45 protein-coding genes, 3 tRNA genes, 4 rRNA genes and 1 other RNA gene (1 of these 53 running past the window's edge) are annotated in these 57,671 nt (G+C 44.0%); 16 read left to right on the top strand and 37 right to left on the bottom strand.

The annotated features are described in order from the left end of the window. On the top strand, positions 1–1,086 hold the 3' portion of the coding sequence (locus MCT08_RS03910) for a multifunctional CCA addition/repair protein (protein WP_168523927.1). Its footprint begins 141 nt before the window's first position; the window shows 1,086 of its 1,227 coding nt (coding positions 142–1,227); its start codon lies off the left edge, out of view; the stop codon is at positions 1,084–1,086. Positions 1,087–1,176: 90 nt separating this feature from the next. Here the strand turns inward: MCT08_RS03910 and eno are convergent, their stop codons facing one another. The 5 genes from eno to rlmD all read right to left on the bottom strand — a co-directional run bounded on the left by eno (position 1,177) and on the right by rlmD (position 8,909). After that, complete coding sequence (gene eno / locus MCT08_RS03905) at positions 1,177–2,478, bottom strand: phosphopyruvate hydratase (protein WP_053310742.1); 1,302 nt, start codon at positions 2,476–2,478, stop codon at positions 1,177–1,179. 79 nt (positions 2,479–2,557) lie between these two features. Beyond that, entirely contained in the window at positions 2,558–4,198 is a 1,641-nt protein-coding gene (gene pyrG / locus MCT08_RS03900) for a CTP synthase (RefSeq protein WP_053310741.1), read from the bottom strand. Between the two features lie 203 nt (positions 4,199–4,401). Next, the gene (gene mazG, locus MCT08_RS03895; RefSeq protein WP_274677917.1) at positions 4,402–5,211 is read right to left on the bottom strand and encodes a nucleoside triphosphate pyrophosphohydrolase; all 810 of its coding nucleotides are present in this window, start codon (positions 5,209–5,211) and stop codon (positions 4,402–4,404) included. A gap of 89 nt (positions 5,212–5,300) precedes the next feature. After that, a complete protein-coding gene (relA, locus tag MCT08_RS03890; RefSeq protein WP_053310739.1) occupies positions 5,301–7,523 on the bottom strand; it encodes a GTP diphosphokinase in 2,223 nt (740 codons plus the stop codon). Positions 7,524–7,586: 63 nt separating this feature from the next. Beyond that, positions 7,587–8,909: a 23S rRNA (uracil(1939)-C(5))-methyltransferase RlmD gene (gene rlmD / locus MCT08_RS03885; RefSeq protein WP_274677916.1), complete on the bottom strand. Its 1,323-nt coding sequence runs from the start codon at positions 8,907–8,909 to the stop codon at positions 7,587–7,589. Between the two features lie 185 nt (positions 8,910–9,094). Here rlmD and barA point away from each other — a divergent pair, with 185 nt between their 5' ends. Further along, a complete protein-coding gene (gene barA, locus MCT08_RS03880; RefSeq protein WP_274676947.1) occupies positions 9,095–11,872 on the top strand; it encodes a two-component sensor histidine kinase BarA in 2,778 nt (925 codons plus the stop codon). A gap of 75 nt (positions 11,873–11,947) precedes the next feature. On the opposite strand, the gene acpS is transcribed toward barA, so the two are convergent. The 11 genes from acpS to rpoE form a co-directional block, all read right to left on the bottom strand. Then, a complete protein-coding gene (acpS, locus tag MCT08_RS03875; protein ID WP_171979743.1) occupies positions 11,948–12,328 on the bottom strand; it encodes a holo-ACP synthase in 381 nt (126 codons plus the stop codon). A gap of 9 nt (positions 12,329–12,337) precedes the next feature. Next, positions 12,338–13,069, bottom strand: a complete 732-nt coding sequence (gene pdxJ, locus MCT08_RS03870) for a pyridoxine 5'-phosphate synthase (protein WP_053310735.1) — start codon at positions 13,067–13,069, stop codon at positions 12,338–12,340. Further along, positions 13,066–13,794 carry a DNA repair protein RecO gene (recO, locus tag MCT08_RS03865; protein WP_168521040.1) on the bottom strand — a complete coding sequence of 243 codons (729 nt, stop codon included), beginning with the start codon at positions 13,792–13,794 and terminating at the stop codon, positions 13,066–13,068. The genes pdxJ and recO overlap by 4 nt, the downstream gene beginning before the upstream one ends. A gap of 50 nt (positions 13,795–13,844) precedes the next feature. Next, positions 13,845–14,816, bottom strand: a complete 972-nt coding sequence (gene era / locus MCT08_RS03860) for a GTPase Era (RefSeq protein ID WP_274677915.1) — start codon at positions 14,814–14,816, stop codon at positions 13,845–13,847. Then, entirely contained in the window at positions 14,809–15,486 is a 678-nt protein-coding gene (gene rnc / locus MCT08_RS03855) for a ribonuclease III (protein ID WP_053310732.1), read from the bottom strand. Before rnc ends, era begins: the two co-directional genes overlap by 8 nt. A gap of 36 nt (positions 15,487–15,522) precedes the next feature. After that, a complete protein-coding gene (gene lepB / locus MCT08_RS03850) occupies positions 15,523–16,419 on the bottom strand; it encodes a signal peptidase I (protein ID WP_053310731.1) in 897 nt (298 codons plus the stop codon). Between the two features lie 92 nt (positions 16,420–16,511). After that, a complete protein-coding gene (lepA, locus tag MCT08_RS03845) occupies positions 16,512–18,305 on the bottom strand; it encodes a translation elongation factor 4 (RefSeq protein ID WP_053310991.1) in 1,794 nt (597 codons plus the stop codon). Between the two features lie 112 nt (positions 18,306–18,417). Continuing rightward, positions 18,418–18,888: a SoxR reducing system RseC family protein gene (locus tag MCT08_RS03840; RefSeq protein ID WP_053310730.1), complete on the bottom strand. Its 471-nt coding sequence runs from the start codon at positions 18,886–18,888 to the stop codon at positions 18,418–18,420. Further along, positions 18,885–19,862, bottom strand: a complete 978-nt coding sequence (gene rseB, locus MCT08_RS03835) for a sigma-E factor regulatory protein RseB (RefSeq protein ID WP_274677914.1) — start codon at positions 19,860–19,862, stop codon at positions 18,885–18,887. Before rseB ends, MCT08_RS03840 begins: the two co-directional genes overlap by 4 nt. Further along, complete coding sequence (locus tag MCT08_RS03830) at positions 19,859–20,482, bottom strand: sigma-E factor negative regulatory protein (protein ID WP_274677913.1); 624 nt, start codon at positions 20,480–20,482, stop codon at positions 19,859–19,861. Before MCT08_RS03830 ends, rseB begins: the two co-directional genes overlap by 4 nt. 34 nt (positions 20,483–20,516) lie before the next feature. Further along, complete coding sequence (gene rpoE / locus MCT08_RS03825; protein ID WP_053310727.1) at positions 20,517–21,089, bottom strand: RNA polymerase sigma factor RpoE; 573 nt, start codon at positions 21,087–21,089, stop codon at positions 20,517–20,519. Positions 21,090–21,634: 545 nt separating this feature from the next. Between rpoE and nadB the strand changes: the two genes are divergently transcribed. Continuing rightward, the gene (nadB, locus tag MCT08_RS03820; RefSeq protein WP_274677912.1) at positions 21,635–23,242 is read left to right on the top strand and encodes an L-aspartate oxidase; all 1,608 of its coding nucleotides are present in this window, start codon (positions 21,635–21,637) and stop codon (positions 23,240–23,242) included. A gap of 31 nt (positions 23,243–23,273) precedes the next feature. Here the strand turns inward: nadB and MCT08_RS03815 are convergent, their stop codons facing one another. Both MCT08_RS03815 and MCT08_RS03810 read right to left on the bottom strand, forming a co-directional pair. Beyond that, positions 23,274–23,690, bottom strand: coding sequence for a protein YgfX (locus tag MCT08_RS03815; protein ID WP_274677911.1), 417 nt, complete (start codon positions 23,688–23,690; stop codon positions 23,274–23,276). Beyond that, positions 23,659–23,919: an FAD assembly factor SdhE gene (locus MCT08_RS03810; protein ID WP_168521031.1), complete on the bottom strand. Its 261-nt coding sequence runs from the start codon at positions 23,917–23,919 to the stop codon at positions 23,659–23,661. Before MCT08_RS03810 ends, MCT08_RS03815 begins: the two co-directional genes overlap by 32 nt. Positions 23,920–24,069: 150 nt before the next feature. On the opposite strand from MCT08_RS03810, the gene ygfZ reads away from it, so the two are divergent. From ygfZ to MCT08_RS03795, 3 genes are all read left to right on the top strand, one after another. Further along, the gene (gene ygfZ, locus MCT08_RS03805) at positions 24,070–25,041 is read left to right on the top strand and encodes a tRNA-modifying protein YgfZ (RefSeq protein ID WP_274677910.1); all 972 of its coding nucleotides are present in this window, start codon (positions 24,070–24,072) and stop codon (positions 25,039–25,041) included. After that, the gene (locus MCT08_RS03800; RefSeq protein ID WP_171979746.1) at positions 25,034–25,507 is read left to right on the top strand and encodes an aminoacyl-tRNA deacylase; all 474 of its coding nucleotides are present in this window, start codon (positions 25,034–25,036) and stop codon (positions 25,505–25,507) included. Before ygfZ ends, MCT08_RS03800 begins: the two co-directional genes overlap by 8 nt. A gap of 564 nt (positions 25,508–26,071) precedes the next feature. After that, the gene (locus MCT08_RS03795; protein WP_053310721.1) at positions 26,072–26,278 is read left to right on the top strand and encodes a DUF1107 domain-containing protein; all 207 of its coding nucleotides are present in this window, start codon (positions 26,072–26,074) and stop codon (positions 26,276–26,278) included. 72 nt (positions 26,279–26,350) lie between these two features. On the opposite strand, the gene MCT08_RS03790 is transcribed toward MCT08_RS03795, so the two are convergent. From MCT08_RS03790 to MCT08_RS03780, 3 genes are read right to left on the bottom strand one after another with little or no spacing between them, the layout of a single operon-like run. Beyond that, a complete protein-coding gene (locus tag MCT08_RS03790; protein ID WP_053310720.1) occupies positions 26,351–27,580 on the bottom strand; it encodes an FAD-dependent 2-octaprenylphenol hydroxylase in 1,230 nt (409 codons plus the stop codon). 12 nt (positions 27,581–27,592) lie between these two features. Further along, positions 27,593–28,771, bottom strand: a complete 1,179-nt coding sequence (ubiH, locus tag MCT08_RS03785) for a 2-octaprenyl-6-methoxyphenyl hydroxylase (RefSeq protein ID WP_274677909.1) — start codon at positions 28,769–28,771, stop codon at positions 27,593–27,595. Positions 28,772–28,783: 12 nt separating this feature from the next. Beyond that, a complete protein-coding gene (locus tag MCT08_RS03780) occupies positions 28,784–29,359 on the bottom strand; it encodes a YecA/YgfB family protein (RefSeq protein WP_274677908.1) in 576 nt (191 codons plus the stop codon). 243 nt (positions 29,360–29,602) lie between these two features. Between MCT08_RS03780 and MCT08_RS03775 the strand changes: the two genes are divergently transcribed. The 5 genes from MCT08_RS03775 to serA all read left to right on the top strand — a co-directional run bounded on the left by MCT08_RS03775 (position 29,603) and on the right by serA (position 32,921). Next, complete coding sequence (locus MCT08_RS03775) at positions 29,603–29,911, top strand: cell division protein ZapA (protein ID WP_168521024.1); 309 nt, start codon at positions 29,603–29,605, stop codon at positions 29,909–29,911. A 19-nt stretch (positions 29,912–29,930) separates the two neighbouring features. After that, a non-coding RNA gene (gene ssrS, locus MCT08_RS03770) (6S RNA) lies at positions 29,931–30,115 on the top strand. Positions 30,116–30,117: 2 nt separating this feature from the next. After that, entirely contained in the window at positions 30,118–30,708 is a 591-nt protein-coding gene (locus MCT08_RS03765) for a 5-formyltetrahydrofolate cyclo-ligase (RefSeq protein WP_171979749.1), read from the top strand. Between the two features lie 66 nt (positions 30,709–30,774). Continuing rightward, the gene (gene rpiA, locus MCT08_RS03760) at positions 30,775–31,431 is read left to right on the top strand and encodes a ribose-5-phosphate isomerase RpiA (protein WP_053310715.1); all 657 of its coding nucleotides are present in this window, start codon (positions 30,775–30,777) and stop codon (positions 31,429–31,431) included. A gap of 260 nt (positions 31,432–31,691) precedes the next feature. Further along, a complete protein-coding gene (gene serA / locus MCT08_RS03755) occupies positions 31,692–32,921 on the top strand; it encodes a phosphoglycerate dehydrogenase (protein ID WP_053310714.1) in 1,230 nt (409 codons plus the stop codon). Positions 32,922–33,024: 103 nt separating this feature from the next. Here the strand turns inward: serA and ilvN are convergent, their stop codons facing one another. The 9 genes from ilvN to MCT08_RS03710 all read right to left on the bottom strand — a co-directional run bounded on the left by ilvN (position 33,025) and on the right by MCT08_RS03710 (position 45,817). Beyond that, positions 33,025–33,519 (bottom strand): acetolactate synthase small subunit, encoded by a 495-nt coding sequence (gene ilvN, locus MCT08_RS03750; RefSeq protein ID WP_053310713.1) that lies wholly within the window; start codon positions 33,517–33,519, stop codon positions 33,025–33,027. A gap of 1 nt (position 33,520) precedes the next feature. After that, positions 33,521–35,260: an acetolactate synthase 3 large subunit gene (locus tag MCT08_RS03745; protein ID WP_053310712.1), complete on the bottom strand. Its 1,740-nt coding sequence runs from the start codon at positions 35,258–35,260 to the stop codon at positions 33,521–33,523. A 453-nt stretch (positions 35,261–35,713) separates the two neighbouring features. After that, a complete protein-coding gene (locus tag MCT08_RS03740; protein ID WP_274678645.1) occupies positions 35,714–37,522 on the bottom strand; it encodes an AMP-dependent synthetase/ligase in 1,809 nt (602 codons plus the stop codon). Positions 37,523–37,717: 195 nt separating this feature from the next. Then, the gene (gene leuO / locus MCT08_RS03735; RefSeq protein WP_053310710.1) at positions 37,718–38,677 is read right to left on the bottom strand and encodes a transcriptional regulator LeuO; all 960 of its coding nucleotides are present in this window, start codon (positions 38,675–38,677) and stop codon (positions 37,718–37,720) included. Positions 38,678–39,021: 344 nt separating this feature from the next. Continuing rightward, positions 39,022–40,068 (bottom strand): MJ1255/VC2487 family glycosyltransferase, encoded by a 1,047-nt coding sequence (locus MCT08_RS03730; RefSeq protein WP_338062561.1) that lies wholly within the window; start codon positions 40,066–40,068, stop codon positions 39,022–39,024. Then, on the bottom strand, positions 40,065–40,598 hold the full coding sequence (locus MCT08_RS03725; protein ID WP_053310708.1) for a phosphatase PAP2 family protein: 534 nt from the start codon (positions 40,596–40,598) through the stop codon (positions 40,065–40,067). The genes MCT08_RS03730 and MCT08_RS03725 overlap by 4 nt, the downstream gene beginning before the upstream one ends. Positions 40,599–40,755: 157 nt before the next feature. Next, on the bottom strand, positions 40,756–43,857 hold the full coding sequence (locus MCT08_RS03720; protein ID WP_274677907.1) for an efflux RND transporter permease subunit: 3,102 nt from the start codon (positions 43,855–43,857) through the stop codon (positions 40,756–40,758). Beyond that, positions 43,854–45,164: an efflux RND transporter periplasmic adaptor subunit gene (locus MCT08_RS03715; RefSeq protein ID WP_274677906.1), complete on the bottom strand. Its 1,311-nt coding sequence runs from the start codon at positions 45,162–45,164 to the stop codon at positions 43,854–43,856. Before MCT08_RS03715 ends, MCT08_RS03720 begins: the two co-directional genes overlap by 4 nt. Positions 45,165–45,166: 2 nt before the next feature. Then, positions 45,167–45,817, bottom strand: a complete 651-nt coding sequence (locus MCT08_RS03710) for a TetR/AcrR family transcriptional regulator (protein WP_274677905.1) — start codon at positions 45,815–45,817, stop codon at positions 45,167–45,169. A 396-nt stretch (positions 45,818–46,213) separates the two neighbouring features. Between MCT08_RS03710 and leuA the strand changes: the two genes are divergently transcribed. The 5 genes from leuA to MCT08_RS03685 all read left to right on the top strand — a co-directional run bounded on the left by leuA (position 46,214) and on the right by MCT08_RS03685 (position 51,924). After that, positions 46,214–47,761, top strand: coding sequence for a 2-isopropylmalate synthase (gene leuA / locus MCT08_RS03705; RefSeq protein WP_172532243.1), 1,548 nt, complete (start codon positions 46,214–46,216; stop codon positions 47,759–47,761). Between the two features lie 76 nt (positions 47,762–47,837). Beyond that, entirely contained in the window at positions 47,838–48,929 is a 1,092-nt protein-coding gene (gene leuB, locus MCT08_RS03700) for a 3-isopropylmalate dehydrogenase (protein WP_053310703.1), read from the top strand. A gap of 61 nt (positions 48,930–48,990) precedes the next feature. Further along, positions 48,991–50,415, top strand: a complete 1,425-nt coding sequence (leuC, locus tag MCT08_RS03695) for a 3-isopropylmalate dehydratase large subunit (RefSeq protein WP_053310702.1) — start codon at positions 48,991–48,993, stop codon at positions 50,413–50,415. 10 nt (positions 50,416–50,425) lie between these two features. Then, positions 50,426–51,028 (top strand): 3-isopropylmalate dehydratase small subunit, encoded by a 603-nt coding sequence (leuD, locus tag MCT08_RS03690; protein WP_053310701.1) that lies wholly within the window; start codon positions 50,426–50,428, stop codon positions 51,026–51,028. A gap of 113 nt (positions 51,029–51,141) precedes the next feature. Next, on the top strand, positions 51,142–51,924 hold the full coding sequence (locus tag MCT08_RS03685) for a DUF547 domain-containing protein (protein WP_171979755.1): 783 nt from the start codon (positions 51,142–51,144) through the stop codon (positions 51,922–51,924). A gap of 44 nt (positions 51,925–51,968) precedes the next feature. Here the strand turns inward: MCT08_RS03685 and rrf (MCT08_RS03680) are convergent. The 7 genes from rrf (MCT08_RS03680) to MCT08_RS03650 form a co-directional block, all read right to left on the bottom strand. After that, positions 51,969–52,084: ribosomal RNA gene (gene rrf / locus MCT08_RS03680) — 5S ribosomal RNA — on the bottom strand. Between the two features lie 30 nt (positions 52,085–52,114). Further along, a tRNA-Thr gene (locus tag MCT08_RS03675) sits at positions 52,115–52,190 on the bottom strand. A gap of 69 nt (positions 52,191–52,259) precedes the next feature. Continuing rightward, positions 52,260–52,375: ribosomal RNA gene (gene rrf, locus MCT08_RS03670) — 5S ribosomal RNA — on the bottom strand. An 83-nt stretch (positions 52,376–52,458) separates the two neighbouring features. Beyond that, positions 52,459–55,350 (bottom strand): 23S ribosomal RNA (locus MCT08_RS03665). A gap of 297 nt (positions 55,351–55,647) precedes the next feature. Then, positions 55,648–55,723: transfer RNA gene (locus MCT08_RS03660), tRNA-Ala, on the bottom strand. A gap of 44 nt (positions 55,724–55,767) precedes the next feature. After that, a tRNA-Ile gene (locus MCT08_RS03655) sits at positions 55,768–55,844 on the bottom strand. Positions 55,845–55,909: 65 nt separating this feature from the next. Next, positions 55,910–57,456, bottom strand: a 16S ribosomal RNA gene (locus tag MCT08_RS03650). Together the 16S, 23S and 5S rRNA genes with 3 tRNA genes alongside form the textbook arrangement of a ribosomal RNA operon. Between the last annotated feature and the right edge of the window lie 215 nt (positions 57,457–57,671).

The following is a 57,671-nucleotide window of genomic DNA, read 5'->3' as shown; positions in this document are numbered from 1 at the left end:
GTATTTCTGCATCCCAAAACCAAACAGGAACATGCTCTGGCACGAACAGAGCGTAAAACCGGCTCTGGATATACTGGTTTTGCCTGCTATTACGCACCAGATGTTAGCCTCGAAGAAGATCTTATGAGGCGTGATTTGACCATCAATGCCATGGCGCAAGATCCACATGGGCACATTATCGACCCTTATGGTGGGCAGCGCGATCTTCAATTACGTATTTTGCGCCATGTATCCGACGCGTTTGTTGAAGATCCTTTGCGGGTTTTACGCGTTGCTCGTTTTGCAGCCAAGTTGAGCCATTTGGGTTTTACCATCGCCGATGAAACCAAGCAATTGATGCAAACCATTTCGCTATCAGGGGAACTGGCACATTTAACTCCAGAGCGCGTCTGGCAAGAATGGCACAAGTCCCTCTCCACACACAATCCCGAAATATTTCTTTCTGTTCTGCATGAATGTGGGGCATTAAAAGTGATTCTACCAGAGTTAGATCGTCTATTTGGTGTCCCACAGCCGGAAAAATGGCACCCTGAAATTGATAGTGGTATTCACACGCTGTTAGTGGCCGCACAAGCGGCTAGGCTCTCGTCTTCTCTTACAATCCGTTTCGCAGCCCAAGTCCACGACTTAGGTAAAGGTGTAACGCCAGAAAGTGAATGGCCAAGCCATAAAATGCACTGTCATACTGGGGTGAAAATAATTAAAAAACTGTGCGAACGCATACGTGTTCCAAATGAATTCAAAGAATTAGCACTATTAGTGTGTGAGCAGCACTCAAATATACACAGAGCGGCCGAGCTGAAAGCAAGCACCAAACTCAAAATACTCGATAAACTCGATGTATGGCGTAAACCAGAGCGTTTGAAGGAGGTGTTACTCTGTTGCCAAGCCGATCACGCCGGGCGATTAGGGTGCGAGAATACCCCCTATCCTCAAAAAGCAATCTTTGAGGCGGCATATCAAGCGGCTCAATCAGTCGTGGTGAAAGATATCGTTGCCAGCGGGTTACAAGGAAAAGCGATCAGAGAAGAGATGGAAAAAAGACGTATCGCCGCTATTGCAGCTTTGAATGCAAGCAAAGCTTAGTGTAAACGAAATAGCCCGGCATAAAAAAACGCCCTGCAATGCAGGGCGTTCTCTAAAGTAGTAAAGCTAAGTTAATTTCCACAAGGGGAATTAAGCTTGACCTTTCACTTCTTTAAGGCCGTTGAAAGGAGCACGCTCACCTAGAGCTTCCTCGATACGGATTAGTTGGTTGTACTTAGCAACACGGTCAGAACGGCTCATAGAACCAGTCTTGATTTGACCTGCAGCTGTACCTACCGCTAGGTCAGCGATAGTTGCATCTTCAGTTTCGCCAGAACGGTGAGAGATTACTGCTGTGTAACCTGCGTCTTTAGCCATCTTGATTGCAGCTAGAGTCTCAGTTAGAGAACCGATTTGGTTGAACTTGATAAGGATAGAGTTAGCTACGCCTTTCTCGATACCTTGAGCAAGAATCTTAGTGTTAGTAACGAATAGATCGTCACCTACTAGTTGAAGTTTGTCACCTAGTAGTTCAGTTTGGTGCTTGAAGCCATCCCAATCTGATTCGTCAAGACCGTCTTCGATAGATACGATTGGGTATTGGTTAGCTAGGTCAGCTAGGTAGTGGTTGAACTCTTCAGAAGTGAAGATTTTACCTTCGCCTTTCATGTTGTAGTTGCCAGCTTCTTTGTCGTAGAACTCAGATGCAGCACAGTCCATCGCTAGAGTAACGTCTTTACCTAGTACGTAACCTGCAGATTCTACCGCTTCTTTGATTGCAGCTAGTGCAGCAGCGTTAGATTCTAGGTTAGGAGCGAAACCACCTTCATCACCAACTGCAGTGCTTAGGCCTTTAGCTTTAAGAACTTTAGCTAGGTTGTGGAATACTTCTGCACCGATACGTAGAGCTTCTTTAAGAGTCTTAGCGCCAACTGGTTGGATCATGAACTCTTGAATATCTACGTTGTTGTCTGCGTGCTCACCACCGTTGATGATGTTCATCATTGGTAGAGGCATAGAGAACTGACCAGCAGTACCGTTTAGCTCAGCGATGTGCTCGTATAGAGGCATGCCTTTAGCTGCAGCTGCTGCTTTAGCGTTTGCTAGAGAAACAGCAAGAATTGCGTTAGCACCGAAGTTAGATTTGTTCTCAGTACCATCTAGGTCGATCATCACTTGGTCGATAGCCGCTTGATCTTTAGCATCTTTACCAACTAGAGCGTCAGCGATTGGGCCGTTTACAGCAGCAATAGCTTTAAGAACACCTTTACCTAGGAAACGTGATTTGTCACCGTCACGTAGCTCAAGAGCTTCGCGAGAACCTGTAGATGCGCCAGATGGAGCAGCAGCCATACCTACGAAACCGCCTTCTAGGTGAACTTCAGCTTCTACTGTTGGGTTACCACGTGAGTCGATGATTTCGCGACCTAGAACTTTAACGATCTTAGACATTAATGTTTCCTCTCGTTGAATTTAAATGTCAAAACTATAAAGGGCAGCAGCACAACAATTGCAACTGCCCGTATCCTTGTTACTTCTCTGATTCACCGCGTTGGAACTCACCTGCTGCTTTAATAAAGCCTGCAAATAGTGGGTGACCATCACGAGGGGTTGATGTGAATTCTGGGTGGAACTGAGCTGCTACAAACCATGGGTGAGCAGGGTTCTCTATCACTTCAACCAATTTCTTGTCAGCAGACAGACCTGATACTTTTAGGCCAGCTTTCTCGATCTGCGGACGAAGATTATTGTTGACTTCATAACGGTGACGGTGGCGTTCATGAATTGTCGCACTCCCGTAAAGCTCGTACGCTTTGGTGCCTTTTTCTAGGTGGCAAAGCTGCGAACCTAAACGCATAGTACCACCAAGATCAGATTTTTCAGTACGTTCTTCTACGTTACCTTCACCATCTACCCATTCGGTAATTAAGCCTACCACAGGGTATTTTGTTTCTTTGTTAAATTCTGTTGAATGTGCACCTTTTAGGCCAGCAACATTACGCGCGAATTCAATTAGCGCTACTTGCATGCCAAGACAAATACCCAAGTAAGGTACTTTATTTTCACGTGCATACTGTGCGGCAAGGATTTTGCCTTCAATACCACGGTCACCGAAACCACCAGGAACTAAAATAGCGTCCAAGTCAGCGAGCACTTCCGTACCTTTCGTCTCAACATCTTGTGAATCAATATATTTGATTTTAACACTTAGACGATTCTTCAGGCCTGCATGTTTCAATGCTTCGTTAACTGATTTATAGGCATCTGGTAATTCAATGTATTTACCAACCATACCGATAACGACTTCAGCAGTAGGGTTCGCTTCTTCGTAAATCACTTGTTCCCATTCTGCAAGGTTCGCTTCTGGCGCGTTAATACCAAAACGGTTACAAACAATATCATCAAGACCTTGAGCTTTGATCAACTGAGGGATTTTGTAGATTGAATCCACATCCTTCATTGAGATAACTGCTTTTTCTGGCACGTTACAGAACAGGGCAATTTTCTTACGCTCGTTCGCTGGGATCATACGATCGCTACGGCAAACCAGAATATCAGGTTGAATACCAATAGAAAGCAGTTCTTTCACTGAGTGTTGTGTTGGCTTAGTTTTCACTTCACCAGCAGCAGCAAGATAAGGCACTAAAGTAAGGTGCATGAACATTGCGTGTTCGCGGCCAACTTCAATCGCTAGCTGACGAATAGCTTCCATGAACGGTAGTGATTCGATATCACCTACTGTACCGCCAACCTCAACGATAGCCACATCGTGACCTTCGGAGCCTGCGATAACGCGGTCTTTGATAGCGTTAGTAATATGAGGGATAACCTGAATCGTTGCACCTAGGTAATCACCACGGCGCTCTTTACGCAATACATCGGCATAAACACGACCAGCAGTAAAGTTATTGCGCTTAGTCATTTTGGTACGAATGAAACGTTCGTAGTGACCAAGGTCAAGGTCTGTTTCAGCGCCATCTTCCGTGACAAACACTTCACCATGTTGAGTTGGGCTCATTGTGCCCGGGTCAACGTTGATGTAAGGGTCAAGCTTCATCATAGTCACTTTAAGACCACGAGCTTCTAAAATCGCCGCAAGAGATGCTGCCGCAATACCTTTACCTAGAGAGGATACAACCCCGCCAGTAACAAAAATGTAATTTGTCGTCATGTTTAACCTGAAATTGGTTGAATGAGGGAAATGGATTTCTTCTGGACGGGATGAAAATATACCAGAAGCCCTTATCCGCTACAACGTGAAATCTATCACACTGTTGTTTTTTATTTTTTGCTTCAAATCAAAGTGCACCACTCGATATGACTTATTGCACCACGCAAAAGCAGAAAATTAGCCTCAAAAAGTCAACATAGCCTTCAAGATTTATTTTTTGCTGTTTCTAATATTTTCACTTCATTCCACATCGCATCTAACTCATCCAATGAAAAGTCCGTTAGCTGTTTTTCATTTTCTGCCACCATAGCTTCAATCGCTTGAAATCGGCGAGAAAACTTGCGATTTGCTTTATTCAACGCCACTTCTGGGTCGGTTTTTAAATGCCTAGCCAAATTAACCGTAGCGAATAGCAAATCCCCCATTTCATCTTCCACTCGTGCAAAGTCAGGATTGACTTGCAAAGCTTCTTCCATGACCTCGTCGATTTCCTCATGAACCTTATCAACAACAGGCCCAAGTGAATTCCAATCAAAACCGTATTTGGCACACTTTTTTTGGATTTTTGTAGCACGTAAAAGTGAAGGGAATGATTGTGGTATTGAGTCTAGAATACTTTGTTGTTTTTTGCCTGCTTGCGCTTTCTCTTTGGCTTTTTCTGCTTCCCAGTTGGCGTTTATTTGGGCTTCATTCTCAAACTTAGTATCAGAAAAAACATGCGGATGGCGGCGCGTTAGCTTTTCATTGACCGCAGCAACGACTTCTGAAAAATCAAACAAACCTTGTTCTTTGGCCATTTGGCTATAAAAAATCACTTGGAAAAGTAAGTCACCTAATTCTTCTTTTAGGTTTGGCCAGTCTTGATTATGAATGGCATCGACCACTTCGTAGGTTTCTTCAATAGTATAAGGAACCACACTTTCAAAAGTTTGCTTATTATCCCAAGGGCAACCATTTTCTGGGTCACGCAATTGCGCCATGATCTGTTCAAGTTGTTCAATTGGATGACTCATTTTTTTGTCCTTAACATCAATTTTTAAAGAAAAAGGTGAGCAGCTAAAGCCACTCACCTTTTAATCGCATTTTGTATTCACTAATTAAATCAGCCAAGACGCTTCACTAACATCACATCTTTCAACTGTTCAAGTCGTTTAATCACTCGTGATAATACTTCAATATTATTGAGTTCAAGATCAAAGTCCATGATCAACAATTGGCGCTTATAATCCACTCGGCTTTTCATACTCGGCACTTTGATTTTTTCGTTGGCTAACAAGGTGGTAATGTCTTTGATTAGTCCACTACGTTCCATTGCCTCAATGCGCAGCGTCAGAATGTACAAACCAACAGAACCCCCGCCCCATACGGTATCAATGATACGCTCTGGAGCATGATGACTAAGTTCTTCGAGCTGCTCACAATCACTGCGATGCACTGAAATACCTCGCCCTTGAGTAATGTAGCCCTTGATGAGATCACCAGGAATGGGCTGACAGCAACGCGCTAAATGGGTCATTAAGTTGTCAACCCCTTCCACTACAACTGCATCTTTATGTGGCCTGCTTTGTTGTGGTGTTCGAGCTTCTGACTCTTGAAGCTTTTCGAGCGCCTGTCGATCTTCTTGTTCAGCCGTTGGCTTATTGACTAAGGCATTAATGTGATTAACGATTTGGTTAATGCGTAAATCACCGCTACCAATACCGACAAATAGCTCATCCGGTGTATTTACGTTAAAGCGTTTTAGAGCGTATTTTTCGGCATCTTTTAATGTCGCGCCAATTTTAGCTAATTCATCGTCGAGAATTTCACGCCCAGCTTCTAGGTTCTTTTCACGACTCTGCTTACGGAACCACGCGTTAATCTTCGCGCGCGCACGACCAGAATGAACAAAACCTGTCGATGGGTTTAGCCAATCACGCGATGGGTTGGGCTCTTTCTGTGTGATAATCTCAACTTGATCACCCATTGATAATTTATGAGTAAAAGGCACGATACGTCCTGCCACTTTAGCCCCAATACAACGGTGCCCAACTTCAGAGTGAATATGGTAAGCAAAATCGAGTGGTGTCGCGCCCATTGGCAAATCGACAACATCACCACGAGGGGTAAACGCGTATACGCGGTCATCAAATACCTGGCTTCGAAGTTCATCTAACATTTCGCCAGAATCAGACATCTCTTCTTGCCAATCCAGTAGCTTACGTAACCACGTAATTTTCTCGTCATAGCCACTTCGGGCGTTTGATGCACCTTCTTTGTATTTCCAGTGCGCAGCAACCCCAAGTTCAGATTCTTCGTGCATCTGTTTGGTTCGAATTTGGATCTCGATGGTTTTGCCTTCCGGCCCTAAAATCACAGTATGGATGGATTGATAACCGTTGGGTTTAGGGTTAGCGACATAGTCATCAAACTCGCTAGGAAGATGTTTATATTTAGTATGTACAACCCCTAATGCGGCATAGCAGTCTTGCAGTTTATCAGCAATAATCCGTACGGCACGCACATCAAATAGCTCATCAAAAGCGAGGTTTTTCTTTTGCATTTTTCGCCAGATACTGTAGATGTGCTTAGGACGACCACTCACTTCAGCATTGATATTACATACTTTCATTTCAGAGCGTAAATCATCGACAAAATCGCGAATGTAATGTTCCCGGACAATACGCCGTTCTGACAGTTGTTTTGCTATCTGTTTGTAGGTCTCTGACTGCTGATAACGAAACGCGTAATCTTCAATTTCCCATTTAAGTTGACCAATACCTAAACGGTTAGCTAACGGCGCGTAAATATTAGCGCACTCTTTAGCGGCAAGGCGACGCACTTCATCTGGCTCATCTTTCACTTCACGTAAATTACAAATACGTTCAGCCAGTTTAATCACCACGCTGCGAAAATCATCAACCATCGCCAGTAACATACGACGTACATTGTCGACTTGTTCTGATGCTTCACTACCTTGCATCGTCACGTTAAGCTGACCAATCGCGGCCATTTCTTCCACGCCATCAATCAGTTTAACGACCTCTTTGCCGTAGGTTTCTTCTAGCACTTCACGCTCAACAATACCGCTGGTCGCAATAGGAAACAGTTGGGCGGCAACCAAGGTGGCTCGGTCCATAGAAAGCGTGACCAGTATTTCGATCATCTCTCTGCCACGCCAAAGCAATAGGGTCGATTTTGAGTGACCAGCCAATAAGGTTTCGCATTGGCGGTATACTTCCGTCAGTTTAGCGGAGGTATTTTTCTCTTGCTTTAAGCTCGTAATCCATTTTTCTAGCTCAAACTGTTCGTCTGGATTTAAGTGTGCGCTTCGAACCGCAACCATCTAATTCGTCCTAGTTTTATAGTTTGTGTTATTCGACTAACCGTCTAAGGATTAGTTCTCTCTTTATCGATTTTTTACAAATAGCGCCATAGATTCTAAATGACTCGTATGCGGAAACATATCCAACATGCCTAATTTTACTAATTTATAACCTTGGCTTATCAAGCTTTGGCTATCTCGAGCAAGCGTCGCTGGGTTACAAGAGACATAAACGACACTTTTTGCGCCTAAACGAGAAAGTTGATCAACAATACCAACTGCTCCTGCACGTGCTGGGTCGAGCAGTACTTTAGCAAATTTTTCCTTTGCCCACTCTTGGCTCGACAAATCTTGTTCCAAATTTGCTTGGTAGAACGCGATATTGTTTATATTGTTGTGCGTTGCATTCTGTTGTGCTTGTGTGACCATCTCGTCAACGCCTTCAACACCAACCACAAATTGTGCACGCTTAGCTATCGGCAAACTAAAATTACCCAAACCGCAGAATAAATCGAGTACCCGATCCTCTGGAGAAATCTGTAACCAGTCCATCGCTTGCTCAACCATTTTCTGGTTCACGTACCGATTGACCTGAATGAAGTTCGACGGCAAAAATGGAATTATCACCCCACCCTCACTGTAAGTGGCTTCTTTTCCTGAGAGAATTTCAAGTTGCTCACTTTGCGGGACAACGTACAGCGTTGCCTGATGCTGCGCAGCGAATTCAAGTAAGGCTTGTTTATCTTCTGGAGCTAATGCTTTGAGGTGCCTTAGCACAATAACTGCACCTTGTTCACCTAACACCAGTTCTACATGGCCGAGCTGTTCTTGCTGTTTAAACGTGGTTAATAACGCCTTTAAAGGGGCAAGTAACTGGTTTAACTGCGGCTCTAATACCGAGCAGTCTGTGATGTTAACTATCTGCTTGCTCTGTTTTTTTCGAAAACCAAATAGCAGCTGCTGCTGTTTTTTATCCCACAGTAAACTGATACGTGCCCGACGACGATAACCTTTATCGGGGCCTGAAACCGGCTCAGACAATGTCAACGTTTGGCCTGCAAATTTGGCCATTAATTGACTGAGCGTTTGCTGTTTATGCTCGATTTGAGCCTCATGGGTCAGATGCTGTAGATCACAGCCGCCACATTGTGAGTAATGCGGACAAAACGCATCAATACGCTGCTCACTTGGCTTTAACACTTTGATCAATTGGCCACGAAAAAATTTACTTTTACTCTCACTAAGCTGTATAAGCACTTGTTCGCCCGGCAGAGCACCATCGATAAAGATCGGTTTCTTTTGCTGATAAGCAATGCCAGCCCCTTGGTGATCAAGCCGCTCAATCAATACCGTTTGATGTTTGGTCTCTAGTTGCGTTTTCTTTTTCGGTTGGAAAAAACGTGCCATGCTTTATGCCTACGTAAGATTTAATCGGTGTTTTTCTGCCCTAGCGTCACTATTTAGTGCGGGGATGATTGTCGAATTTACTCGACTTGATTAAGCTAACCGCTAATTAAACGATTTTCGTACTAGCTTCGCTTGTCAAACTGCGGGCTATTTTCCCATATCCACACCACGATGTTTAGACAATAATGACCAGATATGGCTTACGCGCGCGCGTTATTACCTTAACCCTAGCTCCGACCTTGATTATCGGCTTATTGCTGAGTGCTTTTTTTTCCTTTAATCGCTACCACGATCTTGAAAATCAGGTGATTAATGCAGGGGCGAGCATCATTGAACCCTTAGCGATTGCTAGCGAAGAAGCGTTAAAGAATCAAAGCCGTGAATCAGTACGACGTATTATCAGTTATGCACACCGCAAAAATTCGAAGTTAGTTCGCAGTATTGCTGTATTTGACGCCAACCACGAATTATTTGTAACGTCTAACTTTCACCCCAATTTTGAAAGCCTGACTTACCCAAAAGATAAACCGATACCGATCCTTAGTAGCTCACACCTGACCGAGAATACGCTAATTTTACGTACTCCCATCCTCGAAGAAAGTCGTCTAATTGAAGGTGGGGGCTCTGAAGCCACTACGCCAGCGTTAGGTTATATTGCGATAGAGTTGGATCTTTCATCTTTGCGCTTACAGCAGTATCAAGAAATTTTTTCAGCCTTTTTGGTGCTAGCGCTTGGGTTAGGGTTATCAGGAGCCTTTGCATTTCGACTATTGCACGACGTCACACGTCCTATTACCCATATGAAAAATATGGTGGACAGAATTCGCCGTGGTCATTTGGATGTGCGCATTGAAGGTAAAATGCACGGCGAATTAGATTCGCTCAAAAAAGGCATCAATGCGATGGCAGTTTCACTATCGGAATATCATGTTGAGATGCAGCACAGCATTGATCAAGCAACCTCTGACTTACGTGAAACCTTAGAACAATTAGAGATTCAAAACGTCGAACTCGATATTGCTAAAAAACGCGCCCAAGAAGCGGCACGCGTGAAATCAGAGTTTCTTGCCAATATGTCACATGAACTGCGCACCCCACTTAACGGTGTGATCGGTTTTACCCGTCAAATGCTGAAAACACAGCTCAGCAACAGTCAAATGGATTACCTCCAAACCATCGAAAAATCAGCAAACAACTTATTGAATATCATCAATGACATCTTAGATTTCTCTAAGCTTGAAGCGGGTAAATTGGCGTTAGAAAACATTCCATTTGAGTTCCAAGAAAGCCTAGAAGAAGTGGTGAATTTGCAAGCCACCAGCGCTCATGAAAAAGGGCTGGAAATCACGCTTAAAGTTGACCAAAAAATCCCAGCAGGATTAGTTGGCGACCCACTACGAATTCAGCAAGTACTGACCAACCTTGTGGGTAACTCGATTAAATTTACTGAACGCGGCAATATCGATATTAGTGTCGAAATGCGCTCGCAGCGCGATGATGTGGTAGAGCTACAGTTCATGGTTCGCGATACGGGAATCGGCATTTCCGAGCGACAACAAGCCCAACTATTTCAAGCATTTAGTCAAGCCGACGCTAGTATTTCGCGTCGCTATGGTGGCACAGGCTTGGGACTGGTTATTACTCAGAAACTGGTCAGCCAAATGGGGGGAGAAATCAGCTTAACCAGCCGCCTACACCAAGGTTCAACCTTCTGGTTTACTCTGAGATTGCACATCACAGAAATGCCAATGAGTGATTGGCTGGACCCTCAGATACTCAGCAGTAAACAATTGTTACTAATTGAGCCCAATATGCAAGCAGCCTCGATTACACAGCAGATGTTGGTTCAAGCGGGGCTACATGTTACTTATCGTTCAGTGATGCCTGAAGAGTCAGAACATTTTGATTATGTACTACTTAATTTAGCGCCGAGTAAAGAAACTGACATTAAGTTGGTCGAACAATGGGTCAACAACGCCGTTAATATGGCAGATAATGTCATTATTGGTACGCCAAGTACTGAGCTTGCGCTATCCGATCATCTGATGCAGCAATATCCGGTACAGTGCATCACCAAGCCGCTATCGCGGAAAAAACTGCTGCAAATATTGATTGCCCACCAACCCGCCATTCAAGATGTACCGGAATCACCTAGCGAGTTTGATAAACTACCACTGAAAGTCATGGCGGTTGATGATAACCCAGCCAACCTAAAATTGATCATGGCACTGCTGCAAGAGCGCGTAGAAACCATTGTTTCTTGTACCAATGGCCAAGATGCCATCGAACAGGCGAAAGATCATAAGTTCGATATTATTTTGATGGACATCCAAATGCCGCATATGGATGGCGTTACCGCATGCCAGGAAATCAAAAAGACCCAGCTTAATGCTCAAACCCCCGTTATCGCTGTTACCGCTCATGCCATGGTTGGGGAGCGAGATCGTCTCTTGAAAGCTGGTATGGACGATTACCTAACCAAACCTATCGAAGAACATATTTTGCAGCAGGTATTGGTTCACTGGAATCCGCACACGACTAGCCATGAAGTTGAAAAGCTAGAGCTCACTGAGCACTTGGAACCGATAATAGAGGCTCAAGAAGTCGCACATGCCGACACCATCATCATTGACTGGCAAACGGCCCTCAAACAGTCAGCCAACAAGGAAGACTTAGCAAAAGATCTACTGAAAATGTTGGTAGAGTCGATCCCTGAAATTAATCAAGTCGTTGCAATGGCCTTAGAAGATGATGAATATTCAACGCAAGATCTGCTCCATCATGTACACAAACTGCATGGTAGCTGCTCGTACAGTGGCGTTCCGCGCTTGAAAAAAGTGTGTGCCACTATTGAGCAAGCTCTACGAGCAGGACAATTGATCAGTGATATTGAGCCAGAGCTATTTGAGCTGCAAGATGAGATGGAAAAAGTAGTCGTAACGGCAAAACCTTATCTGGTTTAGCCATTAAACCTGAACAATAAGAATAGGTTGGAGTTGCGCCATATATGGCGCAACTCCAATGAGCATAACTACTAACTACGATTCGAATATCACCGTTGCGACCGCATAGTGACGTTCATCCGATATCGTTAAGTGGATATGTTGCACACCAGCAACTTCAGCCAATTGCGCCGCCTTGCCAGAGAGCGTCAGCAGTGGTTTACCATTTTGATCATTGCTGATTGTGAAGTCTTGAAAACTGACGCCATGTGCGATACCAGTACCCAATGCTTTCGATGCTGCTTCTTTGGCTGCAAAACGCTTAGCAAGATAGCGGCCCTTTTGCTTCAATGACGTAAATACAGCGAGCTCTTGCGGTGTCAAAATACGCTCGGCAAAAGCATCACCACTGCGTGATAATGCTTTTTCTATACGTTCGATTTCTGCGATATCACTACCCAGACCAACAATAGCCACTCGTTAACCTTATTTACGCGCCGCTTGCATGATTGCTCTCATGTCAGCAACAGCTTTATCTAAACCGTCAAACACGGCGCGACCAATGATAGAGTGGCCAATATTCAATTCATAGATTTCAGGCAATGCCGCGATAGCCGCTACGTTATGGTAAGTCAAACCATGACCAGCGTTAACGGTGATGCCAAGGTCACTGGCATAACTTGCCGCTGCTGCAATTTTCTTCAACTCATCTTGTTGATCCGTTTCCGTTTCAGCGTCAGCGTAATGACCAGTATGCAGCTCGATAAATGGTGCACCGCATGCTTTAGCGGCGTCAATTTGTTCACGATCAGCATCAATAAAGAGCGATACTTTAATCCCTGCCTCCGTCAACTTTTCGGTTGCTGCTTTGACTTTTTCAAGCTGACCAAGAACGTCTAAACCACCCTCAGTGGTCAGTTCTTCACGCTTTTCAGGCACTAAACAAACAAATTCAGGTTGTGTTTTTAGAGCAATATCGACCATTTCATCAGTCACGGCCATTTCAAGGTTCATACGAGTTTGTAGCGTTTCACGCAAAATACGAACATCGCGATCTTTAATATGGCGTCGGTCTTCACGCAAATGGATTGTGATGCCATCAGCACCCGCGCGTTCAGCGATTTCAGCAGCGTGAACTGGGTCTGGATATTTGGTACCACGTGCATTACGTAAAGTTGCGATATGATCGATATTAACGCCTAAATAAATTGCGCTCATTTTCCTATACTCCGTATTTTGGAAAAACTGGTCATTGGCAGGAAAAGTTCTCTGCTCTTTAAAGGTTTACCGCCAAGATACGGCTTTAAGGCTATACGTGTAAAGCGTTTTGCCGCTTGAAGTTGCTCTTTGGTCACGAAGCGACGTTCACTAATTGCGATCAACTCATTCCCCATAAAGGTTAAGTTATCTCGGCGCACTGACGCAATAAAGCCTTTCTGTTCGCGATAACGATACGTCATCTCTGGGTCAATCGCTTCGCCTGTTCCTGCGCAATGTAAAAAATCGACGCCATAGCCCATTGCTGCGAGCAGGGCGAGTTCAAAACGTCTCAGTGCAGGCTCTGGATTATCACATTGAGCAAGTTCGGTAAGGGCATGCAAGTAGTCATGAAACAGACCGGGAGCAGGCACTTCTTGTGCTAACACTCGCCCAATCAATTCATTCACGTACATCGCAGAGTAGAGAGTAATACCATAAAGAGGTAACCCTAAACTGATTGGTTCTGCTTGGCGAAGGGTTTTCATCGAGCTATTGCCCGACCATTTGAGTAATAAGGGGGTAAAAGGTTGTAAAGCACCTTTGAGATTCGAACGTTTGCTGCGCGCACCTTTAGACATCAAAGTAACACGACCATACTCCTCGCTAAAAACATCAAGGATCAAACTCGACTCGCTATAAGGACGTCGATGGAGGACAAAACAACGTTGTAAACCTTCAGACATAAAGTAACTCAGAGATGAGCAGCACTATGACTACTCATCTCTAATATGGGTTATAGATCGTCAATATAACCTAGGCTACGAAGGGCGCGTTCATCATCTGCCCACCCGGACTTCACTTTCACCCAAGTTTCGAGGTAAACCTTGCGACCAAACAGCTCTTCCATATCTAAACGGGCTTCGCGACCGATGGTTTTAATTTTCTCACCACCTTTACCAATCACCATTTTCTTCTGACCGCTGCGTTCGACTAGGATCAACGCATTGATATGAAAGCCATCCGTTTCAGGGTTGTAATCGAAGCGTTCAATTTCAACCGTAACAGAATAAGGTAGCTCTTCACCGGTAAAGCGCATCAATTTTTCACGTACAATTTCAGATGCCATAAAACGCTGAGAACGGTCAGTCACATACTCTTCAGGGAAATGGTGTGTCGCTTTCGGCAAATGCTCACGCACGTGTTTACGTAATACATCGACATTTTTACCGTGTTTAGCGGCAATCGGTACGATATCGACAAACTCCATTTTCTTAGATAGTTCAGACATGTGCAGCATAACGTCATTACGATCTTTCACGTTATCAACTTTATTCACACACAGAACAACAGGGAAATTAGCGTTACGTAGTTTGTTAAGCACCATTTCATCATCAGCAGTCCACTGAGTGCCATCGACAAGAAACAGCACCAAGTTGACATCACTTAAAGAACTGCTCGCCGCTCGGTTCATTAAGCGGTTGATTGCACGTTTTTCTTCAATGTGTAGCCCTGGAGTGTCGACATAAATCGCTTGGTATTGACCGTCAGTTTCCACGCCCATAATACGATGGCGAGTAGTTTGCGGCTTGCGCGATGTGATCGAAATTTTTTGCCCAAGTAGGTTATTTAGCAACGTTGATTTACCAACATTAGGACGGCCAACAATGGCGACAAAACCACAGTGTTGATCATCGAGTACCGTTGCTTCATTAGCGCTAGTATTTGATGCAAAGTATGCATCCAAGTCGAATTCGTTATCAGCCATTTGTTAGTTGCTCTAGTGCAATTTCAGCAGCCGCTTGTTCAGCTTTGCGACGGCTAGTGCCTTTACCAATTACAGGGGTTCCTACTCCTGCGACATCACACGACACCGTAAACTCTTGGTTGTGTGCTTCACCTTTAATATTAGTCACTGTATAGATTGGCAGCTGTTTTCTTCTGCCTTGCAGAAACTCTTGAAGGCGAGTTTTTGGATCTTTTTGTGAAACGCCGGGCTCGATGGCATCTAAACGGTCTTGATACCAACTCAAAATAATACCGCGTATCACTTCAACATCGCTGTCTAAGTAAATAGCACCAATGATGGCTTCTACGGCATCAGCAAGGATTGAATCACGACGAAAACCGCCACTTTTCAACTCACCTGGACCTAATTTTAAGTAATCTCCTAGGCAAAATTCTCGACCTAGTTCCGCCAGAGTATGACCACGAACTAACGTAGCGCGCATACGACTCATATCCCCTTCATTCACTTTAGGGAAACGATGGTATAGCTCATCGGCGATGACAAAACTTAAAATTGAATCGCCCAGAAACTCAAGACGTTCATTGTGCTTACCATTTGCACTGCGATGTGTCAGTGCTAAGGAAATAAACTCGGGATCATTAAATTGATAGCCGAGTTTAGTTTCTAATTTGCTAATTGGAGAATTCATGCTCTCTCGATGTAATGATGGCTAGCCAAGGCTAGCCTAGTTAATACCACCAATGCGGTTAAAACGCACACCAGTTGGAATCCATGAAGGTAAAACGCTATCGGCATCACGCTCAAATTCGAAGCTGATCCAAATAGCAACGGCTTTACCGACTAAGTTTGCTTCTGGGACAAAACCCCAGTAGCGACTATCAGCACTGTTGTCACGGTTATCACCCATCACAAAATACTGACCTTGTGGAACAACCCACTCGTTAACACCATGACGAGGTTGATACGCATCAACGCGATCACGACGCAATGGATTGATCAAAATCTGGTGTTCAACCTGGCCTAGCTTTTCATTCACTTGGATTAAGGGAATGCCATTTTGGTTGAATTCACTCTCTTCAACATTGGACAGTTTGACCTGTTTACATTCTGTTGAACCTTGAGCTTGGATACAAACTTCCTTGTTACTACTATAGCGAACCGTATCGCCTGGCATACCCACTACACGCTTGATGTAGTCAATACTTGGCTGTGGTGGATATTTAAAAACTACAATATCTCCACGCTCAGGCTTACCCGTTTCAACCAATTGAGTACGCCATACCGGGTCTTTCAAACCATAAGCATATTTCTCAACCAGGATAAAATCACCAACCAATAATGTTGGCATCATCGAACCTGATGGAATTTGAAACGGTTCATAGATAAAAGAACGCAGCACCAGCACCAAAGCAATCACAGGGAAAATAGAGACACTATTTTCTACCCACCATGGTTGAGCGGCGACTTTAGCCGTCACACTGGCATCTAATCCGTTGGTTTGCGCTTCAATACCGGCCACTTTGTGCTGGCGTTTCTTTGCCCAAACCAACTTTTCTAGCACCCAGACCACTCCGGTCACTAAGGTCACGATCACCAAGATGAGTGAGAATGTATTTGCCATGGACTTCCCTTATCTAAAAATACGAAAGTGAAAGAGCCGAAACTCTTTCACTTATGATTACTGCATGATGAACGGTACATTCAACGCAATGGTTAATCTTTACCAACATGAAGAATCGCAAGGAACGCTTCTTGTGGTAACTCTACGTTACCAATTTGCTTCATGCGTTTCTTACCTTCTTTCTGTTTCTTCAACAGTTTCTTCTTACGACTCACATCACCACCGTAACATTTTGCTAGTACGTTTTTACGTAGCTGTTTGACGGTTGAACGAGCAATAATATGGTTGCCAATCGCGGCTTGAATCGCAATATCAAACATTTGACGAGGGATGAATTCTTTCATCTTCTCAACAACTTGACGACCACGTGTTTGCGAGTTGTCTTTATGAGTGATGATAGCCAAAGCATCCACTTTGTCACCATTAAGCAAAATATCAACACGAACCATGCTTGATGCTTCAAAACGTTGGAAACCGTAATCCAATGATGCGTAACCACGTGATGTCGACTTCAAACGGTCAAAGAAATCGAGTACCACTTCAGCCATAGGAACGTCGTAAGTCAGTGCTACTTGGTTGCCGTGGTAAACCATATCAACCTGCACACCACGCTTTTCAATACACAAGGTAATCACATTACCTAGGTATTCAGACGGTACCAGAATGTTACAACGAGCAATTGGCTCACGAATTTCTTCAATGTCATTAACCGCTGGCAATTTAGCAGGGCTATCAACATAAAGTACCGTACCGTCAGTTTTTTCAACTTCATACACTACCGTTGGTGCGGTGGTGATAAGATCAAGGTCGTATTCACGCTCTAGACGTTCTTGAATAATCTCCATATGGAGCATACCCAAGAAGCCACAACGGAAACCAAAACCTAGTGCTGCCGAGCTTTCTGGCTCATAAAACAGTGACGCATCGTTAAGACTAAGTTTACCTAATGCATCGCGGAAATTTTCATAATCATCAGAAGAAACCGGGAAAAGACCAGCATAAACCTGAGGTTTCACCTTTTTAAATCCTGGTAACGCTTTTTCACATGGTGTTTTTGCTGAAGTCAACGTATCGCCAACTGGCGCACCAAGGATGTCTTTAATACCACAAACAACCCAGCCCACTTCACCAGTATTTAATTCAGTTTGGTCGACTTGTTTTGGCGTAAAAATCCCCAAACGATCAACACCCCAAATTTGCCCGGTACTCATCACTTTAATCTTGTCATTCTTCTTCAATACGCCGTTTTTCACGCGTACAAGAGAAACCACACCTAAGTAGTTATCAAACCAAGAGTCAATGATCAAAGCTTGCAGTGGCGCATCAGGATCACCTTCTGGCGCCGGAATACCAGAAACGATCTTTTCGAGTACATCATCAACCCCAAGACCAGTTTTAGCCGAACAACGGACAGCATCAATCGCATCAATACCAACGATATCTTCAATCTCTTCCGCTACACGCTCTGGTTCTGCGGCTGGCAAATCGATTTTGTTAAGGATAGGAACAACTTCCAGTTCCATTTCAATCGCAGTGTAACAGTTAGCCAAGGTTTGAGCTTCAACACCTTGACCTGCATCCACTACTAATAATGCACCTTCACAGGCGGCAAGAGAACGGGAAACTTCATAAGAGAAGTCAACGTGTCCAGGAGTATCGATAAAGTTGAGCTGGTATGTCTCGCCATCTTTTGCTTGGTAGTCGAGCGTCACACTCTGCGCTTTGATGGTGATGCCACGCTCACGTTCAAGATCCATAGAATCGAGGACTTGAGCTGCCATTTCACGATTACTCAATCCACCACAAACTTGGATTAAACGGTCAGAGAGGGTCGACTTACCATGGTCGATGTGGGCGATAATCGAAAAGTTACGAATGTGCTTCATAGGTTTGGGATGACTAAACTCTTGCAAAAAGGAACATAAGAACGCGACATCAAGTGGCGTTTCCATAAAGTTGGCAGATTCTACCCAATTTCGATAGGGATCGCATCATAAATTAGGCAATGGGCTCACCGAGGACTCGAACCAAAACCACTTCAAGCTGTGAACGTTTTTCAAGAACGGTGGAGAATCGTTTGGCAATGATGATCCCAACGGCGATAAAAAGTGCCGCGCTCATAATCACCAAACCTTCGCCACCATTAAACATAGGGGCAATAACAGCATCACCGAGCCAAGCTCCAAGCATCATCATAAATAACGGCACTAGGTAAACCAAAGCCGCCGATTGAAGTAAGCTTTTTTCAGGAAAACCAATTTCAATCACCTGGCCAGGCTTGACTGTTTTGTCCGTATTGAGTTGCCAGTGCAGTGTTTTGTTGCCCACAGCTTTAGAAACAATCCCCGTCCCACAACTTTTTGATGAAGAACAACTGCTGCAACTGGTCTGCTGTTCACAACTAAGTTCAACATGAAACCCTTGTTGCTTTAATTGAACAGAAGTCACTGTCGCCAACGCCGTCATCATGGTGCCGTCACCTCATTGGTTTTGTTCATCGCTTTAAACGTAATTGACTGAGCGATACGCTTGGCGGTTTCTGGTGGAATATCACCCACCACCGAGATCTCATTATTGCCTTTCACAAAACTATGTAAAGTACGGCGACCTTGGCGAACCAATTGACCTTTTAACGAATGATTGTCGCTATCTGAAATGTATACAGAGAAACTGAACAAACCATCGCTAAACATTTGGCTTTCAACTAAACGTTCAGTAATAGCCATACGGTAACGGTTCAGTTCTTTGGGCTCGAAACCATCAGGGGTCCAACCTACATTCCAAAAACTTTCGTTAAGGTTACCCTTTGGTAAAGACAATACTTCTGGAAGTTTGACGGCATTGAGCCCCTCCATCGCATCGGCGAGTTTGTCGCTGATCGCATAAGATATGGTGCGATATTGCTCTAATACTTCACCATCTCTATCAACTAAATCTGCTCGTAGTGGCAAATGACTGGCTTCATCAACCCATAAAACATAGGAATAACGCAGCCCATCTTTAGGCACAATACGCACAACCTGACAGGCAGTACCCGCTTCACGAGCACGACCGACTTTAACAAAGTCGTAATATTGGCTTAATGCGCCAACATCGCTATCGAGCATAGGAATCGTTGGTGCGACCATAGAGCTAGATTCGATGGTGAACGGATCTACGCCTGGCTCAATGTAACTAACTTCATAACCACGACGAATAACTTCTCTGACCGGCCCACTGAGATAGACGAGATGAGCAAATTGTTGGTCACTTTTACTCGCATGACGATATAGTAAAGGTTCGATACTGCTTTTCTTAATAAGAATGTAAGACAGCTCATAATTTAAGTGCTGACTGGCTTCGTTCATTTGAAGCAACAAAGCCTCTGCAGGTTGGTCATCTGCAAAGGCTAATGTAGAGTTCAAACTGAACAGCGCCAACGCACTGATCAGGTATTTATTCATTCAGCTACCGATTGATGTACATCGTTGTGCAAGCTAGCACTTTCGCTATTTAAGCGAAGTTGCAGCTCGTAATCTTGTAATAGCGCGTTAACGCGGCGGCGTTGCTCTTGCATATTAGTATCATTGTTGTGTCGCTCGACAGAATCACGAGTCAAGCTAACCGGTTCAACACTACCAGTGAACGGTACTGTTTGTAATACAGGTAATTGATCACCTTGAGTGGCGGTTGGATCACTACCACTGTATTGCTGCACACCCAAAATAACCACAAGCGAGACACAAGCAGCCACAGCGACTTGTCCAAACTGAGAAAGCCATGCTGGTAATTGTCGACGGGCTTGTGATGGCGTAGGTTGAGACTCACGATTTCCATGCTGGATATCAACAACAGAGGCCGAATGTAAACGACTGTGCGTAGGCTCACTTTCCAATGCTAACGCCACACTTTCTGCAATATTCCATTCAGCTAGCACTGGGGCATCACCACGCATCACATCACCAATTACATGGTAATTTTTCCACGTTTGTAAACTTTCTTGGTCAAGCTCTAATTCTTGGATTAGTGCCTTATCGACCATTTCCCCATCCATGAGTGCTGAAAGTTTTTCTTTGTCAGCCATTATTTATTCACCATATTCATTACTGGTTTGAGCGCTATAAAAGAGGTTTTATCTTCTTTTCTACCGCTTCACGAGCACGGAAGATACGCGAACGCACCGTTCCTACAGGACAATCCATAACTTCTGCGATTTCCTCGTAACTTAAGCCTTCAAGCTCACGCAACGTCATCGCCGTTTTTAAATCTTCAGGTAACGCTTCTATCGCACTGAACACTACCTGTTGCAATTCTTTGGACAACGTAATGTTCTCAGGGTTCGATATTTCTTTTAGCGCATTACCATTTTCATAATATTCAGCATCTTCAGCATCAACATCATTTGCGGGTGGCCTGCGGCTCTGCGCAACAATGTGATTTTTAGCAGTATTGACAGCAATACGGTATAGCCAAGTGTAAAACGCGCTTTCTCCACGAAAAGTTGGGATAGCACGATACGCCTTGATGAATGCCTCTTGGGCGACATCCGCTACATCTCCAGAATTGCTCACATACCGAGAAATAAGGTTGCAGACTTTATTTTGGTATCTTAAGACCAAAAGGTTAAACGCTTGCTTATCCCCACTCTGAACTCGCTCAATCAATACCTGATCGGTCAACTGCTCGTTCATTCGAGCGTGTACTCCTATTGTTATTCCCCTTACCTTCTCAGATATGGGCATTCATTATGCAAAGTGTAGTATTGACACCACCGCTTACATGAGCACTATTGTGACTCAAGGAAGAATGGGAAGTTCCATTCTGTCTAAAAATATTTGCCATTCACAATCGATAAGTGTGACGTAACTTCAATTCGACAAACCTTACAACATAGTGAGGGTCGATAATACGAAAGACAATGGCATTGACCAAAGTATTGCATTTTAACGAGATAATTTACCTTTATTTTATCTAGATGATCGAAGTCACGCTTACGCAGCTAATGGATATACCAAAAACGACTTGGAGTTACAGGTAGGCGGCAAGTGAGTTTACCCCATAAGCATAGACAGGCTATGTGATTGGGGTAAACGAACGCCGCCAACACCGCAGCATATTCAAGTAGGAAGGGATAAAACCTTGCGACTTAAGCACTTCAAGAGTATAGATACATGCAGTACATTTTTTTAAATAAGAGTTGGATAACTCTACTATAGTTCGGGAATTTAAAAGTTTTATGAACGCAAACCGTGAACATCAATGTGATGTATTAGTGGTAGGTAGTGGTGCAGCAGGCTTGTCGTTAGCTCTGCGTGTAGCAAAACATGGAAAAGTCATTGTTCTAAGCAAAGGACCTCGCAGTGAGGGGGCCACCTATTACGCTCAAGGAGGAATTGCGGCTGTTTTTGACGAATCAGACAGTATTGAATCACACGTTGAAGATACACAAATCGCAGGGGCTGGTATTTGTGAAGAAGATACCGTGCGCTTTATCGCAGAACACGCGAAAGAGAGTGTTCAGTGGCTAATTGATGGCGGTGTTCCTTTCGACAGAGAAGAAAATGACAGTGATGAAGCTCCTCGTTATCATTTAACTCGTGAGGGTGGTCATAGCCATCGACGTATCCTTCATGCTGCCGATGCAACTGGCATGGCGATGCAAACCTCCCTTCAAGATAATGTTCATAACCACCCAAACATCACCATTCTTGAACGTCATAATGCATTAGATTTGATCACCGAAGACAAAGTTGGTGGTGACAAACAAAAAGTCATTGGCGCTTATGTTTGGAACCGTAATCAAGAACACGTTGAAACCATCCGCGCGAAATTCGTGGTCTTAGCCACAGGGGGCGCATCGAAGGTATATCAATATACATCCAATCCCGATGTCTCTTCTGGTGATGGCATTGCCATGGCTTGGCGCGCAGGATGCCGCGTTGCAAATTTGGAGTTTAATCAATTCCACCCAACCTGCTTGTTCCATCCTGAGGCTCGTAATTTTCTTTTGACAGAAGCATTACGTGGCGAAGGAGCATTTTTAAAACGCCCTGATGGCTCACGCTTTATGCCTGATTTTGATGAGCGTGGAGAACTGGCACCGCGTGATGTGGTTGCCCGAGCGATAGATTTTGAGATGAAACGCCTAGGTGCTGATTGCATGTACCTAGACATCAGCCATAAGCCTGCTGATTTTATCGAAAAACACTTCCCCACCATCCATTCTCGTCTAATGGAATTGGGGATTGATATGACCAAAGAGCCGATCCCGATAGTGCCTGCTGCGCACTATACTTGCGGGGGGGTAATGGTCAACAAGCAAGGTCAGACCGACATCAAACACCTTTATGCAATCGGTGAAGTCAGCTATACCGGGCTACATGGTGCTAACCGTATGGCTTCAAACTCGTTACTTGAGTGTGTTGTCTATGCATGGTCTGCGGCGCAACATATTCTGAAAGCACTGCCTGAAGCACAACTTCCTCCAAGTTTACCAGCTTGGGATGAAAGTAAAGTGAATAACTCAGATGAAGAAGTTGTTATTCAACATAACTGGCACGAGCTACGTCTATTCATGTGGGATTACATGGGCATCGTACGTACTGACAAGCGTTTGGAGCGTGCATTACGTCGCATCCAATTGCTGCAACAAGAAACTCATGAGTACTACAGTCATTTCCGTGTTTCGAACAATTTGTTGGAACTGCGAAATTTATTGCAAGTCGCCGAGCTGATGGTTCGCTGCGCAATGCAACGCAAAGAAAGCCGTGGTTTGCATTACACATTGGACTACCCACAATTGGCTGAAGATAGCGGGCCTACAATTCTGACACCGCAAGGCTAGGAATAAATATGTAGTTAAACAAAAGGAGTCTTTATGGCTCCTTTTGTTGTTTATTGATTTGCGCTAATCGAACCAATAGCTGCCGATACAGTTCATCACTACAAGTGTCTCGCCACAATAGATAGCGCTGCCCACATTCTGAGTACAAAATAAGCACCATAAACGAAAATTGCAATGAGACCTTTTCAATAATAAATGTCTCTTCAAGCCACTGACATCTGTCATCCTTATGCAAGGTAACATCACCGCTAACACATGGAGGCAATAGATCGAATTGGTAACCCGCCGACAATAAGAAGATGATAAAGAAGAGAGTCGAAACAAGAGGAAGAGGAGAAATCAACAACGCCCATATGACCAACATCAACAATATGATATGAGCCAAACAGGCGAAATAAGAAGCTTGAAGTGTAAACTTAACGTACTTTGCTGAGGTTATGAGCGACAATCTTGTCCACCATAGCGGCATGCCCTAAATTTTCACTGCGACCGTGCCCCATAATCCACGTGAATAGATCTGGATCATCACACTCCAGTAGGGAAACGAAATCTCGTTGTTCAGTTTCACCAAGCGAGTCGAAGCATTCTTCAAAAAATGGCATTACAACCACATCTAGCTCTAGCATTCCTCGACGGCAGGCCCACTTAATTCTTGCTTTTTCTTCAGTGGTGTACATCGGTTTTCCTCACCTTATGTTTATTTGCGCAGAGTGTATCAAGCGGATGGTAATTCAACTAGTAGATGAGTCACAGTCCCTGTTCAAGCTGACAAAAAAACTGAACCAGACTAACATAGTGTCTACATTTTACTTTTTAGGTAGACAAACATGGACTGGCAAAACGCATTTACACCTCTCTCAGTGACCGCCAATGACACGCTTCCCCCTTTAATGATGGCTCATCTTGATTCATGGGGAGCAATCACTATGGATGGAGATGACAAAAAAGCTTATTTGCAAGGTCAAGTGACCTGTAACGTTGTTAGCCTTGAGAAGACACAATCCACATTCGGTGCGCATTGTGACGCCAAAGGTAAGGTTTGGTCAGTGTTTCGCCTTTTTCACCACAATAATGGTTATGCGATGTTCCAGCCATTATCGGCGATAGAAGCAGAGCTCAACGAACTGAAAAAGTACGCGATTTTTTCAAAAGTAGAGATAAGCCAAAGTCAGGATGTTGCTTTAGGTGTATTCGGTGATAACGCTGAACAATACATTGATGCATTAACAGAAGACAGAGGTGATGTTCGCAGTATTGAAGGTGGTAGCGCGGTAAAAATATCACCACAACGTTGGCTATTACTGATAACTGAACCTATCGCACAAAAGCTCATCAGCAGCAGTGATGCCACTAAAGTCAGCGAAGCACTTTGGACACGTTTTGATATCGAAGAAGGTATTCCGCTTATCACTCAAGTCGATCAAAGAGAACATATTCCTCAAGCGTTGAACTTGCAAGCGCTGAATGGAATTAGCTTTAGTAAAGGTTGTTATACTGGTCAAGAAACAGTAGCTCGCGCTAAATACCGTGGTATCAACAAACGGGCTATGTACCTTGTGCAAGGCAATGTCGAGCAAGCATTGCTCAATGATGAACCCATTGTATTGGAGCGTTCGGTCGGTGAAAATTGGCGCAGTGTTGGACACTTACTCGCTCATTATACTTTTGCCGATCAAACAGCAATTGGCTTGATTGTGCTACCTAATAATTTAGAGGCCGACACTCAATTTCGTCTAGCTAATCAACCTGGCACTCGTTGGTTGATCCAAACGTTACCTTATTCTCTTGAAGATGAATAACGAATTCGATACACACATCACTCGTTATTTAACGGAGCAAGGGGTCTCTTATCGCCTAATGCCCCATCAAACTCCAGCGAAAACGATTGAAGATGCCGCCAAGCAGCGCGGCATTCACCCAAAGCAGATGGTAAAGTCGATAGTTTTAAAAGAGTTAGGTGGCCGATATGCACTCGCCTGCGTTCCGGGAAATAAAGCTGTTGATCCCAAAAAAGTACGCGCCATATTTCAGGGACGTCGTATGACCTGTGTGAATATCGAAGACGTTGCACTCATTACAGGCTACCAAGTAGGCACTGTCACACCATTACTGCTACTCACATCAATGCCTATCATATTTGATAGGCAACTACTGAATGAGCAACAAGTGACTATCAGTAGTGGCACCCAAATGGCTGGAATCGCACTTCGCTGTCAAGATTTAGTCGCGCTTTGCCATCCAATTATCGCAGACATCGTCCGTTGAACAATGAAACAATGTAATCCATTACATTATTTCGTGAGCAACTCTGAAATACACCAAAATCGACGGTGAATTTTTAGTCAAAAGTAAAACATAAATAGTCATTGAAACTTTTTTAACGTACTCTTGCAGACGTTGGTTAAAGCATAATCAGAATGAACATTCTTTTGTATCCTTCACCAACAAAAAAGTGAATCCACTGATTGTTTCAGGACATCCACTTTTTGTGTAATGCATCTGTGACTATTCGCCCGCACATTTAGCGGGCATTTTTTTGTCAGAAAATTCACCAAAAATCATCACATTTAAATAAAATGCAACTATTATTAAAAATGTCATATTGTTCGGGCTTAATAAGCACCGAGTAAAACAAGGGCAAGTTCATTAGCAAACCCTGTTTTGAGGAAAGCATCACACAAACTTGGATATTTATCCAACATTTTGCCAACAGCAGCACAAATATCCAAACAAGTTAGGCTTTACTGCATAATCCCCTATTAATATCACACTATTTTTAACGGGGGTTTAATATAATTTGCAGTGCAAGAACAATAGAAGGATCGTAGTATGAGACTGTTTAAGCGCTATACACCGGGGATGATTGCAAAACACGTAAGTCGTCTTTTTAAAGGAAGAATTTACATTTACGGTGTGGGGAAATTTGAATTTAATAATGGCAAATTGGTCTTGCCAGAGCGTGCAGAGAAACGCCATTTCCAAACAGTAAAAGAAGTGAATCAGGAAATAATGAGATTACGTTGCGCTTACGCTTGATGCAGTTTTAACGACAGAATTTACAAGGGTTGGCGATTTGCCAACCCTTTTGCTTTGTATCAAGTAATAACTTTAAGGTTCCAACAACACCATTTTGCTTTTTGCCAAATCAGGTAGGTGGCCTTTTAAGCCTAATGCTCTCTTCATAATCTCGTCTTTTGCTCCGGGAAGTTGGCCAGCTAAACGCATCCCAATACCTCGAATCAATTTCTTCGCTGGGTTGTCACCTTCGAACAAATCTTTAAAACCTTGCATCGCTGCTATCATTTTCGCCGCTTCCGCTTTACGCCAACGCTCATAGCTACGTAGATTACTCTTAGTCCCCACATCTTCACCTTTAGACCAAAGTGCAAGCACTTCTTGAGCTAAACTGGCGGCATCTAATAATCCGAGGTTAACGCCCTGCCCCGCAAGTGGGTGAATGGTATGTGCAGCATCACCAACCAACGCAATACGCTCAAGAGCAAAGTCTCTTGCATAACGCATTTTTAGTGGGAACGCCGCTCGCTCTCCAACCACTTCACATAGACCTAAACGGTGATCAAACTCTGCAGTTAGCATCTTATTGAACTCATGCTCCGACAGATGTACCAAGCGTTCTGCGCGACTTGGTTCCGTTGACCAAACAATAGAGCTCATGTGAGGATCATTCATCGGTAAGAATGCCAATGGACCTTGCGGTGTAAAGATTTGTCTTGCCGTTGATTGGTGAGGCTCACTTGTGCGAATGTTAGCAACAACCGCACTATGCCCATAATCCCAGTGAGTCAGAGGAATATCCTGCTGCTGACGAACCCAAGAATTCGCACCATCAGCTCCGACAACCAGCTTCGCCGTCAATGATTGCCCATTATCTAATGTCAACCAAGCCTCACTTTCACCGACAGCCAAAGATTGACATTTTGTTGGCATGTATAACGTCACATTAGCCTGCTTTTTCACTTGCTCTAGCAGCGCTAACTGAATCACTCTGTTTTCGACAATATGTCCTAAGTCTGGTTGAGTCAGTTGGTTAGCACTAAATTCAATGCGTGCAAAACTGTCACGCTCCCATACTTCCATCGCAGAATAAGGAGCAGCACGGCGCTGCAAAATACCCGACCATGCATCAAGATTACGCAAAATCATTTCGCTAGAACGACTTAAAGCTGACACTCGTACATCGGGTAGTTCGTTAAGCTCACCATTGGGGACATTACCCTCAATCACGGCAATACGAAGATCGCTATGCTTAAAGGCGGCCGCTAATGCTAAGCCGACCATTCCACCACCAACAATCGCAATATCAACGCTTTGCATCATATTCAAACCTTTTTATCGATTAACCACGCCGAGTGTACGACGCAGCAGAGGCATTTTTAGCCACGGTAAATTATCCATCATCGCCAGTCCTACATTTCGACCAATGCGAGTCGCTAACCAATCATTAGAAAACAGATGCACCAGTGATGAGGTCAAGGTAATCGTCGCTAATCTGTCTTGCTCGCGGCGCTGTTTAAAAGCATGTAAACCACTATACTCCCCCACATCACTCAATTGCTTGACCAGTTCATCAGCCAAACTGACTACATCTCGAATGCCTAAATTAAAACCTTGCCCTGCGATAGGATGTAAGGTTTGAGCCGCATTACCAACAATAGCAAAACGATGCGATATATTTTGCTCTCGGTAGCGTAATATTAATGGGTAACTGGCACGAGCACCCACTTTATTCATTTTACCTAAACGCCAACCAAACGCTTGTTGAAGCTGCAATAAGAAAGCGTCATCGCTTAAGCTGAGTATCTGTTGTGCTTTTTCTGGTGGTAAACACCACACTAAAGAGAGGCGATTATCACTCATGGGCAACAGGGCAACAGGGCCATCTGCTGTAAAACGTTCGAAAGCTCGTCCCTGATGCGGTTGCTGAGTCAGTACATTGGCAATAACAGCAACTTGCTCAAAATCATGCTCACGTAGAGCTACCCCCACCTGTTCACAACAAGTGGAAATAGCGCCGTCTGCCGCAACCAGTAATTTCGCCGCTATGTTTTGCCCATCAGCCAGTGTTACTACTACGCTTTTCTCACTGCGTTCAACTTGCAGAACTGATTGGGGACAAAACAATTCAATGTTTGAACATTGCGCTATTTGCTGGGCATAAATCAGCCCGACATCAGCTAATTCAACCACATAACCCAACGCATCTAAACCCAATTGATGATGAGTTATATCCGTCATTCCCGCATGAGTACGATCTGACACGTGAATGTGTTCAATGGCGGTTGCTACCTTTTGTAGCGAATTCCATAAACTTAGGCGCTGTAGAATTTGCACCGTACCATACGACAAAGCAATGCAACGAGAATCAAAGCCTGGGTGAGCTTCACTATCGGCTTGATACGCTTCAACTACAGCAATGGTTAACTGACCTTGAGACAGGCGATCTAGCGCCAAAGCAAGTGTTGCACCAGCCATTGCGCCACCAGCAATAATCACATCAAATTGCTTCACAACAACCTCACATTAATGAATAGTTGGCTTAGTTTCTTGTACTGGTTTAATGCCAAATTCCGCATGAATGATCAGTACGCAAGCTTTGATGTGTTCGATCACTTGTTCCAATAGCTGGGCTTGCTCATTTAAATCGTCATCTTCATCAATGCCCAACTTGGCGATTTCTTCTAAATCCGCTAATGCTTCTTTAGATTCTGCAGATGCTTTTTTTAACGCCGTGCCCACCAATCCTAACCCAGATATGAAGTGGTTCACCCAATCTGCGACGCCATCGGCTAAATCAAATAAGCTAGCCCCTGCCTCATCATCTGGTAGCAACAAAGAGAGTTCGATATCTGAACCTGTGATTTCATTTTTGGTGATTTCAAGCGTTTGCTCAGCAAGTGTCAATGTGCGATCCGGCCAACCCATACCATCATTGGTATAATCAAAAATCAAAGGCTGCCAGCTTTTGTCACTGAGGCTTAAGCCACCCGCAAGCATACCAGCGAGTAACCCGTGTAATTCAGCAGGGTTTACTGCAAGCGCCGCCGATTGAAGTTCAGTGGCAAAGGAAAGATAAGTTGGCAGTGTTTTTTCGCTCATGAGTGACTCATTCTAAAATCAAATAAACTTGATCCTACCACTTAGCTCCAACTGCGAAAATGCTCAAAGCACCAATTGTGAGTAGCTTTTGTTCAATTTGTCCAATTACTGTGTTTTTAGTCCCTCATTTTTATCGCTCTTGTCTGAAAAGCTTGAATCTTAGTGACGCTTTACCTATAGTTTCCACCTCGATGGTCATGTGAGTAGCACCATCTTAGACAGCGCGAAAAGAGTTCATCCATCATGAGTAATCAAGCGGTAGACGTAGAAATTTTAGGAAAATTGACTCGTGTTAATTGTCCATCAGGACAAGAGCAGTCATTGATCCAAGCGGCTCAAGATCTTGATAATCGATTGAAAGAGATGGCAGAGCGTACTAAGGTTACTAATGAAGTAAAACTACTGACCATTGCTGCATTGAATATTTGCTATGAGCTACAAACTAAGCAAAATGAAAGTGTTGGCAAACAGAATCAATTAACCGAGCGTATGGAAAAGCTCGCCGCATCATTAGATGATGTACTTAGTAAAGTAAAGCACGGACAGCAGTAGCATTACAGTAAAAACCAAATTTACCCTAGAGTGTTCGTCAGGCGGATTTAAGTCCCTGAGCCGATAAGCAACACCAAAGGGTTAGTATTTGGTAACTATTGAGCAAGCTCGGCTCGTACCGAGAAGCCTACGGTTATCATTGCTGATCCGCCTTGAACCAGCTGGTTCAAGGGCCAAAATCCTCAACGGCACTCCGGGGTATTCCTATGCAACTTTCTCGTCAAACCATTAGAAAAAACATTCGCCAACAACGTAACCAATTATCATCGGCTCAACAGCATAACGCTGGGCTTGATCTTGTTACTCAATTTTCTGCGTTAGATGAACTAGCGACTAGCCAACATATTGCCTTATATCTAGCAAGCGATGGTGAGTTAGACACTCAACCACTCATAGAATGGCTATGGCAACAAGGCAAATACACTTACCTTCCCGTTTTACACCCGTTCTCTGCCGGCCACTTACTGTTTCTTCATTATGACGCCAATACACCAATGGCAACCAATAAGTACGGTATCGCCGAACCCAGACTCAATCAGACTTTGGTCCTTCCAGTAAATCAACTCGATATCATCTGTACACCACTGGTCGCTTTTGATAAACAAGGTCAGCGACTCGGTATGGGCGGTGGATATTATGATCGAACTCTAGAGACGTGGTTTAAAACTGGAATAGGAGCACAACCGATTGGACTGGCCCACGATTGTCAATATGTTGAAAGCCTCCCAAGCCAAGCGTGGGATATCCCTTTACCTAAAATAGTGACCCCGAGCCGAATCTGGCAATGGGAATCGTAAATTATTGAGGCTATAATCGCGCCCGCTAAGACACGTTACCCCATTAATCGATATCAGGAGATTGGCATGACTCAAGATGAAATGAAAAAAGCCGCCGGCTGGGCTGCTCTAAAATACGTAGAAAAAGGCAGCATTGTGGGTGTCGGTACAGGCTCAACTGTGAATCACTTCATCGATGCATTAGGCTCAATTAAAGATGATATTAAAGGTGCCGTATCAAGCTCTATCGCCTCAACAGAAAAACTGAAAGGCTTAGGTATTGAAGTATTTGACTGCAATGATGTAATTAAACTTGATGTTTATGTCGATGGTGCTGATGAAATCAACCCAACCCGCGATATGATCAAAGGTGGTGGCGCAGCACTGACTCGTGAAAAAATCGTTGCGGCAATTGCCGATAAATTCATTTGTATTGTTGATGGTACAAAAGCGGTCGATTTCTTAGGCAAATTTCCATTGCCTGTCGAAGTGATCCCAATGGCTCGTTCTTATGTGGCTCGTGAGCTCGTCAAGCTTGGTGGTGACCCAGAATATCGCCACGGTGTCGTCACCGATAACGGCAACGTTATTTTAGATGTACATGGCCTAAAAATTACTGATGCAAAAGCACTGGAAGATAAAATCAACGGCATTGCTGGAGTAGTCACCGTTGGTTTATTTGCTCACCGAGGTGCAGATGTGGTCATCACCGGTACTGCAGAAGGTGCAAAAATCGAGGAGTAACGCACATAATTGCGAAACTTTCCGTTATTTGATTACAAACGGCACCATTAGGTGCCGTTTTTCGTGGCTATCTTGCAGAAAATTATTCCTTATTCCGTAATTTTCTTACCCAAAACAAAAAAAGTTTGTTACTTTATTGTTCAGAAGACGCACAGGGAAACGTTTGTCTTCCAACAAAATGGTTAATCATCCTCTTTATTTAACTTTTTTGCTCTATGTGCGCCGCATTTGCCCACCTTTCCATTTTAAGGACGAGAATAATGGCCAAAGTTTCACTGGAAAAAGAAAAAATTAAAATTCTACTTCTTGAAGGACTTCACCCTTCTTCAGTTGAAGTACTGCAATCAGCCGGCTACACCAATATCGAATACCATAAAGGCTCTCTGGATGATGCTGAACTGCTGGAAGCGGTAAAAGATGCGCATTTCATCGGTATTCGTTCCCGCACAAATTTGACGGAAAAAGTCATTAATGCCGCAGAGAAATTGGTGGCTATTGGCTGTTTTTGTATTGGTACTAACCAAGTAAATCTTGACGCAGCAGCAAAACGCGGTATTCCAGTATTCAACGCACCATTCTCAAACACGCGCAGTGTCGCAGAACTTGTTCTCGGCCAAGTATTACTTCTGTTGCGTGGCATTCCTGAAAAAAATGCGCTGGCTCACCGTGGTATCTGGAAAAAAAGTGCCGATAATTCTTACGAAGCACGTGGTAAACGCTTGGGCATCATCGGTTACGGCCATATCGGTACCCAACTGGGTATCATTGCTGAGAACTTGGGGATGCGAGTCTATTTCTACGACATCGAAAATAAGCTATCACTCGGCAATGCGACACAAGTTCACACCATGAGTGAGCTATTGAATAAATGTGATGTGATTTCATTGCATGTACCAGAGACTCCGGACACCAAAAACATGATGGGCAAAGAGGAGTTTGCACGCATGAAGCCTGGAGCCATTTTTATCAATGCGGCTCGTGGAACTGTGGTTGATATTCCAGCATTATGCGAATCTTTAGAGTCTGGTCATTTGTCTGGTGCGGCGGTTGACGTATTCCCAGAAGAGCCGGGAACCAATTCAGATCCGTTTGAAACACCATTGATGAAATTTGATAATGTTATTCTGACTCCTCATGTTGGTGGCTCAACACAAGAAGCACAAGAAAACATCGGTATTGAAGTTGCTGGCAAGTTAGCGAAATATTCAGATAACGGTTCAACACTGTCGAGCGTTAACTTCCCTGAAGTATCATTGCCAATTCATCGTAACAGTTCACGCTTACTGCACATCCATGAAAACCGCCCTGGTATTCTGACACAAATTAACACCATCTTTGCCGAAGAAGGGATTAACATTGCTGGTCAATATCTACAAACGTCTGCAGAGATCGGCTATGTGGTTATCGATGTAGAAACGGCACGCTCAGAAGAAGCATTAGCGAAACTGAAAAGCATTGCAGGAACAATTCGCGCGCGTATTCTTCACTAATCCGCACGTTGACAACATTCGCTACCTTTAAAGAGGATGGCGAATTTGGGTAAAAGTAAAGAGGCCACAATTGTGGCCTCTTTCATTGTCGATTGTTAACCAATCACGCTTTAAGTGCTCGCTCTCCGCGAGCAATGCCAACCACGCCACTACGCGCTACTTCGATAACATCAGTTACTTCAGATAAGGCCTGAATGAAAGCGTCTAATTTCTCGCTCGTTCCAGTCAATTGAACGGTATATTGTGATGCTGTGACATCAATAATCTGACCACGGAAAATATCAGCGGTACGTTTCACTTCGGCACGAGCAAAACCACTCGCTTTCACTTTAACCATCATTAACTCACGTTCAATATGCTCGAGCTCAGAAACCTCTTGCACTTTAAGCACATCAATCAACTTATGCAGTTGCTTTTGGATCTGCTCAAGTTGCATTTCAGTGCTCTTGGTTGTGATATTTAAGCGCGATAGCGTTTCATCATCCGTTGGCGATACGGTAAGTGATTCAATGTTATAGCCACGTTGAGAGAATAGACCAACAACACGAGACAACGCTCCTGGTTGGTTTTCCAATAATAGTGAAATAATATGTCTCATATTAGGTTCTCTCCGTTTTGCTTAACCACATTTTATCCATCCCTTCGCCTTTAATTTGCATTGGGTACACGTGCTCAGTTTCATCCACATTGATATCAACAAACACCAATCGATCTTTCATATCGAGCGCTTTTTTGAGGCCCGCTTCCAGTTCATCTGGTGTTGAAATGCGAATTCCGACGTGTCCATAGGCTTCCGCAATGGCAGCAAAATCCGGTACAGAACTCATATAAGAATTAGAGTGACGGCCTTGATAAATGATGTCTTGCCACTGTTTTACCATGCCAAGAAAACGGTTGTTGAGGTTGATAATTTTAACTGGGATATCGTATTGCAATGCTGTCGACAGCTCTTGAATGTTCATCTGAATACTGCCATCACCGGTAACAACAACGACCTCTTCCTCTGGCATAGCGAATTTAACACCCATGCCCGCAGGTAAACCAAAACCCATCGTGCCTAAACCACCAGAATTTATCCATCGGCGCGGCTTATTGAATGGATAATACAGTGCCGCAAACATCTGGTGCTGACCGACATCCGATGCGACATACGCATCACCATTAGTTAGTTTATGTAAGGTTTCAATAACCTGCTGCGGTTTAATCCGTTCACTAGAGGTTTCATAAGTAAGGCATTGACGATCACGCCACACTTGTATCTCTTGCCACCATTGTTCGAGCGCTTGCTGATCATTGGTGCCGCCTTGTTCCACCAGCAAATTGAGCATGGTTTCTAATACTTGATCAGCTGAACCAACTATCGGTAAATCAACCGGAACGTTTTTAGAGATTGACGATGGATCAATATCGATGTGCATGATCTTCGCATTAGGACAATATTTCTCAAGGTTATTAGTGGTACGGTCATCAAAACGTACCCCTACACCAAAAATTAAATCAGCGTTATGCATAGCCATATTTGCTTCATACATGCCATGCATACCAAGCATACCTAACGCATTTTTATGAGTTCCCGGGAAAGCACCTAACCCCATTAATGTACTAACAACAGGTAAATTTAGTGTTTCTGCTAGTTTTAGAATGTATTGATCCGCCCCTGAAATAACAGCACCACCACCAATATATAACACTGGTTTTTTTGCTTCTAATAATGCTTTCAACGCTTTTTTTATCTGCCCTTTATGACCAGACATTGTTGGGTTATAGGAGCGTAACTTGATTGATTCAGGGTAAGCGTATGGAAGCTTGATCTGCGGGTTCATCACATCTTTAGGTAAATCAATCACAACAGGACCAGGGCGCCCTGTGGATGCGATGTAAAAAGCTTTTTTAATCGTTTCAGGAATATCTTCTGCTTTTTTGACCAAAAAACTGTGTTTTACGATAGGTCGAGAGACACCAACAATGTCACATTCTTGAAAAGCATCGTTACCAATCAGGTTATTTGGCACATTGCCAGAGATAACGATCATTGGGATGGAATCCATATAGGCAGTAGCAATACCTGTAACGGTATTGGTTGCTCCAGGCCCAGAGCAAACTAACACAACACCAGCTTTGCCTGTTGCGCGTGCATAGCCATCAGCCATATGAGTCGCAGCCTGTTCATGGCGAACCAGTACGTGCTTGATTTGGTCGGTTTTGGCGTGCAGTGCGTCGTAGATATCAAGAACGGAACCGCCAGGGTAGCCGAATATTTGTTCTACACCTTCTTCGATCAGAGATTGAACCACCATCTCTGCACCAGATAACATCTTTTCTTCCGATAACATTGCCATCTTTTCTCCTTACCAGTTGCCATTCACATGGTCAGTGAATTGGTCTGGTTTTACATAGTCTAGGGCTTATTCGTAGCCTAATTCGAAAACTTTCCACTTTCGGCTATGTCTTGCTCTTGTCATAACAAAAAACAAGGTAACGCAACAACTTTAACCCTTTCTTATCATCGGGTCTAACGTTCAATAGCGCACATTTCGGAGAATATCAGGTTGCAAGGGCTAAATTCAGATAACTATCTCGACCAAACACCAAAAATCAGTTCAATAATAATAAAATAAAACAAAATAAAGCGTTAAATTTCTCAACCAACACTACTGAACATCAAAAAAATGAGTAGATTAAAGGAATCGAATCCTCTATCCATACCATTAAAACAAAAAAATCCCCCACAAAATAGAAGACCTATCAATATGGAGGATTTTTAAACAACTGAATATTTATCTTAGATAAAATTAATCGCGTTTCGACTTTTCTTTGTACATTTCTTCAATTTCATCTTGATAGCGATCATTAATCACTTTCCTACGCAATTTCTGCGTTGGAGTCAGTTCACCTTTGTCCATTGAGAAAGCTTTCGGTAATAATTTGAACTTCTTCACTTGCTCAAACTTAGCCAGCTCTTTTTGTAAATCATTGACGCGCTTTTCTAGCATCTCAACCACTTGGTTGTTTTTAATCAGCTCAAGTCGGTCATGATATTTGATGTTTAGCTCTTTCGCATACTCTTCCAAACTATCATAGCAAGGAACGATCAAGGCCGAGACAAACTTACGCGTATCAGCAATGACTGCAATTTGTTCGATAAAATGATCTTTACCAATAGCGCCTTCAATCACCTGAGGTGCAATGTATTTACCGCCAGAGGTTTTCATTAACTCTTTAATACGGTCAGTAATAAACAGATTCCCTTGTTCATCAATATGCCCTGCATCGCCTGTTTTCAAAAAGCCTTGCTCATCAAACGACAGTGCGGTTTCTTCTGGCATCTTATAATAGCCACGCATCACCATCGGACCGCGTACCAATATTTCGTTATTTTCACCAATTTTGACTTGCGCACCAGGCATCGACATACCGATCGAATCAGGGTTGAAACATTTATCATCCCAACATGATACCGTAGCCGTTGTTTCCGTCATTCCATAGCCAAGTTTTACGTTGATACCTATCGCATGGAAAAATCGCCCAATCGTTTCATCTAACTTAGCGCCACCACATGGCATAAAATTAATATTTCCACCAAGCAAAGCACGCAATTTTGATAACACAAGTTTGTCAGCAAGGGTGTAGCTTTTCTTAAGCAACAACGAAGGTTGACGATTTTCTTGATGACATAACGCCATCTTCGCCCCCATATTCACCGCCCATGTGAAAAGTACTTTTCTAATCAAAGGTGCTTTTGATACTTTTTCATGAATGGCTGAAAAGATTTTTTCGTAGAAGCGCGGTACTGCGCACATGACGGTTGGCTTTATCTCGCCCAAAGCATCACGTACCTGCATGGTATCTTGCAAATAGCAGTTAGTTGCACCGCTATATAGAATATAAAAAGTCCAAGCACGTTCAAAAACATGTGACAACGGTAAGAAACATAGTGAGACATCATCGTTAGAGATATTTAATCTCTCATCATGTCCCTCAAGCTGAGCGGCAATGTTTGCGTAGTCAAGCATGACGCCTTTCGGCTGTCCTGTTGTGCCTGAGGTATAGATAAGTGTCAGCAAATCATCCATATTGAGCTGCTCAAGACGAGCGACTAATTCAGCTTGCTGCTCCTCTGCCGACGATTCAACAAAAGAGTGCCAGTGAGTTGCAGAGGCAAACCCTTTAAGATCAATATTATCACTCATGGCGATAATCAATTCGAGCTGTTCACACTCGTCAAAAAAGCTCATCGCTGCATCGTATTGTTCCTGTTCACCAACGAACAGCACTTTTACATCAGCATCTTGCACAATATAGCTAGCTTGATCAGCGGTATTGGTTGGGTAAATAGGAACGGTTACCGCTCTAAGCTGTAACGAAGCAATATCCGCAATGGTCCATTGCGGCATGTTGTTAGAAAAAATCCCGATCTTATCTTGGATTTTTATCCCTTGAGATAACAGTGCAAGCGACATCGCGTCAATACGTTGTCCAAATTGCTTCCAACTAATCCCGTGCCACTCTTTATCTATTTTGTGTTTTAGAGCAACGCGATCACAGCCTTTAGCTATCTGTTCACGGATTCGTTTTACGATATGAAAATTTAAATTGGGCATCATTTTTACCTATGGCTTACACATGTAAGCTTTTTGAGCGCACAAGTGTACATTTGAAAGCGAAAAAGGCAACTGACGGATATCAAACTTATCAATTAATTCTCTATATAAAAAAGCCTTGAACTAGCATTTCTAGTTCAAGGCTAAAGAGACGTCAGGCTAGTATCAGCAAGCCACTAAGTTTATACAGTAAGCCTAGTTTAATGCGACAACTTCACCACAAATCATCATCAATTGATCTCGTAACCAAATGTGACCTTTGTCTTTTTCGCTTGATTCATGCCAGCTCAGATAGCCACTGATTTGCCCATTTTCAAATGGGAAGTCTAGAATTTGTAGCTGATCGCGATTAGCTGCATTTTCTACCATCCAACGAGGAGCAATCGTTACCAATTCTGACTGACCAACCACGTACAGAACATTACTTAAGCTTGTACCTTCATAATACGGCACACAGTCTAGTTCACGATAAGCTTGTTCAGAGAAGCTACGTTGACCATGAACTCGAGATAATTTGGCATGCTTTTCGTTAAGCAGTGTTTCAGGAGTAACCAAACCATCAATGCGTGGGTGAGATTTTGCAGCGACCACAACTAATTCATCTTGGAAAATTTCGGTACTTGAGAAACCTTGCTCATCAAAGCGAGCATAATCAATCACGAAATCAATTTCTTGATAACGCATACGCTCAGCTAATAAACGGTCAAATTCCGCATCAAGATGAAGTTGTACTGATGGTGCCTGCTCATGCACTGAAGACATTATTCTTGGAGCAAAACGCATATCACAAGGGCTGCAAATCGCCAGTTTGAATAAACGAGTCGAAGTTTCTGGAGAAAACACAGAGCTTGGAAGCTCATTACGAATAAGTTGTAGTGCTTGGCGAATCGGACCAAACAACTGACGAGCACGTTGTGTCGGTTGGATACCTCGACCTTGGCGCATGAACAACTCATCATTAAACATCACTTTTAAACGTGCAACAGCGTTACTCACTGCTGGTTGAGACATACCCAAGTTGTGGGCTGCACGAGTAATATTCTGTTCTTGCATTACTGCATCAAAAACAGTCAGCAGGTTTAGATCCACACCACGTAATGTGCTTTCCATGCGGTAACTAGCAATAGCGCTCATTGCATCTTTTTTATCTAACATTTGGGGACGCCTCTTGTTGTTATCGTCAACATAGTCAAAGTTAATATCTTAGAAATAGATAACCTGTGATTGTTATACATACCCAGCAATGACTGGGCTGGAGGCTACTATCTGCTAAGCATTTATCGATTAGCAACAAGATTGATAAAATATCAGTTTTTTTTATCCATCCTTAAAGATTCCCTTTATTAATCAGTATGATGTGTTTTTATAAAAAAGCGTAAAACACATAAATTTATACGTTTTACCAAATGCATTGAGCACAGTTATTAATTGGCTTCCATACTTGACGTTTATTCATAGGGTTGATTGATTGCGGTTTAAAATCAGAATTGTGGTCAATATTAGCTAAATTTAACATAGGTGGGAAAATCGACTTGTCGCCATAGCAATTGACTCAAGTCATGATGATTATCCCACTGCCCTTGTTGTACCCATTCGACAATCGCTTTAGCAACATCAGGATAAGTCACTCGCTCAACCTGCTTTTCATCTAACCAATCGCGTAATGCCGAGGGGTCCAGAAAATCCATTGATGATGCAAGTCCTAGATTCTCAAGTGTCGCAACATTGCTTTGTTGTTCAAACTGACCAGTTAGTGGTTTAAGCAATAGTTTTTTGCCAATAGAAAGTGCTTCCGAAGGCAATTCAAAACCCCCATTGGCAATAACACCATCGCAACGATGTAGATGAGATTGAAAACCTTGATGGCACAGTGGACGTAGCTCTACATTTTCAATATGGCACTCTTCAACCACTAATGGGTGATAACACACAAATGCTTGTTTTGAAAAACGGCACAGCAGTTCAAGCATGTCATCAACATTTTCAAAGGGAAGATAGACTAAAATAAAATGCTCGTTAGATGTATGTTGCTCTGAACGATAAACAATAGGAGGAAGGATCGGTTGGTCAAAATGATACCAATGCAACCCGAGATAGTAATCAGCAGGTGCAAAGCGTCCAATGATCGTCTTATCCAACCAACTCGCCCCTTTGATTGGTACTTGATGACGAAAAGCATTTTGATGGCTTATGCCTATACACGGTATACCTTGCCGTTTCGCTGCCCATGCTGAAATCGGTTCAAAATCATTAATTACTAAATCATACGCTGAAAGGTCTAACTGGCGGACCTCATTGTAGAATGTCATCAAATTATTATTGAGTGCCGTTTTAACATAGTTGACTTGTCCTTGCTCTGTTTCAAAAGTAAAGCCACGTCGGGTTTGATAATCACCAAAGCTCTCCATCGAAAAATATTTTGCCTTATCTCGACCAGAAAAAAGAAATTGCACTTCAATATCTGTCTGTTTAAACGCTTCACTCATGACTCGAGAGCGAGCAATATGACCATTTCCTGTACCTTGCACTCCATACAAAATTTTCAAACCGTTCTCTCCACCAGCCATAAAGCAATATGCACACTACTCACACCAAGCACGGCACCAATCACGATATCAGTTAGAAAATGAACCCCAAGTAAAATGCGAGATGCGCCAATTAAGCATGCCCAAGTGATTGCGAAATCGTAGCTATGGGGATAATAGTGACCAATTAAAGTCGCGATAACAAAACCCGCCGCAGTGTGACCTGATGGCAAACTGTAGCGGTCTGAGGGGGTAATAAATGCAGTAAAAGATGAGGAAAATTCTTCAGGTCGACGGCGTTGAAAGCTATTTTTTAGCGCCCAATAAATGGGAAGTTCAATTGCAAACGCAATTAAACCGGCAATCAGGAAGAAAGATCCGTGGATAGGATCTAACCACCATGCAATTCCTCCCAGCACAGCATATAAATGTCCATCTCCAGTATGGGAGATAGCTTTACTAAGCTGCGCCACAGGTTGGCTAAAACGATGTTGTAAGCAAAATAGCGAAAACGCTACGTCAAACTTAATGATCTGTCCGATGGCACGCATAAGTGACTCCTGTCATTTAATAAACGTCGTACGCTCTAAACGTAAAAATTTAAAATGACAAATACGTGATCATTTGTTTGAAAATGAATGAATTTACATTACTCCCTCTAGCCCTTCCATTCACAAAAGAGCTAGAGATACACTTTATCGATAGGGCTTAAAAATGTTGGTGTTTCTTAACCAAGCCCCAATCCGCTAAAATTGCGTACGCCGCAGGCACCATAAATAGCACCAGTAACGTTGAGGCAAAAATACCGAATACAATAGAGATAACCAGCGGCTGAATAACTTGAGCTTGCAAACTAGTTTCCGATAGTAAGGGCAGCAACCCAGCGGCAGTTGTGACCGATGTTAGAAATACCGCGCGAAATCGTTCCCGACTCGCTTTAACCACTGCATCATGTACTGATTCACCGTCATCAACATGGTGACGAATGTATTGCACTAACAAAATGGAATCATTCACCACTATCCCTGCTAATGAAACAAAACCCATAATGCTCGGCATGCTGAGCGAATGGCCAAGTAATAAATGCCCCCAAACCACACCAATAAAGGCCAGTGGAATAGCCGCCATCACAACCACTGGCTCTAAATAACTACGAAACTGATAGCTGAGAATCGCAAACACACCAAATAACCCGATCAAGAACCCTTTGCCCATTGAACTGCCAGTCTTAGCGGTGTCTTTGGCTTCACCTTCAAAATCAAAACGCAAACCTGGATATTTCGCGATTAAGCGCGGCGCTTCGTCACGCTGAAATTGCGCAATAATTGCCGATGAACTGGCTTTACTGTTTTCTACATCACCAAAAACACTGATCGTTCTTAGACCATCCACTCGTTGAATACGCACATAATTACGTTGAAATTGTAGTGTCGCAATCGATACTAAGGGAAGTTGGCTACCATCAGGCATGATAATAGGAAAATTGGCCAACTGTTGAAGATCGGCCGCCTCTAGCTTATCTAAACGCACTTCGATGGTGATATTCTCCACCCCCAGCTGTATTTCATCAGCATTTTGCCCAAAGAATGCAGACCGTAATTGCCCAGCGATCATTTGCCCATTCACGCCATAACTTTCAGCGCCAGGCAGCAATTTCACTAAAATCTCTTCTTTACCCATACGCATATCGTCAAGTACACCGTGCACTCCATCAAATTGATTCAGGTATTGCTGAATATCTAGAGATGCCGCTTTGAGTGCTGCTAAATCATCATGCTTCGCACGGATTTCAATTGCTCTTCCTCCCGGTCCCATGGTCGGCTGTTTGTAAACCATGGAAATAGGATCCGCAATCTCTCCTACATCTTGTCGCCAAGCATCAATAAATTGATCAATTAAGGTATTGCGACTTTCAGCACCAAGTAAATCCAGCCTCACTGTCGCAAGGTGTGGCCCTGACTCATTTGCATCACGGTTTACATTAAATTGAGTGGTAATATGATCAACAAGGTTAACTCCATTTTCTACTTTTTCACTCCACTCGTGGTTGAGTCTCCGAGCTGAATCAACCACTTTTGCCACCACTTTTTCTGTTTGGCTCAATGAAGAGCCAGGGGGCAAAATAATTCGTACTTCTGCGATATCACCATCCATTTCAGGGAAAGGCTGAAACTTAACTACCCCGCCGACAATCAATGCAACCGAAGTAAGCAGCAAAGCAAACACCGCACCTAGAAAGGCATAACGAAATTGAATAACTTTTTCGACAGCGTTCACCAAAGTGGTGTTACGGAATCGTTCAAAATGCTCCAGTAGCAACACTTTAAATTTGAAAACTTGGTGCTCTTTACGCTCCTTTTTTAAGGAGTGAGCAAGATGATTAGGTAAGATAAGAAAAGCTTCAACCAAACTAAGAGATAGCACTAAAATTAATACTTGCGGCACGGCTTTTAACACTGCGCCCATTTCACCATCGAGAAATAGCAGGCTGCCAAAAATACAAACAGTGGTCAAAAATGAGGATAATATTCCGGGCAACACTTTATTGACACCATTAATAACTGCCTCATCCACTTTTTGTCCTCGTTCTAGGTGAGCGGCAATGGATTCAGCAATCACAATCGCATCATCCATCATAATGCCGATCGCCATTAACAGCCCAACCAATGACATGATGTTGATTGACAAACCAAGGTTTGCCATTAGAAATAACCCACCAAGAAAGGCAACAGGCAGACCAGCTGCAACCCAAAATGAATAGCGAAAGCTAAAGAATAGCCACATGGTGGCAAAAACTAGCACAATCCCCTGCCAACCATTACGCACCATCATCGTTAGACGATCCCACAGCACGGATGAGAGATCATTCGTCATATCTAAGCTGACACCATCAGGAGCAACTTGGCGTTGATCCTCAACAAATTGGCTCACCCGCTCTTTGATGCGCAGTGCATCATCTTCTTTATTTTTACTGATCTTGAGCAGTGCTGAGGCTTTGCCATCAAACAGCACTTTTTGCTCATCAAGTTCAAAGCGATCCGTAATGATCGCAATATCTTTCAGGCGAATCATCGACCCATTATCGCCTGCAGCGATAATAATGCTTTCAAGCTCATGAGGAGTGACACGACGTTCATCAAAGCGGATCAGAAAATTTTTGTCCTGAGTTTCGATATTTCCACTCGGCAATTTGACGTTTTGTTTACCAATTTTCTCGGCAATATCACCCACGCTCAACCCCAATTGACGAATGGCCTGAGTATTAAGTTCGACTCGATATTGATGATCAGAAAAGCCACTAACTGAAACCAGTGAGACACCATAATCAAGCTTCAATATGCGTTTTAGTTTTTCTGCATAAGCTTTCAGTTCAGGCCAAGTGGTATTGGCTGTAATCGCGACATCCACAACGGGCTCGTTCCAATCTAACTCCTGCACGACTGGCGATTCGATTTCCGTTGGAAAATCGTTAATCGAATTAATCTGTGTCTGCACATCAACCAGCATGCGACCAATATCAGCTTTCTTATTCAACTTAAGAATCAAACGCGCAGAACCTTCAATAGCTTCACAGCGGGTTTCTTCGATATTCGCTAGCCCATCAACCGCATCTTCCATTCGCATGCATAGACTCTCTTCAACTTCCTGTGGTGAAGCGCCAGGGTAGACAACACCTGCAGTAATATAATGTGGGTCAAACTCAGGGAAGGTTTCCCGTTTAATGGTCGGCAACGACACGAGACCAATTAACAACAATGACATCATCAATAAATTGGCGGCAGTTGGATGGCGAGCGAAGAATCTAATCATGGGATACTCTCCTCAGTCTTAGATTCACGTAATAACATGCCTTCAATCGCAGGTAAGAGATCGTTTAAGATCAAGCGCAGTCCTTGCTCAAGATCACCGTCAATAATCACTTGATTATCGCGGCGATAAAGCACTTTGACTGGTTTGATTTGTAGACGCTGATCTTGATCTTTAATGTAAATTTTGTCGCCGTGCAACGCTCGCTCTGGAATAACCCAACTTGGATTCTCCTGTCCCTCAATCTCGGCTTTGACAAACATACCATTCACTAAAGGAGGCTGATTTGAGGGCTGCAGGTTGCGATAATCTTGCGCTATCTCCAAAATCACTCCGGCCGTGGCTTGGCTAGGATCAACCGTTTCACTGACTCGCGCCACTTTAGCAGACCAACGAGCACGCAAGTTACCGCTGTTGAGCTCAATATAGGCATTGATAGAACTCATATTCGGTAGAGGGATGCCGGATTCATCAAGGCTGGATTCGCCAATACTAGTCGCTAAAGTCTGCAAATCATGAATAGACAACTGCGCTTCTACTTCCATGATATCCATGCCATGAGCGACCACCATTATCTGTTGCACATTAACCACTTGATTCCGTTCAACTTCAACTTCGGCCACCCGCATTGTTTCAGGCAAAATAATGCGGGTTTTTTCTAACAAGCGCTGTGCCTCTTCTAATTTGGACTGATTCACCTTGAGCACCGCGTGCGCGACTCTCTTTTCATCAGGCATCAGCGATATTTGATTCTCAATTTCTTGGACCACTTTCTGCTGCGAAAGTGTGGTTTGAGTCTGTTGATCAAGATCAGACTGAGAAGTTAAACCACGTTTGAATAAATTCTGTTTTCTCTCCAATTCGTTACGGCTAATGTCCAAACGATTTTTCTCAATGTTCAACGTCTGTTTTAAATTCCGCTCTTCTTGATTCAGCTTCGACAACGAGATTTTACTGGATTGAAGGTCGGCCTCGGCTTGAGTCAACTTCAACTCATAATCGAGAGGATCAATGCGCAAAATTTCGGTACCTTGAGCCAACACTTGTCCCTTTTCGAGCCTCGGATATCGATACACCACTTTACCCGAAACTTCAGCAATCGCCTTCCATTCAACTTTTGGGGAAACTTTGCCAAAACCAATTACCAACGGTGCCATCGATCTCAACTCTAAAGGTACCGTTTCAACTAAGCGAGCACGATCAATCGCTGGTTTTACTGGTAAGTCAGAACGGAGATTGATAGCTAAAACCAAAATAACAACACCAACAGCGAAAGCAGGAAAGAAAAGGAGTTTGCGGTTAATGTTCATCATTAATCCTTAGATGGTGTGGGTAGAATAAACCCTTGCGTCATAAGTAAAATATTATGTTCATACAAGCGGTTAATGAAATCATCGGTTAACTCAATGCCATGCATAGCAAGCAATGCTGGCGGAGCGATGAAGGGAAAGACCATCAGACTAATCAACGACATTCGGCACAATTGTGGATCAACATTAGGTCGAATAACGCCTTGCTGCATCAGTTTTTCAAATATCACGTCTAGCATTGGTTTGGCTACATCCAGGAAAACTTTTTCCATCAACTTACGTTGAGTGTCTGAAGGCGACATATGCATAACTTGCGAAACTAAACGCGGAAACTGTGGAGCTTTGATCATTTGATGAAAAAAGGTTCGCATTAATTCCGTCAGATTTTTATGGCTACTCTCTGCAACCAAAGTTCGCATTTTCTGCTGCATCGGCATCAAGGTCTCACGCAGCATAGTTTCAAATAACCCAGCCTTACTGCCAAAATAGTATCGAATCATCGCCACATTCACTTCTGCTCTCTGTGCCACTAAACGTGTTGATACTTTGTCATATGGCATCACCACAAACAGCTCTCTGGCATGTTGAATTAACGCTTCTCGTGCTTGTGTTTTTTCATTGGGCCGCCCGACTTTTCTTAGTGTATCTGCCATATATCAATATCCTAGATATTAATCATCCGATTAATTATAGAGCGATGCATTTTGAATCAGTACTTTTATTATTAATCATTATTTCTCAAGTGATTAATTTATACTTTCACCTCGTTTTGATGAAAACTGATCCGATATGCATAAAAAAACAACTTAATGGTTGACGTGTTAGGTCGAGTACGGTACTAATTTGTTAACTTAATTTTGTGGAATGTTAACTATGACATTTTGTTTTTCTAACCTGCTGGGCCTGCTCCTTATCGTGAACCATTCGCGCGGGTAGGTTGTGGAAGAAAAACACCACACAAGATTACAAAAAACCCGCACTGAGATGCGGGTTTTTTTATAACTATATTTGGGAAGTAAACGATTAACTATCGGTACGAGGGAGCAAACATGAACGATCAAGTCATTATATTCGACACCACATTGCGAGATGGCGAACAAGCATTGTCAGCAAGTCTAACCGTTAAAGAAAAACTGCAAATTGCTTACGCACTCGAACGCTTAGGTGTCGATGTAATTGAGGCGGGATTTCCTGTTTCATCTCCTGGTGATTTTGAATCAGTACAAACCATTGCAAAACATATTAAGAACAGCCGAGTCTGTGCACTTTCACGAGCAGTAGCCAAAGACATTGATGCCGCTGCCGAAGCCTTAAAAGTTGCCGATGCTTTTCGTATTCATACTTTTATTTCAACTTCAACAATCCACGTACAGGATAAACTTCGACGTAGTTATGATGATGTAGTTGAAATGGCGGTAAATGCAGTAAAACATGCTCGTAATTACACCGATGATGTTGAGTTTTCTTGTGAAGATGCGGGCCGTACACCCATTGATAATTTATGTCGAATGGTAGAAGCCGCGATTGATGCCGGAGCACGCACTATCAATATTCCAGACACGGTTGGCTATACCGTGCCGAGTGAATTTGGCGGTATCATTCAAACTCTATTCAATCGCGTACCAAACATCGATAAAGCCATCATTTCGGTACATTGTCATGACGATTTAGGAATGTCAGTTGCAAACTCCATCGCAGCGGTACAAGCCGGCGCACGTCAAGTTGAAGGCACCATCAATGGCATCGGTGAACGCGCAGGTAACTGCTCTCTTGAAGAGATCGCGATGATCATCAAAACACGTCAGGAGTTATTGGGCGTACATACTGGGCTTAAATATGACGAGATCCACCGCACCAGTAAATTGGTCAGCCAGCTTTGCAACATGCCAATTCAAAGCAACAAAGCCATTGTCGGTGCCAACGCCTTTAGCCACTCATCGGGCATTCACCAAGATGGAATGCTAAAAAATAAAAATACTTATGAAATCATGACACCGGAATCCATCGGTCTAAAAAATCAGGCGCTAAACCTAACTAGCCGCAGTGGCAGAGCCGCCGTTAAGAGCCATATGGACAGCATGGGCTACAACGAGAACGAATACAATTTGAACGCATTGTATGAAGATTTCTTGAAGTTAGCCGACCGAAAGGGGCAGGTATTTGACTACGATTTAGAAGCATTGATGCACTTCTCTAATCTGCGTGATGAAGATGATTTCTATAAGTTAAATTATTTGAGTGTCCAATCTGGTAGTGTCATGGCAACCACCAGTATTAAACTACTTTGTGGCGATGAAGAAAAATGCGAAGCCGCCGTCGGCAATGGCCCTGTCGATGCTCTATATCAATGTATTTACCGCCTAACCGGTTATGACATTGTGTTGGATAAATTCGACCTAACCGCCAAAGGCGAAGGTGAAGATGGCCTTGGTCAAGCTGATATTATTGCCAACTATAAAGGGCGTAAATATCACGGTACTGGCGTTTCAACGGATATTGTAGAAGCATCAGGACAAGCGCTACTACACGTTATCAATAGCATTCATCGCGCAGACCAAATTGCAGAAATTAAGCAAAAGAAAGTCGCAACCGTTTAAAGTCCCTAGAAACAGAGCCTAAATCGGTTTAGGCTCTGTTTAGGAACCCCAAATATTAAAATAGTAAAGGATTCACATGACAGACAAAACGTACAAAATTGCCGTTCTAGCCGGGGATGGGATTGGTCCTGAAGTAATGCAACAGGCTAACAAGGTATTAGATGCTATTGAAAAAAAACATGGTATTCGCTTTGCTCGTGAAGAGCATGATGTTGGTGGCATTGCCATCGATAACCATGGTTGCCCATTACCAGAAAGTACGGTTAAAGGTTGTGAAGAAGCAGATGCCGTATTATTCGGTTCAGTCGGCGGCCCTAAATGGGAACATTTGCCACCCAACGATCAACCAGAACGTGGTGCCCTTCTTCCTCTGCGTAAACATTTCCAGCTGTTTTGTAACTTACGCCCAGCACAAATCCATTCGGGTTTAGAAGATTTCTCACCACTACGCGCTGATATCTCGGCTCGTGGGTTTGATATTGTCGTCGTCCGTGAACTCACTGGTGGGATCTACTTCGGTCAGCCTAAAGGTCGTGAAGGTGAAGGAGCAAATGAAAAAGCATTTGATACTGAAGTGTACCATCGCTACGAAATCGAACGTATCGCCAAAATTGCTTTTGAATCAGCACGCCTACGTCGCAAGAAAGTATGCTCGGTAGATAAAGCAAACGTACTACAAAGTTCTATTTTATGGCGTGAAGTCGTTGAAGGCATTGCCAAAGATTACCCAGATGTGGAGCTTTCACACATTTATATTGATAATGCGACAATGCAGCTAATTAAAGACCCATCTCAATTTGATGTCATGCTGTGTTCAAACATTTTTGGTGACATAATTTCAGATGAATGTGCAATGATAACTGGCTCAATGGGCATGCTACCATCAGCAAGTCTAAATGAGAGCAACTTTGGTTTATACGAACCTGCAGGTGGCAGTGCGCCAGATATCGCAGGCAAAAACATCGCAAACCCAGTGGCTCAAATCTTATCGGCAGCCCTCATGCTTCGCTATAGTTTGGGCGAAGAAGACGCTGCGCAAGATATCGAAAATGCAGTGTCTAAAGCTCTATCAGCAGGAGAGCTAACTGCCGATCTCTCTGGCGGTAAACCAGCGCTTTCGACTTCAGAAATGGGCGATAAGATTGCCACGTATATTTTAAATTCATAATTGGTAGTTCTAGGCTGTTGCCTAGAACTCTATAAAGCTCTCAGAGCTCAAGGAAGAAGCAATGTCACACGCAAAAACCTTATACGAAAAAATCTACGATGCTCACGTTGCTGTCGCAGCGGAAGGCGAAAATCCGATCCTGTATATTGACCGACACCTTGTACATGAAGTGACATCCCCACAAGCCTTTGACGGCCTGCGTGAAAAAGGTCGCCAAGTACGCCAAGTCAATAAAACCTTCGCCACCATGGATCACAACGTTTCAACCACAACCAAAGACATCAACGCATCGGGTGAAATGGCACGTATCCAAATGGAAACTCTCTCTAAAAACTGTGAAGAGTTCGGTGTAACCCTCTATGACTTGAACCATAAATACCAAGGTATTGTGCATGTTATGGGGCCGGAACTAGGTATCACTTTACCAGGTATGACGATCGTTTGTGGTGACTCACACACCGCAACACACGGGGCATTTGGTTCTCTAGCCTTTGGTATTGGCACTTCAGAAGTTGAACATGTACTTGCTACTCAAACCCTGAAGCAAGCTCGCGCTAAGACAATGAAAATAGAAGTTAAAGGCAAAGTCGCGCCTGGTATTACAGCAAAAGATATTGTCTTAGCAATTATTGGTAAAACAACAGCGGCTGGCGGTACGGGTTATGTCGTTGAGTTTTGTGGCGAAGCGATTACCGACCTTTCAATGGAAGGCCGCATGACTGTCTGCAATATGGCAATTGAACTTGGAGCCAAAGCGGGCCTTATCGCACCCGATCAAACCACATTTGATTACATAAAAGGACGTAAGTTCTCTCCTCAAGCAGCCGATTTAGATGCAGCAATTGAGTACTGGAAAACATTAAAAACAGATGATGACGCTAAGTTTGATGCAGTCGTAACCCTAAACGCAGCAGACATCAAGCCACAGGTCACTTGGGGTACAAACCCTGGGCAAGTTATAGCTGTCGACGAAGCGATCCCATCTCCAGATAGTTTTACTGACCCAGTAGAAAAAGCATCAGCAGAAAAAGCATTAGCATACATGGGACTTGAAGCAGGTAAATCATTATCAGACTACAAAGTAGACAAAGTCTTTGTTGGTTCTTGCACAAACTCTCGCATTGAAGATATGCGAGCAGCAGCTCAGGTAGCAAAAGGAAAGAAAGTCGCTTCACATGTTCAGGCTCTGATTGTTCCAGGCTCAGAACAAGTCAAAGCGCAAGCGGAAGAGGAAGGTTTAGATAAGATCTTCATTGACGCTGGTTTTGAGTGGCGTTTACCTGGCTGTTCAATGTGTCTAGCGATGAATAATGACAGACTCGGTGCTGGAGAACGTTGTGCATCGACATCAAACCGAAACTTTGAAGGTCGGCAAGGTCGTGATGGACGCACACACTTAGTGAGTCCAGCAATGGCTGCTGCTGCTGCCATCGCTGGGCATTTTGTCGATATCCGTGATATTCATTCTTCAGTATTAAACTCATAGGGGATTACCAATGTCAGGTTTTAAACAACATACAGGATTGGTCGTTCCTCTTGATGCAGCGAACGTCGACACAGATGCAATTATTCCTAAGCAATTTTTGCAAAAAGTTAATCGTATCGGTTTTGGTAAGCACCTTTTCCATGATTGGCGCTTTCTAGATGATGCAGGTGAACAGCCCAACCCAGACTTTGTAATGAACGAACCTCGTTATCAAGGTGCAAGCATTCTACTTGCCCGTGAAAACTTTGGCTGTGGGTCATCAAGAGAACATGCTCCATGGGCTTTAGCGGACTACGGTATTCAAGTCATGATCGCTCCAAGTTTTGCCGATATTTTCTATGGAAACTCTATCAATAACCAAATGGTTCCAGTACGCCTTACCGATCAACAAGTGGATGAGATTTTCCAATTTGTAGAAGAAAATGAAGGCGCACAAGTAACCGTGGACCTTGAATTAATGCAAGTGAAAGCGAATGGCAAAACATACCCGTTTGAAATTGATGAATTTCGTCGCCACTGCTTGCTTAATGGGCTAGATAACATTGGTTTAACGCTACAGCATGAAGCAAAAATCGCTGCTTATGAAGCAAAGATTCCTAACTTTTTGAAATAGTTATTATCACTTTCGATTCTCAAAGGTTGGTGTAAATACATCAACCTTTTATTTTATCTGAAATTTATCAAATGCTGTCTAGGTCATATAGGATATGAAATGAGAGGTGAATAATGAAATATCTATTAGCATTATGTTTAACACTTAGTTCAACAAACGTATTGTCCGCACCAAAATCGAAATTATGGGATTACTGGAATCACAGTAACGAAGAAAGCACACAGACTATTTCACATCAAGTTTGGCAGACAACGCTTGATAGCTATTTAATCAAAGACGATCACAATAATCTCTTTGACTATAAAAATGTAAATTTAAAAGATAAGACACATTTAGAGCAATATATTTCACAGCTATCCAAACTTGACCCAAGAGAATACACAAAAGCGGAACAATATGCCTATTGGGTTAATTTATACAACGCATTAACAGTTAACTTGGTAGTCGACAATTACCCAATTTCATCCATCACCAAACTTGGAGGCTTGTTTTCATTTGGTCCTTGGGAACAAAAGATCATTAACATTAATCAAAAAGAACTGACTCTCAATGATATTGAACATCGAATTTTAAGACCGATTTGGAAAGACCCACGTACCCACTACGCTATCAACTGTGCCAGTTTAGGGTGCCCAAACTTACAAGAGCAAGCTTTCACAGCTAAGAATACTCAACCGTTGCTAGAAAAGTCAGCAACTGAGTTTATTAATAGTGAAAAAGGAGCAAAGCTCACCAATGATAAATTGGTACTCTCTTCTATTTATGACTGGTTTTCTGAGGACTTTGGTACAAAACAGCAACTTTTTCAGCATCTAGCACGATATAATAAGACTCTAAAAGATACTAAAAGAGACGTTAGCTATCACTATGACTGGAAATTAAATGATGTGCGTTAGATAGCAAAAAACCTCAGCATTTCTGCTGAGGTTTCGTAATTCAAACCTGGCGATGTCCTACTCTCACATGGGGAAGCCCCACACTACCATCGGCGCTATTGTGTTTCACTTCTGAGTTCGGCATGGAATCAGGTGGGTCCACAATGCTATGGTCGCCAAGTAAATTCTTTTTAGCTACAGAGCTTAAAACTGGTGCTGATACCCAGAATCGAACTGGGGACCTCACCCTTACCAAGGGTGCGCTCTACCGACTGAGCCATATCAGCACACTATATACATATCGTCCAAGAGGACTAAAAAAGCCCGTTTTCTCAAACGGGCTTTTTAAAATTAAAGCCTGGCGATGTCCTACTCTCACATGGGGAAGCCCCACACTACCATCGGCGCTATTGCGTTTCACTTCTGAGTTCGGCATGGAATCAGGTGGGTCCGCAACGCTATGGTCGCCAAGCAAATTCTTTAATTCGGAAAGCTGAATTCGTTCTTCACATTCAATGTTCTTCTATTGAGCCCACAAAACCCCTTCGGTGTTGTATGGTTAAGCCTCACGGGCAATTAGTATTGGTTAGCTCAACGCCTCGCAGCGCTTACACACCCAACCTATCAACGTTCTAGTCTTGAACAACCCTTTAGGACACTTAAAGTGCCAGGGAAGACTCATCTCAGGGCTCGCTTCCCGCTTAGATGCTTTCAGCGGTTATCGATTCCGAACTTAGCTACCGGGCAATGCTACTGGCGTAACAACCCGAACACCAGAGGTTCGTCCACTCCGGTCCTCTCGTACTAGGAGCAGCCCCCTTCAATCTTCCAACGCCCACGGCAGATAGGGACCGAACTGTCTCACGACGTTCTAAACCCAGCTCGCGTACCACTTTAAATGGCGAACAGCCATACCCTTGGGACCGACTTCAGCCCCAGGATGTGATGAGCCGACATCGAGGTGCCAAACACCGCCGTCGATATGAACTCTTGGGCGGTATCAGCCTGTTATCCCCGGAGTACCTTTTATCCGTTGAGCGATGGCCCTTCCATTCAGAACCACCGGATCACTATGACCTACTTTCGTACCTGCTCGAATTGTCATTCTCGCAGTTAAGCGGGCTTATGCCATTGCACTAACCACACGATGTCCAACCGTGTTTAGCCCACCTTCGTGCTCCTCCGTTACTCTTTGGGAGGAGACCGCCCCAGTCAAACTACCCACCAGGCACTGTCCGCAACCCCGATTAGGGGCCAACGTTAGAACATCAAAACTACAAGGGTGGTATTTCAAGGACGACTCCACGCAATCTAGCGACTGCGCTTCTAAGTCTCCCACCTATCCTACACATGTAGGTTCAATGTTCAGTGCCAAGCTGTAGTAAAGGTTCACGGGGTCTTTCCGTCTAGCCGCGGGTACACTGCATCTTCACAGCGATTTCAATTTCACTGAGTCTCGGGTGGAGACAGCGTGGCCATCATTACGCCATTCGTGCAGGTCGGAACTTACCCGACAAGGAATTTCGCTACCTTAGGACCGTTATAGTTACGGCCGCCGTTTACCGGGGCTTCGATCAAGAGCTTCGACCTAAGTCTAACCCCATCAATTAACCTTCCGGCACCGGGCAGGCGTCACACCGTATACGTCATCTTACGATTTTGCACAGTGCTGTGTTTTTAATAAACAGTTGCAGCCACCTGGTATCTGCGACTCTCAGTAGCTCCATCCGCTAGGGACTTCACCGCCAAGAGCGTACCTTCTCCCGAAGTTACGGTACCATTTTGCCTAGTTCCTTCACCCGAGTTCTCTCAAGCGCCTTGGTATTCTCTACCCGACCACCTGTGTCGGTTTGGGGTACGATTGCTTATAATCTGAAGCTTAGAGGCTTTTCCTGGAAGCATGGCATCAATGACTTCACACCCGTAGGTGCTCGACGTCGTGTCTCAGCCTAACAAGAAACCGGATTTACCTAGTCTCTTAGCCTACGCACTTGAACCTGGACAACCGTCGCCAGGCCCACCTAGCCTTCTCCGTCCCCCCATCGCAATTATAAGCAGTACGGGAATATTAACCCGTTTCCCATCGACTACGCTTTTCAGCCTCGCCTTAGGGGTCGACTTACCCTGCCCCGATTAACGTTGGACAGGAACCCTTGGTCTTCCGGCGTGGGGGTTTTTCACCCCCATTATCGTTACTCATGTCAGCATTCGCACTTCTGATACCTCCAGCATGCTTTACAACACACCTTCAACGGCTTACAGAACGCTCCCCTACCCCACAATCTTACGATTGCAGCCGCAGCTTCGGTTTACTACTTAGCCCCGTTACATCTTCCGCGCAGGCCGACTCGACCAGTGAGCTATTACGCTTTCTTTAAATGATGGCTGCTTCTAAGCCAACATCCTGGCTGTCTGAGCCTTCCCACATCGTTTCCCACTTAGTAGTAATTTGGGACCTTAGCTGGCGGTCTGGGTTGTTTCCCTCTCCACGACGGACGTTAGCACCCGCCGTGTGTCTCCCGGATAGTACTTACTGGTATTCGGAGTTTGCAAAGGGTTGGTAAGTCGGGATGACCCCCTAGCCTTAACAGTGCTCTACCCCCAGTAGTATTCGTCCGAGGCGCTACCTAAATAGCTTTCGGGGAGAACCAGCTATCTCCGAGTTTGATTGGCCTTTCACCCCTAGCCACAAGTCATCCGCTAATTTTTCAACATTAGTCGGTTCGGTCCTCCAATTGATGTTACTCAATCTTCAACCTGCCCATGGCTAGATCACTCGGTTTCGGGTCTATATCCAGAGACTAAAGCGCCTAGTTAAGACTCGGTTTCCCTACGGCTCCCCTATACGGTTAACCTTGCCACTGAATATAAGTCGCTGACCCATTATACAAAAGGTACGCAGTCACAGGACAAAGCCTGCTCCTACTGCTTGTACGTACACGGTTTCAGGTTCTATTTCACTCCCCTCACAGGGGTTCTTTTCGCCTTTCCCTCACGGTACTGGTTCACTATCGGTCAGTCAGTAGTATTTAGCCTTGGAGGATGGTCCCCCCATATTCAAACAGGATATCACGTGTCCCGCCTTACTCGTTTTCACTTAGAATGACGTGTCGGTTACGGGGCTATCACCCTTTATTGCCACGCTTTCCAGCGTGTTCACCTGCATCATTTAAAGCTTAAGGGCTAGTCCAATTTCGCTCGCCGCTACTTTCGGAATCTCAGTTGATTTCTTTTCCTTCGGGTACTTAGATGTTTCAGTTCCCCGAGTTCGCCTCGCTGCGCTATGTATTCACGCAGCGATACTAGCTTATGCTAGTGGGTTTCCCCATTCGGAAATCGTAGACTCAAGTGGCTTTTACTGCCTAATCTACGCTTATCGCAAGTTAATACGTCCTTCATCGCCTCTGACTGCCAAGGCATCCACCGTGTACGCTTAGTCACTTAACCATACAACCCGAAGAAGTTTCGTGTTGATGACAAGTCACCAAGGTTTAGTGTCTCTCTTTATTGAATGAGCGAGAGACATTTCGATTTTGCCGGACTCAATTTTGAAAACTTACCGCAGTAAGCTTTCCCAAGAACACTTGAATGTGTTTGGTATCAACACGTAAACGTATTGATATTGAGAACTTTATTTGATAACAACAAATCACGTTGTTATCAGTCAGCTTTCCAAATTGTTAAAGAGCAAGATTTTCTGATGAAAACCATTTTTAAAAACACTTAAGCAAATGTGCTTAAAGATGGTGGAGCTATGCGGGATCGAACCGCAGACCTCCTGCGTGCAAGGCAGGCGCTCTCCCAGCTGAGCTATAGCCCCATCAGGTGTGTGATACTGTGTGCCAATCTTCGATTAAGAAGAATTGGTGGGTCTGAGTGGACTTGAACCACCGACCTCTCGCTTATCAGGCGAACGCTCTAACCACCTGAGCTACAGACCCAGCATCGTCTCTAAAACTGTATAAACCATCAATCTGTGTGGACACTCATCAGTGTAATCATCGTATAAGGAGGTGATCCAGCGCCAGGTTCCCCTAGCGCTACCTTGTTACGACTTCACCCCAGTCATGAACCACAAAGTGGTGAGCGTCCTCCCCGAAAGGTTAAACTACCCACTTCTTTTGCAGCCCACTCCCATGGTGTGACGGGCGGTGTGTACAAGGCCCGGGAACGTATTCACCGTGGCATTCTGATCCACGATTACTAGCGATTCCGACTTCATGGAGTCGAGTTGCAGACTCCAATCCGGACTACGACGCACTTTTTGGGATTCGCTCACTTTCGCAAGTTGGCTGCCCTCTGTATGCGCCATTGTAGCACGTGTGTAGCCCTACTCGTAAGGGCCATGATGACTTGACGTCGTCCCCACCTTCCTCCGGTTTATCACCGGCAGTCTCCCTGGAGTTCCCGACATTACTCGCTGGCAAACAAGGATAAGGGTTGCGCTCGTTGCGGGACTTAACCCAACATTTCACAACACGAGCTGACGACAGCCATGCAGCACCTGTCTCAGAGCTCCCGAAGGCACTCCTGCGTCTCCGCTGGATTCTCTGGATGTCAAGAGTAGGTAAGGTTCTTCGCGTTGCATCGAATTAAACCACATGCTCCACCGCTTGTGCGGGCCCCCGTCAATTCATTTGAGTTTTAATCTTGCGACCGTACTCCCCAGGCGGTCTACTTAACGCGTTAGCTCCGAAAGCCACGGCTCAAGGCCACAACCTCCAAGTAGACATCGTTTACGGCGTGGACTACCAGGGTATCTAATCCTGTTTGCTCCCCACGCTTTCGCATCTGAGTGTCAGTATCTGTCCAGGGGGCCGCCTTCGCCACCGGTATTCCTTCAGATCTCTACGCATTTCACCGCTACACCTGAAATTCTACCCCCCTCTACAGTACTCTAGTCCGCCAGTTTCAAATGCAGTTCCGAGGTTGAGCCCCGGGCTTTCACATCTGACTTAACGAACCACCTGCATGCGCTTTACGCCCAGTAATTCCGATTAACGCTCGCACCCTCCGTATTACCGCGGCTGCTGGCACGGAGTTAGCCGGTGCTTCTTCTGTCGCTAACGTCAAATGATGCTGCTATTAACAACACCACCTTCCTCACGACTGAAAGTACTTTACAACCCGAAGGCCTTCTTCATACACGCGGCATGGCTGCATCAGGCTTGCGCCCATTGTGCAATATTCCCCACTGCTGCCTCCCGTAGGAGTCTGGACCGTGTCTCAGTTCCAGTGTGGCTGATCATCCTCTCAGACCAGCTAGGGATCGTCGCCTTGGTGAGCCATTACCTCACCAACTAGCTAATCCCACCTAGGCATATCCTGACGCGAGAGGCCCGAAGGTCCCCCTCTTTGGCCCGTAGGCATCATGCGGTATTAGCCATCGTTTCCAATGGTTATCCCCCACATCAGGGCAATTTCCTAGGCATTACTCACCCGTCCGCCGCTCGTCATCTTCAAAAGCAAGCTTTTGAAATGTTACCGCTCGACTTGCATGTGTTAGGCCTGCCGCCAGCGTTCAATCTGAGCCATGATCAAACTCTTCAATTAAAGTTTTGTTGGTCCTAAGACCGGCTCAATGAATACTGACTTCAAAACTGTTTTTACTCGAAAGTAAAAAGTAATTTTAAAGCTATTGTTGCTCCAACAGAACAACAATGAATTGACTGTGCCGCTTATTGGTTTTCACTTTTTAATAAAAAGTGAAATCAAAAAGCATTCGAACTATTGCTAGTTCAGGTCACTCAGTTCATTGATAAATCTTT

The organism is Vibrio aestuarianus, assembly GCF_028858425.1.
Lineage (GTDB): Bacteria > Pseudomonadota > Gammaproteobacteria > Enterobacterales > Vibrionaceae > Vibrio > Vibrio aestuarianus.
This window is presented reverse-complemented; position numbering and strand designations above follow the sequence as displayed.

Bases quoted from the DNA above. Each gene is read 5' to 3' on its own strand.
- eno (WP_053310742.1), bottom strand. From the start codon at position 2,478: ATGTCTAAGATCGTTAAAGTTCTAGGTCGCGAAATCATCGACTCACGT.
- pyrG (WP_053310741.1), bottom strand. From the start codon at position 4,198: ATGACGACAAATTACATTTTTGTTACTGGCGGGGTTGTATCCTCTCTA.
- mazG (WP_274677917.1), bottom strand. From the start codon at position 5,211: ATGAGTCATCCAATTGAACAACTTGAACAGATCATGGCGCAATTGCGT.
- relA (WP_053310739.1), bottom strand. From the start codon at position 7,523: ATGGTTGCGGTTCGAAGCGCACACTTAAATCCAGACGAACAGTTTGAG.
- rlmD (WP_274677916.1), bottom strand. From the start codon at position 8,909: ATGGCACGTTTTTTCCAACCGAAAAAGAAAACGCAACTAGAGACCAAA.
- barA (WP_274676947.1), top strand. From the start codon at position 9,095: ATGACCAGATATGGCTTACGCGCGCGCGTTATTACCTTAACCCTAGCT.
- pdxJ (WP_053310735.1), bottom strand. From the start codon at position 13,069: ATGAGCGCAATTTATTTAGGCGTTAATATCGATCATATCGCAACTTTA.
- recO (WP_168521040.1), bottom strand. From the start codon at position 13,794: ATGTCTGAAGGTTTACAACGTTGTTTTGTCCTCCATCGACGTCCTTAT.
- era (WP_274677915.1), bottom strand. From the start codon at position 14,816: ATGGCTGATAACGAATTCGACTTGGATGCATACTTTGCATCAAATACT.
- rnc (WP_053310732.1), bottom strand. From the start codon at position 15,486: ATGAATTCTCCAATTAGCAAATTAGAAACTAAACTCGGCTATCAATTT.
- lepB (WP_053310731.1), bottom strand. From the start codon at position 16,419: ATGGCAAATACATTCTCACTCATCTTGGTGATCGTGACCTTAGTGACC.
- lepA (WP_053310991.1), bottom strand. From the start codon at position 18,305: ATGAAGCACATTCGTAACTTTTCGATTATCGCCCACATCGACCATGGT.
- MCT08_RS03840 (WP_053310730.1), bottom strand. From the start codon at position 18,888: ATGATGACGGCGTTGGCGACAGTGACTTCTGTTCAATTAAAGCAACAA.
- rseB (WP_274677914.1), bottom strand. From the start codon at position 19,862: ATGAATAAATACCTGATCAGTGCGTTGGCGCTGTTCAGTTTGAACTCT.
- MCT08_RS03830 (WP_274677913.1), bottom strand. From the start codon at position 20,482: ATGGCTGACAAAGAAAAACTTTCAGCACTCATGGATGGGGAAATGGTC.
- rpoE (WP_053310727.1), bottom strand. From the start codon at position 21,089: ATGAACGAGCAGTTGACCGATCAGGTATTGATTGAGCGAGTTCAGAGT.
- nadB (WP_274677912.1), top strand. From the start codon at position 21,635: ATGAACGCAAACCGTGAACATCAATGTGATGTATTAGTGGTAGGTAGT.
- MCT08_RS03810 (WP_168521031.1), bottom strand. From the start codon at position 23,919: ATGTACACCACTGAAGAAAAAGCAAGAATTAAGTGGGCCTGCCGTCGA.
- ygfZ (WP_274677910.1), top strand. From the start codon at position 24,070: ATGGACTGGCAAAACGCATTTACACCTCTCTCAGTGACCGCCAATGAC.
- MCT08_RS03800 (WP_171979746.1), top strand. From the start codon at position 25,034: ATGAATAACGAATTCGATACACACATCACTCGTTATTTAACGGAGCAA.
- MCT08_RS03795 (WP_053310721.1), top strand. From the start codon at position 26,072: ATGAGACTGTTTAAGCGCTATACACCGGGGATGATTGCAAAACACGTA.
- MCT08_RS03790 (WP_053310720.1), bottom strand. From the start codon at position 27,580: ATGATGCAAAGCGTTGATATTGCGATTGTTGGTGGTGGAATGGTCGGC.
- MCT08_RS03780 (WP_274677908.1), bottom strand. From the start codon at position 29,359: ATGAGCGAAAAAACACTGCCAACTTATCTTTCCTTTGCCACTGAACTT.
- MCT08_RS03775 (WP_168521024.1), top strand. From the start codon at position 29,603: ATGAGTAATCAAGCGGTAGACGTAGAAATTTTAGGAAAATTGACTCGT.
- MCT08_RS03765 (WP_171979749.1), top strand. From the start codon at position 30,118: ATGCAACTTTCTCGTCAAACCATTAGAAAAAACATTCGCCAACAACGT.
- rpiA (WP_053310715.1), top strand. From the start codon at position 30,775: ATGACTCAAGATGAAATGAAAAAAGCCGCCGGCTGGGCTGCTCTAAAA.
- serA (WP_053310714.1), top strand. From the start codon at position 31,692: ATGGCCAAAGTTTCACTGGAAAAAGAAAAAATTAAAATTCTACTTCTT.
- ilvN (WP_053310713.1), bottom strand. From the start codon at position 33,519: ATGAGACATATTATTTCACTATTATTGGAAAACCAACCAGGAGCGTTG.
- MCT08_RS03745 (WP_053310712.1), bottom strand. From the start codon at position 35,260: ATGGCAATGTTATCGGAAGAAAAGATGTTATCTGGTGCAGAGATGGTG.
- MCT08_RS03740 (WP_274678645.1), bottom strand. From the start codon at position 37,522: ATGCCCAATTTAAATTTTCATATCGTAAAACGAATCCGTGAACAGATA.
- leuO (WP_053310710.1), bottom strand. From the start codon at position 38,677: ATGTTAGATAAAAAAGATGCAATGAGCGCTATTGCTAGTTACCGCATG.
- MCT08_RS03725 (WP_053310708.1), bottom strand. From the start codon at position 40,598: ATGCGTGCCATCGGACAGATCATTAAGTTTGACGTAGCGTTTTCGCTA.
- MCT08_RS03720 (WP_274677907.1), bottom strand. From the start codon at position 43,857: ATGATTAGATTCTTCGCTCGCCATCCAACTGCCGCCAATTTATTGATG.
- MCT08_RS03715 (WP_274677906.1), bottom strand. From the start codon at position 45,164: ATGAACATTAACCGCAAACTCCTTTTCTTTCCTGCTTTCGCTGTTGGT.
- MCT08_RS03710 (WP_274677905.1), bottom strand. From the start codon at position 45,817: ATGGCAGATACACTAAGAAAAGTCGGGCGGCCCAATGAAAAAACACAA.
- leuA (WP_172532243.1), top strand. From the start codon at position 46,214: ATGAACGATCAAGTCATTATATTCGACACCACATTGCGAGATGGCGAA.
- leuB (WP_053310703.1), top strand. From the start codon at position 47,838: ATGACAGACAAAACGTACAAAATTGCCGTTCTAGCCGGGGATGGGATT.
- leuC (WP_053310702.1), top strand. From the start codon at position 48,991: ATGTCACACGCAAAAACCTTATACGAAAAAATCTACGATGCTCACGTT.
- leuD (WP_053310701.1), top strand. From the start codon at position 50,426: ATGTCAGGTTTTAAACAACATACAGGATTGGTCGTTCCTCTTGATGCA.
- MCT08_RS03685 (WP_171979755.1), top strand. From the start codon at position 51,142: ATGAAATATCTATTAGCATTATGTTTAACACTTAGTTCAACAAACGTA.